The sequence below is a fragment of the Streptomyces sp. NPDC026246 genome (assembly GCF_055567995.1).
In genome coordinates, this window is sequence record NZ_JBVHPJ010000006.1 from 1 (window position 1) to 57,671 (window position 57,671).

Annotated in this window: 24 protein-coding genes (1 of these 24 running past the window's edge); 6 read left to right on the forward strand and 18 right to left on the reverse strand. The window is 74.1% G+C overall.

The window, feature by feature from the left end; genetic code table 11:
• The first annotated feature begins 493 nt into the window (after nt 1-493).
• Nucleotides 494-1,252, forward strand: coding sequence for a thioesterase II family protein (locus ACZ4M5_RS16710; protein ID WP_467737388.1), 759 nt, complete (start codon nt 494-496; stop codon nt 1,250-1,252).
• A 162-nt stretch (nt 1,253-1,414) separates the two neighbouring features.
• Here the strand turns inward: ACZ4M5_RS16710 and ACZ4M5_RS16715 are convergent, their stop codons facing one another.
• From ACZ4M5_RS16715 to ACZ4M5_RS16750, 8 genes are all read right to left on the reverse strand, one after another.
• Entirely contained in the window at nt 1,415-4,606 is a 3,192-nt protein-coding gene (locus tag ACZ4M5_RS16715) for an AMP-binding protein (protein ID WP_467737390.1), read from the reverse strand.
• A 152-nt stretch (nt 4,607-4,758) separates the two neighbouring features.
• Entirely contained in the window at nt 4,759-7,926 is a 3,168-nt protein-coding gene (locus ACZ4M5_RS16720) for a type I polyketide synthase (RefSeq protein WP_467737392.1), read from the reverse strand.
• 5 nt (nt 7,927-7,931) lie between these two features.
• Nucleotides 7,932-14,342 (reverse strand): type I polyketide synthase, encoded by a 6,411-nt coding sequence (locus tag ACZ4M5_RS16725; protein WP_467738014.1) that lies wholly within the window; start codon nt 14,340-14,342, stop codon nt 7,932-7,934.
• A gap of 59 nt (nt 14,343-14,401) precedes the next feature.
• A complete protein-coding gene (locus ACZ4M5_RS16730; RefSeq protein ID WP_467738016.1) occupies nt 14,402-20,032 on the reverse strand; it encodes a type I polyketide synthase in 5,631 nt (1,876 codons plus the stop codon).
• Complete coding sequence (locus ACZ4M5_RS16735; RefSeq protein ID WP_467737394.1) at nt 20,023-23,178, reverse strand: type I polyketide synthase; 3,156 nt, start codon at nt 23,176-23,178, stop codon at nt 20,023-20,025. Before ACZ4M5_RS16735 ends, ACZ4M5_RS16730 begins: the two co-directional genes overlap by 10 nt.
• A 55-nt stretch (nt 23,179-23,233) precedes the next feature.
• Nucleotides 23,234-23,974, reverse strand: a complete 741-nt coding sequence (locus ACZ4M5_RS16740; protein WP_467737396.1) for a thioesterase II family protein — start codon at nt 23,972-23,974, stop codon at nt 23,234-23,236.
• A complete protein-coding gene (locus tag ACZ4M5_RS16745; RefSeq protein WP_467737398.1) occupies nt 23,971-25,221 on the reverse strand; it encodes a cytochrome P450 in 1,251 nt (416 codons plus the stop codon). The genes ACZ4M5_RS16740 and ACZ4M5_RS16745 overlap by 4 nt, the downstream gene beginning before the upstream one ends.
• Nucleotides 25,218-25,439: a phosphopantetheine-binding protein gene (locus ACZ4M5_RS16750; RefSeq protein ID WP_398107144.1), complete on the reverse strand. Its 222-nt coding sequence runs from the start codon at nt 25,437-25,439 to the stop codon at nt 25,218-25,220. Before ACZ4M5_RS16750 ends, ACZ4M5_RS16745 begins: the two co-directional genes overlap by 4 nt.
• 446 nt (nt 25,440-25,885) lie before the next feature.
• Between ACZ4M5_RS16750 and ACZ4M5_RS16755 the strand changes: the two genes are divergently transcribed.
• The 3 genes from ACZ4M5_RS16755 to ACZ4M5_RS16765 all read left to right on the forward strand — a co-directional run bounded on the left by ACZ4M5_RS16755 (nt 25,886) and on the right by ACZ4M5_RS16765 (nt 28,956).
• Nucleotides 25,886-27,388 (forward strand): FAD-dependent monooxygenase, encoded by a 1,503-nt coding sequence (locus ACZ4M5_RS16755; protein ID WP_467738018.1) that lies wholly within the window; start codon nt 25,886-25,888, stop codon nt 27,386-27,388.
• 178 nt (nt 27,389-27,566) lie between these two features.
• On the forward strand, nt 27,567-28,064 hold the full coding sequence (locus ACZ4M5_RS16760; RefSeq protein ID WP_467737400.1) for a toxin-antitoxin system HicB family antitoxin: 498 nt from the start codon (nt 27,567-27,569) through the stop codon (nt 28,062-28,064).
• Between the two features lie 49 nt (nt 28,065-28,113).
• The gene (locus ACZ4M5_RS16765; protein WP_467737402.1) at nt 28,114-28,956 is read left to right on the forward strand and encodes a DUF4097 family beta strand repeat-containing protein; all 843 of its coding nucleotides are present in this window, start codon (nt 28,114-28,116) and stop codon (nt 28,954-28,956) included.
• A gap of 15 nt (nt 28,957-28,971) precedes the next feature.
• Here ACZ4M5_RS16765 and ACZ4M5_RS16770 read toward each other — a convergent pair whose 3' ends face one another.
• The 10 genes from ACZ4M5_RS16770 to ACZ4M5_RS16815 form a co-directional block, all read right to left on the reverse strand.
• Nucleotides 28,972-30,198, reverse strand: coding sequence for a cytochrome P450 (locus tag ACZ4M5_RS16770; RefSeq protein ID WP_467737404.1), 1,227 nt, complete (start codon nt 30,196-30,198; stop codon nt 28,972-28,974).
• Between the two features lie 218 nt (nt 30,199-30,416).
• The gene (locus ACZ4M5_RS16775; RefSeq protein WP_467737406.1) at nt 30,417-31,175 is read right to left on the reverse strand and encodes a thioesterase II family protein; all 759 of its coding nucleotides are present in this window, start codon (nt 31,173-31,175) and stop codon (nt 30,417-30,419) included.
• A gap of 61 nt (nt 31,176-31,236) precedes the next feature.
• Nucleotides 31,237-35,127, reverse strand: coding sequence for a non-ribosomal peptide synthetase (locus ACZ4M5_RS16780; RefSeq protein ID WP_467737408.1), 3,891 nt, complete (start codon nt 35,125-35,127; stop codon nt 31,237-31,239).
• A gap of 4 nt (nt 35,128-35,131) precedes the next feature.
• The gene (locus ACZ4M5_RS16785; RefSeq protein ID WP_467737410.1) at nt 35,132-42,880 is read right to left on the reverse strand and encodes an amino acid adenylation domain-containing protein; all 7,749 of its coding nucleotides are present in this window, start codon (nt 42,878-42,880) and stop codon (nt 35,132-35,134) included.
• Nucleotides 42,877-50,679 carry an amino acid adenylation domain-containing protein gene (locus tag ACZ4M5_RS16790; RefSeq protein ID WP_467737412.1) on the reverse strand — a complete coding sequence of 2,601 codons (7,803 nt, stop codon included), beginning with the start codon at nt 50,677-50,679 and terminating at the stop codon, nt 42,877-42,879. Before ACZ4M5_RS16790 ends, ACZ4M5_RS16785 begins: the two co-directional genes overlap by 4 nt.
• 41 nt (nt 50,680-50,720) lie before the next feature.
• The gene (locus tag ACZ4M5_RS16795) at nt 50,721-51,905 is read right to left on the reverse strand and encodes an NAD(P)/FAD-dependent oxidoreductase (protein ID WP_467737414.1); all 1,185 of its coding nucleotides are present in this window, start codon (nt 51,903-51,905) and stop codon (nt 50,721-50,723) included.
• A gap of 41 nt (nt 51,906-51,946) precedes the next feature.
• Nucleotides 51,947-52,180 carry an acyl carrier protein gene (locus ACZ4M5_RS16800; RefSeq protein WP_467737416.1) on the reverse strand — a complete coding sequence of 78 codons (234 nt, stop codon included), beginning with the start codon at nt 52,178-52,180 and terminating at the stop codon, nt 51,947-51,949.
• Nucleotides 52,181-52,214: 34 nt separating this feature from the next.
• On the reverse strand, nt 52,215-53,804 hold the full coding sequence (locus ACZ4M5_RS16805) for an amino acid adenylation domain-containing protein (protein ID WP_467737418.1): 1,590 nt from the start codon (nt 53,802-53,804) through the stop codon (nt 52,215-52,217).
• 71 nt (nt 53,805-53,875) lie between these two features.
• Nucleotides 53,876-54,589 carry an LmbU family transcriptional regulator gene (locus tag ACZ4M5_RS16810; protein WP_467737420.1) on the reverse strand — a complete coding sequence of 238 codons (714 nt, stop codon included), beginning with the start codon at nt 54,587-54,589 and terminating at the stop codon, nt 53,876-53,878.
• Between the two features lie 72 nt (nt 54,590-54,661).
• Entirely contained in the window at nt 54,662-54,901 is a 240-nt protein-coding gene (locus ACZ4M5_RS16815) for an MbtH family protein (protein WP_467737422.1), read from the reverse strand.
• A gap of 701 nt (nt 54,902-55,602) precedes the next feature.
• On the opposite strand from ACZ4M5_RS16815, the gene ACZ4M5_RS16820 reads away from it, so the two are divergent.
• Nucleotides 55,603-56,781: a serine hydrolase domain-containing protein gene (locus tag ACZ4M5_RS16820; RefSeq protein ID WP_467737424.1), complete on the forward strand. Its 1,179-nt coding sequence runs from the start codon at nt 55,603-55,605 to the stop codon at nt 56,779-56,781.
• Nucleotides 56,782-56,838: 57 nt separating this feature from the next.
• A protein-coding gene (argC, locus tag ACZ4M5_RS16825; RefSeq protein ID WP_467737426.1) for an N-acetyl-gamma-glutamyl-phosphate reductase crosses the window boundary here: on the forward strand, nt 56,839-57,671 show its 5' portion. 196 nt of this gene lie beyond the right edge of the window; the window shows 833 of its 1,029 coding nt (coding positions 1-833); its start codon is at nt 56,839-56,841; the stop codon falls past the right edge of the window.

Here is a 57,671-nt window from a genome sequence, read left to right on the forward strand (position 1 = left end):
TTGCCGAACGACGCCGTCTCCGAAGTGAAACGGTCACCGGTGAGCTGCATACCGTCACCCGAGTCACCCGCGAACCTGATGACCACACGTTCCAGACGACGGACGTGCTTGCCACCCGTCCCAGTCGCTGCGGGGGAGTTGACTACCACGGACATTCCTGTGTCGCTCCTGTCAGGGCTGGTCCGCCGGCGCGGGCGGACAGGTCGGCGGACACGCGTCGCGGTGCGGGTCATGCACCTCGCCGGAGGCTACGTGGCACGGGTGGAGGACCGCTCGCGCGTCGGCCCGACGGGGTGTCCCGGCCGCCTGCGGCACTCCACCGTCCCGCGAACCCCCGTCGAGGCTTGAGCGGCACGCTCGGGGTATCAGCTCCGGTGAGGACGGGCAGGAGCCCTCGCGGGGCGACGGACCGCCCGCCGGTGCCCGCATCCCCCGAGGGCACCGGCGGGCCCCTCGCCGTGGGCCGGCCGGCACAGACGAAGGGATACACACTGTGAACAGCACGTGGTTCCGGCGCTTCACCACTGCGGGGAACGGGCCGCGGCTCGTGTGCTTCCCCCACGCGGGGGGTTCGGCGACGACGTTCAGAACCCTGGCTCAGGCGCTGCCCGCGGAACTCGACGTGATGTGCGTGCAGTATCCGGGCCGGCAGGACCGGCACCGGGAGGTGCCCTTCACCGATCTGGCCCTGCTCGCCGGAGCGGTGGCCGAGGAGCTCGCACAGGTGCTGGCGGCGGATCCGGGGCGGCCGTACGCGCTGTTCGGCCACAGCATGGGTTCGCTGGTGGCGTTCGAGACGGCCCGGCGGCTCGCCCGGGACCCGCTGCCGGGGCCGCAGCGGCTGTTCCTGTCCGGGCGGGGCGCACCGGACGCGCACAGCACGGCCCACTTCTCGCTCTACGACGACGACGACGTCCTCGCCGAGGTGCGCAGGCTGGGCGGCACCGACCAGTCGATGCTGGACGACCCCGACATGATGGAGATGGTGCTGCCGGCGCTGCGCGCGGACTACCGGTCGCTCGGCGCGTACACCTGGCGCGCGGCCGAGCCGCTGACCGCCCCGCTGACCGTGCTGGTCGGGGACAGTGATCCGGTGGTGACGGTGGAGCAGGCGGAGACCTGGCGGCCGCACAGCCGCGGGGACGTGGCGGTGAAGGTCTTCCCCGGCGGTCACTTCTACCTCTACGACCGGCCCGGCGACGTCGCGGCGGTCGTCACCGAGGAGCTTCTCACCGGGGCGGCCGCTTCCTGACCGGCCGTCGGGGCCGGTCAACCGCCCGGGGCGGCACGGACCTGGTCCGTGCCGCCCCGGGCGGTTTCGCGCGGGTGTGTGGAAGCGGCGGCGTCGAAGGTGTCGCGGCGTTCCGGGTGCCACGGAATCCCGGGTCTCGCGGCGTTCCGGGTCCCCGCGTGGTCAGAGGACCGCGCCCTCCTTCGTGCGTCTGCGCAGCGCCGGCCGGCTGGAGCGGCCGAGGTCCTTGCACACGTCCGACAGTGCGAGGACCGTGCGAGCCGTGAACAGCTTGCGGATGGACACCTCCTGGTTCAGCTCCGCCCGGATCAGCCCGACCAGCCGGATCGCCCGCAGGGAGTTGCCGCCGAGGTCGAAGAAGTCCTCGTCGATGCCGACCCGGTCCACGTCCAGCACCTCGGCGAAGGCCCGGGCGAGGATCCGTTCGGTCTCGTTGCGCGGGGCGCGGCGGGTGTCGTCGTCGGAGGCGGGCCGGGGCAGCGCGGACCGGTCCACCCGGCCGCCCGCGGTGAGCGGCAGCCGGTCCAGGACGGTGAACGCCGACGGCACCATGGGCTCCGGCAGCCGTGCCGCCGCGAACCGGCGCAGGTCATCGGCGGTCACGGCCGTGCCGGGCACGGGCACGACGCAGGCCGCCAGGCGCCGTTGCCCGCTGCCGTCGTCCGTGACGGCCACGACGGCCTGCGCCACATCGGCGTGTTCGGACAGCGCCTCCTCGACCTCGGCCGGTTCCACGCGCACACCGCGCACGTCCGTGGCGTGGCCGACGTGGACGAGCCGGCCGTCGGCCGTCGGCCGCACCCGCTCCCCGGTGCGGTACATGCGCGTCCCGGGCGGGCCGAACGGGCAGGGCACGAAACGTTCCGCGGTCGCCGCCGGCCGCCCGGGGTAGCCACGGGCCACACCGGGGCCGGCCACGTACAGCTCACCGGCCACGTCCTCGGGGACCGGGGTCAGGCCGGGGCCGAGAACGTACAGCGCGGTGTGGTCCGCGGCATGGCCGATCGCGTCCGACGCGGGCACGGCTTCGCCTGGGGGCAGGTGCCGGACGGCGGCGAGGCCCGTCGTCTCCGCCCCGCCGTGCCCGGTGACGACCGTGAGCCCGGGGCAGGCCTCGCGGATCCGCCGCAGCGCGGCCGCAGGGATCCGGTCGCCACCGGTCCACACCTCGCGCAGTCCGGCCAGACGCCCGGGGTGCGCGGCCGCGAGCTCGGTGAGGCGGGCGGCGGGCAGCCACAGCGTGGTGAGGCCGTGGGCCGCCCGCAGTCCGGCCAACGTGTCGCTGTCGAGCTCCCCTTGGGGCGCCACGACGACCCGGCCGCCGTTCAGCAGGGGCGTCCACAGCTCCAGGGCGAGCGCGTCGCAGGTGTGCGGCGCGTGCCACAGGACGGTGCCGCGGCCGGCGTCCCGGCAGCGGCGGTCCGTGACGAACCGCTCGACGGCCCGGTGGGTCACCGCGACGGGCCGCGCGGCACCGTCCGGGCCGGTGCCGTGCAGCACGGCCACCGGGCTGTCGGGGTGGAGCCGGGCGCCGTCGGGGACGGTGGTGCCGGCTTCGACGGTGCCGTCGGTGGCCAGGTCCTCCAGGACCAGCGCCGGTTGGTCCGGGCGGGCCGGGAGCGTGCGGGCCGTGGCGGTGTCGGTGAGCAGCAGGCGTGCCGGTGGGGCGTCGGCCGCGGCCGCCGGTTCCACGGCCAGTGCGGCTGCACCCGCCTTCGCCACCGCGAGCAGGGCGACGGCCAGTTCCACCGACCGGGGCAGTGCCACCGCGACGACCGTCTCGGGGCCGACGTCCCGGCGGTGCAGCGCCGTGGCCAGCCGGCCGGACCGCTCGTCCAGCTGACGATAGGAGACCCGGGTATCACCGTCGACCAGCGCGACGGCGTCGGGGGCGCGTTGGGCCTGCCGGGCGAACAGGTGCGGGACGGTCAGGCCCGGCAGTGGCGCACCGGAGGAGTCCGGTGCCGCGAGCACCCGGTCCCGTTCCTCGCCGCCCGCCACGTCCAGCGTGCCGACCGGCCGGGCGCTCGCGTCCAGCGCGGCCCGGACGAAGGAGATCAGTTCCTCGCCGATGAAGCGCAGTTCGGCGCGGTCGTACAGGCCGGCGGGGGCGTCGAGCCGGATGAACAGGTCGCTGCCGGGGCTGCCGTCGGTGTAGACGCCGATCGACAGCTCCTCGAAGGTGCCGGTGGTGGCGCCCGAGTAGCGGGCCGGGCTGTCGCCGAAGTGCAGTTGTTCCGCGAACTCGACGACGTTCACGACGGCGCCGAAGCTGCCGCGGCCGCTGAGGGCGGTGCCGCTCGCGCGCTGGATGTCGGAGTAGTGGCAGGCGGTGTGGTCGAAGACCTCGTACGTCTCGTCGACGAGCGTCTCGGCGATCTCGGTGAACGTCGCGCCGAGCGGGACCTTCACCCGTACCGGCACGACGTTCACGGCGAGGCCGGGTGTCCGGCTCGCCACGCCGACGCGGTTGCCGACGGCGAGGGACAGCAGGAACTCTGGGCGCTCGCAGCGGTGGCGCAGGTACACGGCCGCGGCGGCGGTCAGCATCTGCGACAGCCACACGCCCATGGACTGCGCCGCCTCGGTCCACCGGTCGGCCTCGGCGCGCGGAACGGTCAGGGTGCGGCTCACCATGCCGATGGCGTCGGCCACCTCCGCCCAGCGGTCGGCGCTGCCCAGCGGCTGCGACAGGGCGGTGCGACGCTCCTCGGACAGGGCCACGCGGGGCAGTTGTGCGGGCGGGGGCGCGTCCCGGAGGTAGTCGCCCCAGAACGTCATGTCCTCGGTGAACTTCGGCGAGGCGAGGTAGTGCGCCGCCTCGTCGGCGAAGGAGGCGGTGTCCCACGGGTGCGGCAGCTCGGGCACCCGCTCGCCGCGTGCCAGGGCCGTGTAGACCTCGGCCAGGCGCCGGGAGAGCAGTCCGCCGGCGCCGAACCCGTCGGACACCAGGTGGTGGTAGGCGATCACCAGCAGGGAGCGGTCGCCGGCGAGCCTGACCACGCCCAGCCGGAACAGCAGGTCCCGTCCGAGGTCGAACGGCCGGCGCACCAGGTCGGCCAGGGCCGCACGGGCGGCCTGCTCGGGGTCCGCCTCGGCGGTCAGGTCCCAGAAGAACGGCCGCCAGTCGCCGAGTTCGCGGGGAACCAGGCGCAGTCCGCTTCCGTCGTCGACGAAGGTGACGCGCAGGACCTCCGCCTCGCCCATCACGTGCAGGAAGGCGGCTTCCATGACGGCCGCGTCCAGCGTGCCGTCCACGTCCCACATGGTCAGCGCGTGGTTCGGCGTGTCGGGAGCCATTTCCTGCGCCCGCCACATGCCTCTGTGCGCGGACGACGCACCGAACGAAGGCACACGAATCAACCCCTCAGCAAAATGGCCCGGTATTTCGGCAATGTTCCGATCACCTCCACCTTCCGGGAGGCGAGCCGGCCGTTCAAGAGACGTCGGTGCCCGGCGGGACGGGCCGGGCCGCGGTTCTTGCCGTGTCCCGCCGGCGGGACGTGCTACGCCGCGAGCGAGGACAGGATGTGCCCGGCGATGCGCCGCGGGGAGGGGTGCCGCAGCACCAGGTTCGGTTTCAGTTTCAGTCCGGTCGACGCGGTCAGGCGTTTGCTCAGCTCGGCCGACAGCAGCGAGTCGAAGCCCAGTTCCTTGAACTCCTGGTCGGGGCCGACGATGTCGGCCGAGGCGTGCCCGAGGACGACGGCGACCTTCTCCCGTACGTGCTCCAGCACCAACGCCTGTGCGTCGGCGCCGGGCAGGGCCGCGATCCGCTCCGGCAGAGGAACGGCCTGGTCGTCGGAGGGCGGTGGCGGCGCGGCGGGCAGCTCGGCCTCGGGCGCCGCGGCGGGCGAGGAGCTGAGCCAGTAGCGCCGCCGCTGGAAGGCGTACGTCGGGAGGTCGACGCGGTGGCGCGTGGTGAACAGGGCGTCCCAGTCCACCCGTCCGCCGCGGACGTGGAGTTGGGCCAGCGAGCCGAGCAGGGCCCGGACCTCGTCGCTCTCCCGCCGTGAGGACGACAGCACCAGCGCGTCGTCCAGGTCCTCCACGGTCTCCTGCACCGGGACGGTGAGGACCGGGTGCGGGCCCATCTCGATGAACACCCGGAAACCGTCGTCGGCCAGCCGCCGCACGGACGTCTCGAACAGGACCTTCTCGCGCAGGTTGTCGTACCAGTATGCGGCGTTCAGCTTCGCCGTGTCGACGACCTCGCCGTACAGCGTCGAGCAGAAGGGCAGGTCCGAGGTTCTCGGCCGGACTCCGGCCAGTGCGCCGGTCACCTGGTCGCGGACCCGGGCCACGTGGGGGGAGTGCGAGGCGTAGTCGACGGGGATCCTGCGGGCCTGGGCGCCGTCGGCCCTGGCCTTCTCGACGAATTCGTCGAGCGCGTCCGGTTCGCCGGCCACCACGACGGAACTCGGCCCGTTGACGACGGCGATGTTCACCCGGTCGCCCCACGGGGCCAGTCGCCGCTCCACCTCGTCGGCGGACAGGGCGACCGAGGCCATGCCGCCGTGGCCCTGCAGATCCACCAGGGCCTTGCTGCGCAGCGCCACCACCCGGGCGGCGTCGCGCAGGGACAGCGCGCCGCTGACGCAGGCGGCGGCGATCTCGCCCTGGCTGTGGCCGATCACCGCGGCCGGCTCGACACCCCAGGACCGCCACAGGGCGGCCGTGGACACCATGACCGCGAACAGCGCCGGCTGCACCACGTCCACCCGGTCCAGGCCGGGCGCCCCCGCCTCGCCGCGTATGACGTCCGGCAGCGACCAGTCGACCCATTCGGCCAGGGCGTCCGCGCAGGCGTCGAGGGTCTGCGCGAAGACGGGGAAGGTGCCGTACAGCTGCCGGCCCATGCCGGCCCACTGCGAGCCCTGGCCGGGAAAGACGAAGGCGACGCCCCCGAGTCCGGTGGTGCTGCCGCTCACCACCGCGGGGGACTCGGCGCCCCGGCTCAACGCGCCCAGTCCGTCGAGAAGTTCGGCCCGGCCGCGGCCGAGCACCACCGCGCGGTGCTCGAAGCGCGAGCGGCCCGATGCCAGCGACCAGCCGACGGCGGCTTCGGCTTCGGCTCCGGCTCCGGCTTCGGTGGCCGCGGCATCATCAGCGGCGGCGCCATCGGCGGGGACAGCCCCGGCGGTGAGGAAGTCGCGCAGCCTGCCCGCCTGCCCGCGCAGGGCCTCGGCGCTCTTGGCGGACAGCACCCAGGGCACGACGCCGCCGGTGACGCCCGCGCCGGGCCGCTGCCCGCCGGACGGCTGCGCGGGCGGTGCCTCCTCCAGGATCACGTGGACGTTGGTGCCGCTGACGCCGAAGGAGGACACCCCGGCCCGCCGGGGGCCGTCCCCCCGGGTCCACGGGCGGCCCTCCACCAGCAGTTCGACCGCCCCGGAGGACCAGTCGACGTGGCGTGAGGGAGCGTCGACGTGGAGGGTTCTGGGCATGTACCCGTGCCGCATCGCCAGGACGGCCTTGATGACCCCGCCGACGCCGGCGGCGGCCTGGGCGTGGCCCATGTTCGACTTCAGCGAGCCCAGCCACAGCGGCCGGTCCGCCGGCCGGTCCCGGCCGTAGGCCGCCAGCAGCGCGGCCGCCTCGATGGGGTCGCCCAGGGTGGTGCCGGTGCCGTGCGCCTCCAGGAGGTCCACCTCGCCGGGGGCGACGCCCGCGTTGGCCAGGGCCTGGCGGATCACCTTCTCCTGTGCGCGGCCGTTGGGCGCGGTCAGCCCGTTGCTGGCGCCGTCCTGGTTGACGGCGCTGCCGCGGACGACGGCCAGCACGGGATGGCCGTTGCGGCGGGCGTCGGACAGCCGCTCCAGCAGCAGGACGCCCACGCCCTCGGCCCACCCGGTCCCGTCGGCCCCGTCCGCGAACGCCCTGCAGCGGCCGTCGGTGGACAGGGCGCCCTGACGGGAGAACTCCACGAACATCGAGGGGGTCGCCATCACCAGCGCGCCACCGGCCAGGGCCAGGGAGCACTCCCCCGAGCGCAGCGACTGCACGGCCATGTGCAGCGCCACCAGCGACGAGGAGCAGGCGGTGTCCACCGACACGGCCGGACCCGTCAGCCCCAGCTCGTAGGCCACGCGGCCGGAGGCCACGCTGAGCGCGCTGCCGTACAGCAGGTAGCCCTCAAGTTCCTTGTGCCGGCCCTCCAGGAAGCGCCAGCCGTACTCGGAGGAGCTGACCCCGGAGAAGACACCGACATCGGTGCCGCGCACGTCGGCGGGGACGATCCCGGCCCGTTCGAACACCTCCCAGGAGGTCTCCAGCAGCAGCCGGTGGTGCGGGTCGACGGCCAGGGCCTCGCGCGGGCTGATGTTGAAGAAGTCGGCGTCGAAGTCCGCCACGTCCTTCAGGAAGCCGCCCTGCCGGGTGCGGGAGCTTCCGGTGGCGTCCGGGTCGGGGTCGTAGACGTCCCGCCAGCCGCGGTCGGCGGGGAAGTCGTCCACGACGTCCAGGCCGTCGCGCAGCACCTTCCACAGGTCCTCTGGCGAGGAGACGCCGCCCGGGTAGCGGCAGGCCATGGCGACGACGGCGACGGGTTCGTCACGGGCGGCCTTGAGGGCGTCGTTCTCGCGCCGGAGGCGGTCGCGTTCCTCCAGCAGGGTGCGCAGTGCCCGCTGGACCCGGTCCGCGCCGTCCGCCGTGCGTTCCGCGGAGTCGGTCATCTCACTTACCTCTTCTCATCGAGGGCCAGGTCGACCAGTGCTTCCAGGTCCAGGTCGGACAGCCCTTCCAGTTCGGCGGAATCGTCCGCGCCGAGGTCCGTGCCGGAGCCCGTGCCGGGGTCCGGTTCCGGGCGCAGCAGGCCGACGAGGTGTTCGCTCATCTCGCGCGGGGTCGGGTAGCTGAAGACCAGCGTGGTCGGCAGGCGCAGTCCGGTCCGCGACGACAGGCGGTTGCACAGTTCGACCGATGTCAGGGAGTCGAAGCCGAGCTGGGTGAAGGCCTGTTCGGCGTCGACGGACGCGCCGGAGGGGTGGCCGAGGACGAGGGCGACCTGCTCGCGCAGCCAGTCCAGGGCGGTGGTGTGCGCCTCGTCGGCCGGCAGCCCGGCCAGGAGGGCGGGCAGGCCGCGGGCGCCGTCGTCCCCGGCGTGTGCCGCCCGGCGGGGGCGGTGGGGGGAGGCGAGGTCGCGCAGCAGCGGCGGCAGGTCCGTACCGGTCCTGCCGCGCAGCGCCGTGAGGTCCAGCCGGGCCGGGACGAGGACCGCCCTGCCGCCGGCGAGGGCCGCGTCGAACAGGGCCAGCGCCTCGGGCGTCGGCATGGCGGCGACGCCCATCCGCCGCAATCGGGCCAGGTCCGCCTCCGCCAGCTCCCCGGTCATGCCGCTGCTCTGCTCCCACCAGCCCCACGCCAGTGAGGTGCCGGGCAGGCCGCCGTCCCTGCGCTGGGCCGCCAGGCCGTCGAGGAAGGCGTTGGCGGCGGCGTAGTTGGCCTGTCCGGCGGTGCCGAGGGTGCCGGCGAGCGCGGAGAACTGCACGAACGCCGACAGCGGGCGGTCCTTGGTCAGGTCGTGCAGGACCAGCGCGCCGCCGGCCTTGGCGTGCAGCACCCGTTCGAGGCTCTCGGGGGTGAGCGACTCCAGCGTGCCGTCGGCGAGGACACCTGCCGCGTGCACGACCGCCGTCAGCGGCCGCTGGGGCGGCATGCCGGCGAGCAGGTCCGCGACGGCGCTCCGGTCGGCGACGTCGCAGGCCGCGACGCGGACCTCGGCGCCCAGTTCCCTGAGCTCCGCGGCCAGTTCGCCGGCGCCGTCGGCGGCGGCTCCGCGCCGGCCGGCCAGCACCAGGGAGCGCACGCCGTGCTCGGTGACGAGGTGCCGTGCCACGAGGGAGCCCACTCCCCCGGTGCCGCCGGTGACGAGGACGGTGCCGCCGCCGAAGCCGCCGCCGACGTCGAGGACGAGTTTGCCGATGTGGCGGCCCTGGCTCATCTCGCGGAAGGTGCGGCGCGCGTCGCGGATGTCGCGGACGGACACCGGTGGCAGGTGCACCCGGCCGTCGGCGAACAGGTCCATGACGTCGCGGAACATCGCCTGGAGGGCGTCCGGTCCGGCCTCGTACAGGTCGAACGCGTCGTAGGTGACGCCGGGGTGATCGGCGGCCACCTGCCGGGGGTCGCGGATGTCGGTCTTGCCCATCTCGACGAAGTGGCCGCCCTGGGGCAGCAGCGTCAGCGAGGCGTCGACGAAGGTGTGCGCCAGGGAGTTCAGGACGACGTCCATGCCCCGGCCGTCCGTGGCGGCGAGGAACTTCCCGGCGAAGTCCAGGTCGCGGGAGGACGCCAGGTGCGCGTCGTCCAGGCCCAGTTCGCGCAGAGCGGGCCATTTGGCGGGACTGGCGGTCGCGTAGATCTCGGCGCCCGCGTGCCGGGCGAGCTGGACGGCGGCCATGCCGACGCCGCCGGCCGCCGCGTGGATCAGGATGCGCCGGCCCTTCGTGAGCCGGGCGATGTGGAAGAGGGCGTGGTAGGCGGTGAGGAAGGTGCTCGGCATGGACGCCGCCTCGGCGTGGCTCCAGCCGTCGGGGACGGCGGTGAGCAGGCGGTGGTCGGCGACGGCCAGGCGGCCGAAGGCGCCGCCGAAGATGCCGGTGACCCGGTCGCCCGGCGCGAAGGCCGTGACGTCGTCGGCGACCTCCAGCACGACACCGGAACCCTCGCTGCCGATGCCGGCGTCCAGGGCGGTGCGCTCCACCAGGCCCAGGGCGATGGTGACGTCGCGGAAGTTGAGCCCGGCGGCCTGGACGGCGATGCGGACCTGTCCGCCGCGCAGGGGCGCCTCGGCCTCGGGGCACGGTACCCAGGTCAGGTTCTCCAGCGTGCCCTTGTCCGGGATGCCCAGCCGGTGGGGGCCGTCGCCCGGGGCTTCGAGGCGCTGCTCGGCGGGTGTGGCCGGGGCGAGGCGGGGGGTGAGGAACTCGCCGTCGCGCAGCGCGAGTTGCTCCTCCCCGAGGGCGAGCGCGTCGGGCAGCGCCGCCCAGGAGGTCTCCTCGTCGTCGAGGTCGACCAGCCGGAACCTGCCGGGGTGCTCGGTCTGGGCGGAGCGGAGCAGGCCCCACACGGACGCGCCGGCCAGGCTCTCCACGCGCTGTCCCGCGCCGGTGTCCACGGCCAGGCGGGTGAGCACGACCAGCGTGGACGCGGCGAACGCCTCCTCGGCGAGGAACCGCTGGACCTGCCGCAGGACGTGCGCGGCGCAGGCGCCGGCCGCGGCGAGCGGGTCGGCCGCGCCGGTGGTGTCGTCCGGGCACAGCAGGAGGTGGGCGGGGGCGCCGTGCGCGGGGACCTCGTCCAGGGAGGCGTAGGCCACGGCCCGGTCACCGTCCGCACGCAGGAGCCGGGGGGCCGGGCCGGGGTGCGTGCCGATCACGCCCCACCGTGCCGGACGGGCGGCGGGATCGCCCGGCGGCACCGGCCGCCAGCGCACCTCGTACAGCGGCGGTTCCTGCCCGCCCAGCGCCGAGCGCACCTGTTCGGCGCCGGCCGGGCGGAACGTCAGGGAGGCGACGGACGCGATCGTGCGGCCGTCCTCCTCGGTGACCGTCAGCGAGACCGCGTCCTCGCCGGCCGGGGTGAGCCGGACGCGTACGGTCGGCCCGCACGTGCCCGTCAGGCGGGCGCCGGCCCAGGCGAAGGGCATCCGGCCCTGTTCGCCCGTCACCTCGATGACACCGCCGGCCACCGACGCGTGCAGCACGGTGTCGAGCAGCGCCGGGTGCAGGGCGAAGGCGCCCGTCACGGCGCTGTCGGGAAGGGTGGCCAGGGCGTGGAGGTCGTCGCCGTGCCGCCACACCTCCCGCAGGCCGCGGAAGGCGGGCCCGTAGTCGAACCCGGCGTCGGCGAAGGTGTCGTAGAGGCCGTCGACGCTGACGCGGGTGGCACCGGGCGGGGGCCAGGCGATGAGTGGCCGGGCCGCGTCGGCGGCCGCCGGGGGGCTGGAGGCGTCCGGCGTGCTGGAGGCGTCCGGGGTGAGGCCGCCTTGTGCGTGGCGGGTCCAGCCGCCGGTGGTGGCGGCGTGGTCGCCGGGGCGCGCGTACACCTGGAGCGGGCGGCGGCCCGAGGCGTCCGCCGCGCCGACGACGACGCGTACCTGCACGCCGCCCGTCTCGGGCAGGATCAGCGGCACTTCGAGGGTGAGGTCCTCCAGTGCGGCGCACCCGACGTGCCGGCCCGCCGTCAGGGCCAGGTCCAGGTAGGCCGTGGCGGGGACGACGACCGCGCCGAACACGGTGTGACCGGACAGCCAGTCGTGGGTCTTCAGCGACCACAGGGCCGTGAAGTGGACCTCGTCGCTGCCGGGGTGGTCCAGTACGGCGCCCAGCAGCGGATGGCCGGGGGCCGCCAGTCCGGCCGAGGCGAGGTCCGCGGGACCGGCTCCGGCCGTGAAGTCCAGCCAGTACCGCTGCCGCTGGAAGGCGTAGGTGGGCAGGTCGACCCGGCGGCGCGGCCCGAAGAGGGCGGCCCAGTCCACGGTCACGCCGCGCACGTGCAGTTCGGCCAGTGCGCCGGTCAGTGCCCGGGCCGGCTCGCGGTCGCGGCGGGATGCCGGGACGACCAGCGCGTCGTCGACGCCGGTGCTCGCGAAGGCGTCCTTGGTGAGGCCGGTGAGCGTGGCGCCGGGGCCGACCTCGACGAAGACGTCCGCGCCGGCGGCGCGGGCGTGCTCCACCGCCTCGTGGAAACGTACGGGTGCGCGGACGTGGCGCACCCAGTGCGCCACGGACGTCAGTTCCCCGGCGGTGGCCTCGCGGCCCAGCAGGGTCGACACGACGGGGATCGCCGGCTCGGCGGAGGGCAGCGCGCCGATCGCGGCCGCGAAGTCGTCCAGGACCGGTTCCATCAGCGGGGAGTGGAAGGCGTGGGCGACCGGGAGGAGCTTGGCCGATCCGCCGTCGGCCAGGATCCGGTCGCGCAGGGCGTGGACCTGTGCGCGCAGGCCTGAGAAGACGACCGACTCGGGGCCGTTGACGGCGGCGAGGCCCACCCGGTCGTACGCGGCGAGCAGGGCGGCCGCCCGCTCCTCGCCGAGGCGTGCGGCGAGCATGGCGCCCTGTTCGGTCACCGTCTGCATGGTGCGTCCGCGGGCGGCGACCAGGCGGGTGGCGTCCTCCAGGCGGAGCGCTCCGGAGACGTGGGCGGCGGCGATCTCGCCGACGGAGTGGCCGATGAGGTGGTCCGGCGCCGGGGTGTGGTGGGTGAGCAGCCGGTAGAGGGCGACCTGGAGGGCGAACAGCGCGGGCTGGGCGACGTCCGTCCGCTCGCGCTGCCCGGGTCCGGGGTCGGCGGCGAGGAGCACGGGCCTGAGGGCGAAGGGGAGGTGGGCGTCGAAGTGCGCGCACACCTCGTCCAGGGCCTCGGCGAAGACGGGGAACGCCTCGTGGAGGGGTCCCGCCGCGCCGGCCCACTGCGCGCCCTGCCCGGGGAACAGGAAGGCGCGGGCACCGGGTTCACCGGCGACGCCGCGCATCACCGCGGCGGACTCCTCGCCCTCGGCCAGTGCCGTCAGGCCGGCGAGCAGGTCCTGCCGGTCGTGGCCGAGCACCACGGCCCGGTGTTCGAGGCGGGCCCGGCCGGACACCAGCGACCAGCCGGCGTCGGCGGGATCCAGGTCGGCGGCGGCCGCAGTGAAGTCGCGCAGTCTGCGCGCCTGGGCCCGCAGGGCCTGCTCCGAGCGCGCGGAGAGGACCCATGGTACGAGGGCGCCGGGCAGCCGCCCGGTGGTGGGGGACGCCGCCTCCTCCTCGGGGGCCTCCTCGAGGATCACGTGGGCGTTGGTGCCGCTGACGCCGAAGGCGGACACGCCCGCGCGGCGGGGCCGGTCCGGTGCGCCCGGCCAGTCGCGGGCCTCGGTGAGCAGTCGCACCGCTCCGGCCGACCAGTCCACGTGGGTGGAGGGACGGTCGATGTGCAGCGTGGGGGGCATGACGCCGTGCCGCAGCGCCATGATCATCTTGATGAGGCCGCCAACGCCCGCGGCCGCCTGGGCGTGGCCGATGTTGGACTTCAGCGAGCCCAGCCACAGCGGTTCGTCCCCGTTCCGCTCCCGGCCGTAGGTGGCCAGCAGGGCCTGGGCCTCGATGGGATCGCCCAGGGTGGTGCCGGTGCCGTGCGCCTCGACCACGTCGACGTCGGCCGCCTGGATCCGGGCGTTGGCGAGCGCGGCCCGGATCACGCGCTGCTGCGCGGGGCCGTTGGGGGCGGTCAGGCCGTTGGAGGCGCCGTCCTGGTTGACCGCCGAGCCGCGGATGACCGCCCAGACGCGGCGGCCGTTGCGCCGTGCGTCGGAGAGCCGTTCCAGGACGAGCACGCCGACGCCCTCGGAGAAGCCCGCGCCGTCGGCGGCGTCCGCGAAGGCCTTGCAGCGGCCGTCGGCGGCCAGGCCCCGCTGCCGGGTCATCTCCCGCATCACCTGCGTGGTCCCCATGACGGTGACGCCGCCGGCCAGGGCCAGGCCGCACTCGCCCTGCCGCAGCGACTGCACCGCCTGGTGGACCGCCACCAGGGACGAGGAGCACGCGGTCTCGGTCGACACCGCCGGCCCCTCCAGGCCCAGGGCGTACGACACGCGCCCGGACGCCACGCTCAGCAGCGAGCCGGTCTGCGCGTAGCCGGCGATGGCGTCGGGCGTGTGGAGGTGGTTGCCGTAGCCGAAGTAGGCCAGGCCCGCGAAGACGCCGGTGTCGCTGCCGCGCAGGGAGTGCGGGTCGATGCCGGCGCGTTCCAGGGACTCCCAGGAGGTCTCCAGCAGAAGTCGCTGCTGGGGGTCGGCGGCCAGCGCCTCGCGTGGGCTGATGCCGAAGAAGTCGGCGTCGAAGTCGCCCGCGTCGTAGAGGAAGCCGCCCTTGCGGGTGGAGCTGCTGTTGGGCCGGCCGGGGTCGGGGTCGTACAGGTTCTCCACGTCCCAGTTGCGGTCCTGCGGGAAGTCGGAGACGGCATCGGTGCCGGTGCGCACCAGGTCCCACAGGTCCTCCGGTGTGCTCGCCCCGCCCGGGAAGCGGCAGGCGACGCCGACCACGGCGATGGGTTCGGCCGCGGCGTCGGTCAGCTCCCGCAGGCGCTTGCGGGTCTCGATCAGTTCGATCGACGTCCGCTTGAGGTAGTCGAGAACGTCGGCGTTGTCGTCGGTCGTCATGGCTCTCCCTAGCCGAGTTCCTGGTCCAGCAGCGCGAGCAGTTCGCCCGCCGAGGCCGAACTGATCCGGTCGGCGATGCCGGCCGGTGCCGCGGCGCCCGCCAGTGAGCGGACGCGGCCCTGCAGTTCGCCCAGGAGCGTGGAGATGGTGCTCCGCTCCTCGGCGTCGAGTTCGAGGAAGGCGTCCTGGAGCCGGGCCCCGAGGCCCTCGATCTCCTGGGCCAGGTGGGCGGCCGGGGACTGCGCCGCCGGTTCGCCGGGTGCGATCAGCTCGGTCAGGAACCGGGCGAGTGCGCCGGGGTTGGGGTGGTCGAACACGAGCGTGGCGGGCAGTTTCAGGCCGGTCGCCGCGGCCAGTCTGTTGCGCAGCTCCAGCGCGGTGAGCGAGTCGATGCCCAGTTCTCTGAAGGCCACCGAGGGGCCGATCCGCGCCGGGTCGGCGTGTCCGAGGACGGCGGCGGTCCGGGTGCGGACGGCGTCCAGCAGTGCCGCCTCGGCGGCGTCGGGCGGCAGCGACGCCAGGGTCGGGGCGAGCGGTCCGTCGGCGCCCGCTGCCTCGTCCCGCGGGGTGGCGGGTGTGCCGGTGAGGCCGCGCAGCAGCGGCGAGCCGAGGTGGCCGGCCCGGGCGGTCAGGTCCAGCCGTGCGGGTACCAGTACCGGCTCGCCGTCGGCCCGCACGGCCGCGTCGAACAGGGCGAGGCCCTCCTGCGAGGACATCGGCAGCACGCCCTGGCGGTGCAGGCGCCCCAGGTCGGTGTCGTCGAGGCCGGCGCTCATCTCGCTGCGCTGCGCCCAGAAGCCCCAGCACAGGGCCGTGGCGGGCAGGCCGTCGGCGCGGCGGGCCTGGGCGAGGCCGTTGAGGAAGGCGTTCGCGGCGGCGTAGTTGGCCTGTCCGGCGGTGCCGAGGACGCTCGCGACCGAGGAGAACAACACGAAGGCGGACAGCCGCAGCGGCCGCGTCAGTTCGTGCAGGTACCAGGCGCCGCGCACCTTCGGGGCGAGGACGGCGTCCAGGCGTTCGCCGGTCAGCGCCTCGACGACTCCGTCGTCCAGCACGCCGGCGCAGTGCACGACGGCGGTCAGCGGGTGCTCGGCGGGCACGGCGGCCAGCAGCGCGGCGACGGAGTCGCGGCTGGTGACGTCGCAGGCGGCGATGTCGACGTGTGCGCCCGCGCCGGTCAGTTCCGCGGCCAGTGCGGCGGCCTGCGGTGCGGCCGGTCCCCGCCTGCTGGTCAGCAGCAGACGCCGTACGCCGTGCCGGTCGACGAGGTGGCGGGCGAGCAGGGCGCCCAGGCCGCTGGTGCCGCCCGTGATCAGCACGGTCCCGGTGCCGAGGGCTGGGACGTCGCCCGGCCGGTGGCCGCCGTCGGCCCGGGCCAGCCGGGGGGCGGCCGGGACGCCGGCACGCAGGGTGAGCTGGTCCTCCCCGGTCGCCGTCAGCGCGGGCAGCAGGGCCCGGGACGCGGCGTGGTCGTCGGTGTCCACGAGGGTGAACCGGCCCGGGTTCTCGGTCTGCGCGCTGCGTACGAGGCCCCAGACGGCGGCCGCCGCGGGGTCGGGGCGCGTCGGGGCCGCGTCGGCGAACGCGCCCCGCGTGACGACGACCAGCCGCGAGGCGGCGAAGCGGTCGTCGGTCAGCCACTGCCGTACCCGGTCGAGCACCTGGTGCAGGACGCGTTCGACGGCGGCGGGGGTGTCCTCGCCGTCCGGCTCCGCGCCCTCCACGGTGGTGACCACGACCGGCGGCACGGGGCCGGCGGCGGTGAGCGCGTCGAGGCCGGCGAAGACCGCCGCGCCGGGTACGGGGAACGCGGGAGTGCCGAGCACCGCGCACGCCCCGGCCGTCACCCCGGCCGAGACGGGCACCGGCGCGAAGGCCAGGCGGAACAGCGCGTCCTGGCGGTCGAAGCCGAGCGCGGTGAGCTGCTCGACGTCCGCGGGGCGCAGCGTCAGCGACGCGATGCCGCCGAGGGGGGCGCCGCGGTCGTCGGCCAGGGTCAAGGACCACGTGTTCTCGCCCGCCGGTGCGAGCCGGACGCGCAAGCCGGCCGGCCGGCCGGCGCCGAGCCGGATGCCGGTGGCGCGGTACGGCAGCCGGCCCTCGGGCCGGGCGGCGTCGACGCTGCCGCCCAGGCCCGCCGGGAGCAGCGCGGCGTGCAGCAGCGCCGGGTGGATCCGGAAATGGTCCTGGCCGGTGCCGGCCGCGGCGGCGGGCAGTTCGGCCTCTGCGAACAGCGTGTCGCCCTGGCGCCAGACGGCCTTCAGGCCCCGGAGCAGGGGGCCGTGGCCGAAGCCGAGAGCGGCCAGCCGGGCGTACTCCTCCTCGAACGGCACCGGGGCCGCGCCCGGCGGGGGCCAGGCGGTGAGGGAGTCCTGGCCGGGGGCCGGGGCGCCGGCGGTGCCGACGGTGCCGACGGCGTTGCGGATCCACTCCGGCTCCCCGTCACCGCGTGAGTGCACGCTCACGGTGCCCGTGCCGTCGAGCACGACGCGGATCTCCCGCTCGCCCGTGCGGGGCAGCACCAGCGGGGTCCCCAGGGTGAGTTCGTCGACGGTGTCGTGCCCGGCCTTGTGCGCGGCCCACGCCGCCAGTTCCACCAAGACGGTCGCCGGCACCAGATGGGCGCCGTGGACGACGTGTTCGGCGAGCCAGGGCTGACGCTCCAGCGACAGGCGTCCGGCGCCGGCCACTCCCCCGCGCCCGGTGTCGGCGGGCAGGTCGACCACGGCGTCGAGCAGCGGGTGGTCCGAGGTGGCGCCGGCGGTGGTCTCCTGAGGGGTGGCCAGCCAGTAGCGGTGCCGCTGGAAGGCGTACGTGGGCAGCTCGGCCCACCGGCCGTCCCGGCCCGGGAAGGCCGCCTGCCAGGACACCGAGGCACCCGCCACGAAGGCCTCGGCCGCCGACCGGTACAGCCGGCCGAGGCCGCCTTCCTCGCGGCGCAGGGAGCCCACCACGAAGCCGGTGGAGCCCAGGGTGGTGTCGAACATCTCCTGGATGTTCATCGCGAGCAGCGGGTGCGGACCGAGTTCGACGACCGCGCTGTCGGGCTCCTGCCCGACCAGGCGTCCCATGGCGGTCGCGAACTGCACCGGCTCGCGCAGGTTGCGGTACCAGTAGTCCGCGTCCAGCGCCCTCGGGTCGATCGGGCCGCCGGTGACCGTGGAGTAGATCTCGACCGGCGTGGGCGCCGGCGTGATGCGGCCCAGTTCCCGGGGGAGCCGCCGCGCGAAGCGGTCCATCAGCGGCGAGTGACCGGGGACGCTGGACTTGATCAGATGTGCGCGGGCACCCTCGGCCCGGCAGGCCGCCACCAGTGCCTCCACGGCCGCGGTCTCGCCGGAGACCGTCGTGGAGCCGGGCCCGTTCACCGCGGCGATGCCGATCCGGGCCTCCTGGCCGGCCAGCAGTTCCCGCACGCGTTCCTCGGGCAGCAGGATCCCGGCCATGCTGCCCTGTCCGGCGACGGTGGCCAGCAGCCGTGACCGCAGGGCCACGATCCTGGCCGCGTCCTGGAGGGTCAGGGCCCCGGCGATGTGGGCGGCGGCGATCTCGCCCTGGGAGTGGCCGATCACCACGTCGGGGGTCACACCCAGCGACTGCCACACCCGGGCCAGCGACACCATCACGGCGAACAGCACCGGCTGGACGACGTCGATGTCCTCCAGGTCGGCGGAGTCGGGTCCGCCGCACACGGTGTCGACGAGCGACCAGGACACGTACGGCCGGAGCGCCTCGGCGCAGGCGCGCAGCTGCTCGGCGAAGACCGGGGAGGTCTGCCACAGCTCCCGGCCCATCGCGACCCACTGACCGCCCTGGCCGGGAAAGACGAACACCGTCTTGCCGACGGGCCGGGCGACGCCGGAGACCGCGGCGGCGGAGCCGGCCTCCTCGCCCGCCGCCACGGCGGTCAGTGCGGCGAGGAGGGCGTCGCGGTCGGCGCCGACGACCACCCGGCGGTGCTCGAACAGCGAGCGCGTCGTGACCAGCGCGTGGCCCACGTCGGACGGGCTCAGGGAGGGGTCCGCGGCGACGTGCTCGCACAGCCGCCGCGCCTGCTCGCGCAGCGCATGCTCCGATCGCGCCGACAGCACCCAGGGCACCACGCCCGGCTCACGCGTGAGGTCCCGGCCCTGGCCGAAGACCTCGCGGCCCTCGGCGGGCCCGGCAGGCTCAGCGGGCTCGGCGGGCTCGGCGGGCTCGGGTGGCTGCTCCAGGATCAGGTGCGCGTTGGTGCCGCTGATGCCGAAGGACGACACGCCGGCGCGCCGGGGCCGGTCCGCCGGCGTGGTCCACGCGCGTGCCTCGGTGAGCAGTTTTACCGCCCCGGCCGACCAGTCCACGTGCGTGGAGGGACGGTCGACGTGCAGGGTGCGGGGCAGGACCCCGTGGCGCATCGCCATGGTCATCTTGATGATGCCGCCGACGCCGGCCGCCGCCTGCGTGTGGCCGATGTTGGACTTCAGCGAGCCCAGCCACAGCGGGTGGTGCGCGTCGCGTTCCCGGCCGTAGGTGGCCAGCAGCGCCTCCGCCTCCAGCGGGTCGCCCAGCCGTGTGCCGGTGCCGTGCGCCTCGACCGCGTCCACGTCGGGGGCCGTCAGCCCGGCGTCGGCGAGGGCCGCCCGGACGACGCGCTGTTGCGCCAGGCCGTTGGGTGCGGTCAGTCCGTTGGACGCGCCGTCCTGGTTGACCGCGGAGCCCCGGACGACCGCCCAGACGCGGCGGCCGTTGCGCAGCGCGTCGGAGAGCCGCTCCAGGACCAGCACGCCCGCGCCCTCGGAGAAGCCGGTGCCGTCGGCCGCGTCCGCGAACGCCTTGCAGCGCCCGTCAGCCGACACACCGCGCTGCCGGGACAGTTCCACGAACATCCCCGGGGTCGGCAGCGTCGACACGCCCCCGGCCAGCGCCAGCGTGCACTCCCCCGACCGCAGGGAGCGCACGGCCTGGTGGACGGCGACGAGCGACGAGGAGCAGGCGGTGTCGATCGAGACCGCCGGTCCCTCCAGCCCCAGTACGTAGGCCACCCGGCCCGAGGCCACGCTGAGGTGTGTCCCGGTGAGGGTGAAGCCCTCGACCTCGCCGGCGGCGCCGCCGCCCATGCGGGGGCCGTAGTCGACGCCGTAGACGCCGGTGAAGACCCCGGTCGGGGAGCCGCGCAGGGCTGCCGGGTCGATGCCGGCCCGCTCCAGCGCCTCCCACGAGGTCTCCAGCATCAGGCGCTGCTGCGGATCCATCGCCAGCGCCTCGCGGGGGCTGATGCCGAAGAACTCCGCGTCGAAGGCGGGCAGTTCGTGGAGGAACCCGCCCGTGCGTGTGTAGGTCTTCCCGCGGGCCGCGGGGTCCGGGTCGTACAGCGCCTCGGTGTCCCAGCCGCGGTCGGAGGGGAAGTCGCCCATCGCGTCCACACCGCCGGACACCAGGTCCCACAGGTCCTCCGCGGAGGTCACCCCTCCGGGGAAGCGACACCCCACCCCGACGACCGCGACGGGCTCGTGCGCGGACTCCTCCAACTCGCGCACACGCTCGCGCAGTTGCTGCGCGTCGCCGACGGCGCGACGCAGATAGGACCGGAGCTTGTCGACATCCTCCACCAGGGCCTCCCCCTTGTCGTTTGCTGGGTCGAACGGTGCTGCTACACGTATCCGCGGTCGATCAAGGCGTACAGATCGTCGTCACTGCGGCCCTCCGGAGGTTCTTGTTCGTGCGCCGGGAGCCGGGCCGGGGCGGCCGGCTGCACCGGCCCGGGCTGGTGCGTGGGCCGGGGTTGCGGCGGTTCGGGCCGGGCCGGTGTCCGGAGGGAGAACAGGTGGCGGGCCAGTTCGCGCGGTGTGGGGTGGGTGAACGCGACGGTGGCCGGCAGGCGTACCCCGCTCGCCGCGGTGAGCCGGTTGCGCAGCGCCACGACCATCGAGGAGTCGAAGCCCAGGGCCTTGAAGGTCTCGCCCGCCCGCGCCGCCAGGTCGGCCCCCGTCAGCGGTGTCCCGGCGTCCTTGGCGCTCAGCAGTGCGGCCGTCTCGGCGCACACCAGCGCACGGACGGAGGTCTCCGAGGCCAGGTCCGGTCCTTCGGCGGGCGCGCCGGGGGTGGCGGTGGCGTCCGGCGCGGTCAGCCAGTACCGCTGCCGCTGGAAGGGGTAGGTGGGCAGGGCGACCCGGCGCGGGCGGGCCGCGGAGAACACCGTCGGCCAGCTCACCGGCACACCGCGCACGTGCAGTTCGGCCGCCGACGTGAGGACCTTGGCGGTGCCGCCGTCGTGCTTGTTCAGGGTGTGCACCACCAGGGGCGGGCGTTCCAGGGTGTCGGCGGTCTCCTCCATCGCCACCTGGAGCACGGGGTGCGGACTGACCTCCACGTACACACCGCCGCGCTCGCGCATCAGGGCGGAGACGACCTCGCCGAACCGTACGGTCGAGCGCAGGTTGTCGTACCAGTACGCCCCGTCCAGCAGGCCGGTGTCGATGCGCCCCGCGGTGACCGTGGAGTGGAACTCCACCGGCGTCCGCCGCGGTGCGACGTGCGCGGCGGCGGCGAGCACCTGGTCGCGTATGCGCTCGACCTGGTGGGAGTGGGAGGCGTAGCCGACCTTCATGCGGCGCACCCGTACGCCGTCGGCGGCGGCCTCGGCGGCGAACTCGTCCAGAGCCGGCAGGTCCCCGGAGACGACCACGGAGGCCGGCCCGTTGACGGTGGCCACGGACAGCCGCCCGGGCCACCGGGTCAGCCGCCTGCCGACCTCGGCGAGGGGCGCGGCGACTGCGCTCATGCCGCCCTGGCCCGCCAGCGCGCCCAGGGTGCGGCTGCGCAGGGCGACCAGCCGGGCGGCGGCCTCCAGGCCGAGCGCGCCGGACGCGCAGGCGGCGGCGATCTCGCCCTGCGAGTGGCCGACCACCGCGTCGGGGACCACGCCCAGGGACCGCCACACCCGGGTCAGGGACACCATCATCGCGAACAGCGCCGGCTGTACCACGGTGTCCCGGCCCTCCAGCGGGGGCGCCGTCGGCGCGCCGGTCACCAGATCCCGCAGCGACCAGTCGAGCCATGGCTCGAGCGCCTGTGCGCATTCGTCGATCGCGCGGGCGAAGACCGGTGATTCGGCGTACATCTGCCGTCCCATGCCCAGCCACTGCGAGCCCTGGCCGGGGTAGACGAAGACGACCGGCCCTTTCGGCCCGTCGGCCACGCCGCGTACGGCGCGTGCCGGGTCGCCGCCGTCGGCCAGCAGGCCGAGGCCGGACAGGGCTTCGTCGCGTCCGGCGCCGAGCACCACGGCCCGGTGCGCGAACGCCGTGCGGGTGGTCAGCAGGGAGTGCCCAACGTCGGCCGCCGTCAGTGACGGGTCGCCCGCCACGCGGTCGCGCAACCGGGCCGCCTGCTGCCGCAGGGCCGCGTCGGAGCGCGCCGACAGCACCCACGGCACCACGACGGGGACGGCGGAAGCCGCACCGGCCGTCTCGGCCGGGCCGGCGGCCTCGGCCGAGTGAGCGGGGGCCTCCGCCGGAGTGGCGGGGGCCTGTTCGAGCAGGACGTGGGCGGTGGTGCCGCCCATGCCGACCGAGGTGACGCCCGCGCGTCGCGGCCGCTCGGGGGTGCCCGGCCAGGGGCGCGCGGTGTGCAGGACCTCGAAGTCGTCGTGGAAATCAGGGACTTCGGGGTTGGGGGTGTGGAAGCCCGGGTGCGGGACCAGGTGGGCGCGGTCCAGGCAGAGCGCGGCCTTCACAAACCCGGCGAGGCCGGCGGCGGGCTCCAGGTGACCGACGTTGGCCTTCACCGAGCCGATCACCAGGGGGCGGTCGCGACCGGTGCGCCGCGCCACCTGACGCAGACCGGCGAGCTCGGCCGGGTCGCCGCGCCGGGTGCCGGTGCCGTGCGCCTCGACGTACTCGACGTCGTCGAAGTCGACGCCCGCACTGTGCAGGGCGGACAGCACGGCCGCCGCCTGCCCGGTGGGGCTGGGGTCGGGCATCCGGGAGGAGGCGCCGCCGCTGCCGACACCCCAGCCGCACACCACGGCGTGGACGTGGTCGCCGTCGGCGAGGGCCCGGTCCAGGCGCTTGAGCAGGACGAACGCTCCGCCCTCGCCGCGTACGAAGCCGTTGGCCCGCGCGTCGAAGGGGTGGCAGCGGCCATCGGGAGACAAGGCGCCCAGGTTGGCCAGGCCCAGTCCCGCCTCGGGATCGGCGATGACGTGCACGCCGCCGGCGAGCGCCGTGTCGACCGCGCCGCTGCGGATCCGTTCGCAGGTCAGCGCCAGCGACACCAGCGAGGAGGACTGGCCGGAGTCCGCGCACAGGCTCATGCCGCGCAGGTCGAACAGGTGCGAGATGCGGTTGGCGATCAGCGCGCCGCCGGAGCCGAGGACGGCGTAGTGGTCGTCCCGGTCGCTGCCGGCCAGTTTGCGCAGCAGGTCGTAGCCGGACGGGGCGGCGCCGACCACGACGTCGATCTCCCGGCCCGCGAGTGCCGAGGCGGGGACGCCCGCGTTCTCCACGGCCTCCCAGGCCAGTTCCAGCCCCAGCCGCTGCACGGGGTCCATGGCGGCCGCCTCGGCCGCGGACGTGCCGAAGAACTCGGCGTCGAAGCCGTCGACGGCGTCCAGGAACGACCCTGCCTCGACGGTGGCGGCGTCCGGGTGGGGCGTGCGTCCGGGCAGGACCTCCCGGTGGCCGGGGAACCTTCCGATGGTCGACCCGCCGTCGAGCAGCAGGCGCCAGAACTCCTCGATGTCGCGCACTCCGGGAAAGCGGCACGACATCCCGATGACGGCGATGTCGGTGGCTGCGCCACTCATACGATGTCCTTCCGGTTCCCTCGGTGTGGGGCTCTGCGGGGCGCTCGTGGTGCGCTCATCGCCGGCGGCGGGTCAGCACGTCGCGCAGCCGGTCCGGCGCGTCCATGAAGTCGTAGTGGCCGCCGTCGACGGAGACGAACTCGACGCTGTCGGCGTAGTGGCGCCAGCCCTGGAGCCGGTCGAGGCCGACGTCGGGGTCGTCGCGCCAGTGCAGGACGACGACGGGGCAGGGCACCGGGACCGGCTCGGTGCGCCGGTAGGCGGCCGCGGCGGCGTGGTCGCGCAGCAGCACCGTCAGGCCCAGGTCGACCATGTCCGGCCGCGGCTCGATGCCCCGGCCGCGCAGGAACGTCTCCACCTCGGCGCGCAGTCCGGCCTCGGTCATCGACAGCATCCGGTCGCCGGCGGCGTCGTGCGGCGCGGGCTGACCGGAGACGAACAGGCAGGCGGGCGCGGGCAGTCCGGCAGCGGCGAGCTTCAGGACGGTCTCGTAGGCGGGCAGCGCACCTGCGCAGTGCCCGAAGAGCGCGTACGGCTCGTGCACATACGGGCGCAGCGCCTCGGCGAGGCCGGTGGCGAGGTTGTCGTAGGTGCCGTAGTGGGGATGGGCCAGCCGGTTCTCGCGGCCGGGGAACTGCACCGGGCAGAACTCGGCGTCGCCGAGCGTGGCCGGCCAGGCGCTGAAGGCGGAGGCCCCGGACCCGGCGAAGGGCAGGCCAAAGATCCGGGCGGCGTGGCCGGGGGCCGGCGGCCGGACGAACCACGGCGAGGCGACGGTGGTGGGGCCGGAGGTCATGGCGTGTGCCGTTTCTGGGCGGTGATGGGCAGGTGGGTCATTCCGGCGATGAAGTACGACCGCAGGTGCTGCGGTTCGCCGGCGAGCTCGATCGAGTCGAAGCGCCGGAGCAGTTCCTCGAAGAAGACGCGCAGGGTGAGCCGGGCCAGCGGGGCCCCGATGCAGAAGTGCGGCCCGAATCCGAAGGCGGCCTGGCGCTTGGCGTTGGCGCGTGTGATGTCGAAGGTGTGCGGGTCGGCGAACTGGGCGGGGTCCCGGTTGGCCGAGCCGATCCAGGCGACGACCGCCCCACGGGCCGGGATGGTGCCCCCGGCGATCTCGACGTCGTCGACCGCGTACCGCATGAAGTTGCACGCGGCCGAGGTCCAGCGCAGGCCTTCCTCGACGAGGTTGGGGATCAGCGTGGGGTCGGCCTGGGCCTTGTCGAACTGCTCCGGCCGTTCGACGAGGGCGTGCACCGTGCCGGAGACGGTGTGCGGGGTGGTGACGTTGGCGCCCAGCAGGATGCTGTAGCCGTCGAGGGCGATCTCCTCGTCGGACAGGGGCGTGCCGCCGGGGCGGACGTTCATCAGGTGGTGCAGAAGGCTGTCGTCCTCGAAGCCGGACGCGCGCCGGGTGCGCACCCACTCGCGTACGTAGGCGACGAGTTCGTGGTGGGCGATGGCGAGGGTGGCGGCCTCGCTGCCGGTCAGGAAGTGCGGGTCGGAGGGGGCCGTCACCATCGCGGTGAGCTGGATGAGTTCGGCCCAGTCTCGCTCGGGGATGCCCAGCAACGGGCCGGTGACCATGGCGGGCAGGAGCAGGGCCTGCTCGGCCAGGTCGAAGGGCTCGCCGTCCAGGGCCGGTTCCAGGAAGCGGACGATCGTGCCCCGGATGGAGTCCTCCCAGGACTTCACCGCCCGCGCGGTGAGCTTGGAGCCGAGCGGGCGGCGGACCTCGGTGTGCCGCGGCGGGTCGGTGGAGGTCAGCAGCACGCCGGCCGCGACGTCGTCCGTGCCGAGGTGGGTGGGGACCGTGCCGCGCTCGGAGGTGAAGGCACGATGGTCGCCGAGGACGCGGCACACGTCGTCGAAGCGGGTCACCGACCAGAACTCCCGCCCATCGGGCAGGACTTGGTGGTGCAGGGGGGCTCGATCGCGCAGGACGTCCCAGACGGCGTGCGGGTCGCCCTCGGTGTACAGATCCAGGTCGAACAGATCGACGTCGTCGAGGTCGATCTCGCGGGCGGGGCCCGGCGTCAGTCTCACGTGCCCGCCCTTCCCTGCTCGATCAGCTCGGCGACCCGGGTGGGGGTGCCCGCGAGGTAGAAGTCGCGCACGGAGAGCCGGACGCCGTGGTCCTGCGTCACCCGCTCGATGATCTTGATGCCGGTGAGCGAGTTCCCGCCCAGGGCGAAGAAGTCGTCCTGGGCCCCGACCTCACGGCCGCCCAGGCACTCCCCCCACAGCGCTGCGATTTCCTGCACGAGGGAAACCGGGGCATTCGAAGACGCGGCTTGCTGCTCCATTGCCATTTCCTTCCTCCGCCGAACTCTTTTCCGCTGTCCCGCCGGCGAGACGAAATCCGGGACGGGCCGGGTGAATGGCCGGATCGAGTGTCGCGTAACCGCAGGACCGTTCCCACCGTGCCGGTGGCCTGCCGACTCGCGGCGGCCGGCACGGTTGAGGACGACTCGGCGCGCCTGCAGGCTGACACCCCCGGACCGAACGCACCCAAAAAGACGTCCCGCCGGCGGGACCGGACGGATGGGACGTGATGCGCCGTCTCGAGGCGTGCCGGAACACCGCTCGACACGCGGTGGAAAAGCAGTCGACCCGCAGGGAAAAAGCAACGGACCGGCTGAGCCGGGGCGCGGGCAGAAGCCTGTCCGCGAAATGCGAAAAGGGGGCAGACGACGTGGAGAACACCGGCATGGACGCGGACGTGGTCATCGCGGGCGCGGGGCCGACCGGCCTGATGCTCGCCTGTGAACTGCGCCTGGCGGGAGCCGAGGTGGTGGTCGCCGAGCGGCTCGCGCAGCGCACGGGTGAGTCGCGCGCCGGCGGCATCCACTCGCGCACCCTGGAGGTGCTCGGCCAGCGCGGCGTGCTGGACCGCTTCCTGGCCCAGGGCGCTCTGCAGCCGGTGGGCCACTTCTCGGGGCTTTATGTGGACTTCGACGAGTCCGAGTCCCGCCACCCGTATCCGCTGATGATCCTCCAGTCCGATGTCGAACGGCTGCTGGAGGAGTGGGCGGGCGAGCTGGGTGTGCGCATGCGCTGGTCGTCCCCCGTCTCCGGTGTGCGCCAGGACGACGACGGGGTGACGGTCGAGTTGGGCGCCGGGGACGCGCACCGCACCATGCTGCGTGCCCGCTACCTGGTGGGGTGCGACGGCGGGCGCAGCACCGTGCGCAAGCTGGCCGGCATCGACTTCCCCGGCACCGAGCCGACGATGACCGCGCTGATCGGTGACGTCGAACTCCCCGACCTGCCCGAGGACTACGTGTGGGTGCGGCGCCGGCCGGCCGGCGACTACTCGGCGATCGCCTTCGAGCCCGGCTGGTACCGGGTGATCACCTCCGAGTACGACCGCGTGCCCGGCCGCGACGAGCCGGTGACGTTCGAACAGCTGCGGCAGTCGCTGATCAGGGTGGCGGGCACCGACTTCGGCATGCGCAACCCCCGCTGGGTCTCCCGTTTCACCGACGCCGCCCGGCAGGCGGCCCGCTACCGCTCGGGCCGGGTGCTGCTCGCGGGCGACGCGGCGCACATCCACTTCCCCGCCGGCGGCCAGGGGCTGAACACGGGAGTGCAGGACGCGGTGAACCTCGGCTGGAAGCTGGGAGCGGTGGTGCGCGGCCAGGCGCCGGAGAGCCTGCTGGACAGCTACCACGCCGAGCGCCACCCGGTCGGCGAACGCGTGCTGCACAACACCCGCGCCCAGTCGGCGCTGGTACGTCCCGGCGCCCAGACGGACGCGCTGCGGGAGGTGTTCGGCGCGCTCATGGTCTTCGACGACGTCAACCGCCATCTGCGTCACATGCTCAACGCGCTCGACATCCGCTACCCGACCGGCGGGGATCACCCGCTGGAGGGCCGCCGGGTCCCCGACGCCGACCTCGCCGCCGGCGACGGCCCGTCCCGCGTCCACGAGCTGCTGCCCGCAGCCCGGCCGGTCCTTCTGGACCTGTGCGGCAGCACCGAGGTGGCGGCGGTCGTCAAGGGCTGGGCCGACCGCGTGGACCTGGTGGAGGCGCACGGCGCGGACACGCACTGGGTCGTCCCGGGCGTCGGGGAGATCGACGCGCCGGATGCGCTGCTGATACGCCCCGACGGCCACGTGGCGTGGGCAGTGGACCCCGATCGCGAACCGGACCTGTACGCACTGCGTACGGCCCTGGCCACCTGGTTCGGCCCGGCTCTGCGGGGCTAAAAGCGTACGCAGGGCGTACATGCGGCGTACTGCCAGGTGCCCCCCTCACGTACGTCAGGCGTACGTAGGGGTAAGGGGACGCGCTCGCGGTGACCGGCCGCCATGCTCGGGTCTGCTTCGGGTCCCGCCGCAGCTCACACGCTTGCACATGGCGCCACAGCGGTGCCAACATGACGTCATGGACCTCTCGCCGTACGTCGACACCCTCCGCCGCGAGCTCGCGGTGGCCGCCGAGGCCGGCGGGGACGAGGCCCGGGAGCTGGCCCGGCGGCTCACGGCACCGCTGGAGTCGGCGGCCCGGCTGACCATGCTCGGCGTGCTGTCCGCCGCGATGGACGAGGTGACCCGCGAACTCGCCCCCGGCTCCGTCGATGTGCGGCTGCGCGGGCTCGATCCGGACTTCGTGGTGACCCCGCCGCCCGCGGACGTGCCGGCCGAGCCGGCCGCGTCACCGGCCGCACCGCCCGAGGGCGACGAGAAGGGCACCGCCCGCATCAACCTCCGTCTGCCCGCCCACCTCAAGGCCCGCGCCGAGGAGGCGGCGTCGCGAGAGGGCCTGTCGGTCAACGCGTGGCTGGTGCGTGCCGTGTCGGCCGCGGTGGACGGCGGCGCGCGGCCGCGCACGGCGGACCGGTCCCGCACCGTCGGGCAGAGCTTCACGGGCTGGGTGCGCTGAGCGCTCCCGCACCCCGCCACGCCACCCACCCCCACCAGACGGGACTGCCATGCCCACCTTCGACACCCTCGAGGCGATCTCCGTCAGCGCGCGCGTGGAGGCGGGATCGATCCAGTTCGCCGCGAGCCGGCGCGCCGACACCGTCGTCGAGGTGCGGCCCCGCGATCCGGAGAAGGACCTGGACGTCCGCGCGGCCGCCCAGACCGAAGTCACCTGTGTGGACGGCCTGCTGACCCTGCACACCCCCAAGTCCGGCCTGTTCGGCCGTACCGGCACCGTGGACGTGACCGTCGACCTGCCGGCGGGCTCGCACATCGACCTGACCGGCGCCTGGACCCAGGTGTTCGGCGAGGGCCGGCTCGGCGAGGTGAAGGTGAGGACCTCCTCCGGTGACGTGCGTCTGGAGGCCACCGGCGCGCTGACCGTCACCGCCTCCCACGGCTCGGTCGCCGTCGAACGGGTGGAAGGGGCGGCCGGGATCAGCACCAGCTCGGGCAGTGTGCGCGCGGGGCTCCTGGACGGTCCCGCCGTCGTGAAGAACTCCCACGGCACGACCACGGTCGGCGCCGCCACCGGCGAGCTGCGCGTCAGCGGCGCACACGGCGACATCGACATCGCCCGCGCCGAGGACTCCGTCACCGCGACCACCGCGCACGGCACCGTCCGGCTGGGCGAGGTGGTGCGCGGTACCGTCCGGCTGGAGACGGGGACCGGCGCCATCGAGGTGGGCGTCCGGGCGGGCACGGCGGCCTGGCTCGACGCGCACTCCGGTTCCGGCCAGGTGCGCAACACGCTCACCGCCTCCGGGGCGCCGGACGGCGTCGAGGACACGGTCACGATCCGCGCGCGCTCCCGCCACGGCACCATCGACGTGCACCGCGCCCGGTCCTGACCGCGGCCGGGCCGCTCAGGGCGCGGTCCGGGTCCAGGTGACCGGGAGTGCGTGGACGCCGTAGATGTTCATGTCGGTCCTGAGCGGCACCTCCCGGGCGGGAACGGCGAGTCGGAGCGTCGGGAAGCGGCGCAGCAGTCCGCCGAAGCCGGCGCGCATCTCGATGCGGCCCAGTTGCTGGCCCAGGCACTGGTGGACGCCGTGGCCGAAGGCCAGGTGCCCGCGGGCCTTGCGGCGCACGTCGAGGGTGTCGGGGTTCTCGAAGCGGCGGGGGTCGCGGTTGGCGGCCAGCAGGGAGACCACGACGGTGGACCCCTCGCCGACGGTCTCCCCGCCCAACTCGATGTCCTCGGTGGCGTAGCGGTAGAAGATGTCGGCGACGGACAGGTAGCGCATGAGTTCCTCGACGGCGTCCGGCATCAACTCCGGCTCCGCGCGCAGGGCGGCGGCCTGGTCGGGGTGCTCCAGCAGCGCGAAGGTGCCCAGCGCGAGCTGGTTGACGGTGGTCTCGTGGCCGGCGAGCAGCAACAGGAAGGCGCAGCCGGTCAGTTCCTCGACGGTGAGGTCGTCCTGGCGGGCCAGGTCGGACAGGATGTCCTCGCCGGGTTCGGCGCGCTTGCGCATGACCAGTTCGGCGAGGTACCCGGTCATGGCGCCGTACGCGGCCATCTTCGCGTCGAGCTCCTGGTCGCGGACGAGGAACTCGGCGGTGTTGCTCTGGAAGGTGGCCCGGTCCGCGTAGGGGACACCGAGCAGTTCACAGATGACCAGTGAGGGCACCGGCAGCGCGAACTGCTCCACCAGGTCGACCGGCGGGGTCAGGCGCGCCAGCGTCTCCAACTGCCGCTCGGCGACGTCGGTGACGTGCTCCTGCAGTTCCTTAATCCGCCGGGCGGTGAAGGCGCCGGTGAGCCTGCGCCGCAGCCGGGTGTGGTCCGGCGGGTCCATGGCGATGAACATGCCCGGGATCTGCGGGGAGGGTTCGGTGGGCACGGGCATGCCGGGGACCTCGTAGGGCACGTGCAGCACGCCGAGGTCCTGGCGGGAGCTGAACCGGTTGTCGGCGAGGAGCCGGCGGGCCTCCTCGTAGCCGGTGACCAGCCAGCCCTCGTGGCCGTCGGGGAAGCGCAGCGGGCTGACCGGCCGGGCCGCGCGCAGCCGGGTGAGTGCGCGGGGCGGGTCGAAGGGACCCGCGTCCCGCTCCATGGGCAGGCCGTCGGGGACGGGAACCGTCTGGCTCATCGGGTTTCCTCTCGCAGCACGGCTGGGGGCACCGGCCGAAGCCGGTGACTCCACCATGGCACACCCGTGATGCCATGCCGAGCCATTCTGGCCCCACAGCGCTGCGCGCGACGGCGTCGCGCGGGGTCACCGCGCGTGAAGCAGCAGGCCGTCCCGGGAATGCGGCCCACGGGGCAACATGTCTGGTTTTCGCCCGGGTCGAGGACTCTCGCGGCCCGTCATGGGCCTGCCGGGGCGCTGACACGGCGCTCGCCCGTGCACTGCGCCTCGATCACGTCCAGGACCTCCGAGCCCAGGTCGACCAGGTACATGTGGTCACCGGGCAGCTCCGCGTAGCTGAAGGCGCCCGTGGTGGCCGCCTGCCACCGGCGGGCTTCCTGCGCGGTGACCAGGCCGTCGTGGTCGCCGCGCAGGGCGGTGATCGGCACGGACAGCGGCTCGTCGGTGCCGGGCAGGTACGCCTCGTGCATCTCGCAGTCGGCCTGGAGCGTGGGCAGGATCAGTTCCCGCATCTCGGGGTGGTCCAGTGCCTCGTGACGGAAGCCCGCGAACTCCTCGACGCGGGCGAGGAACTCGTCGCCCCGAAGGCCGGCCGCGCGCCGTTCGCGCTGCGTCCACGGGTCCGGCGAGCCGCTGACGACCAGCCGCTCGACGGGCACGCCGCGTGCGGTCAGCAGGTGGGCCAGCTCGTAGGCGAGCACCGCGCCCAGGCTGTGGCCGAACAGCACGGCCGGCGTCCCCTCACCGAGATCGGCGACGACGCCGTCGATCTCGCCGCGGGCCGCCTCGACGACGTTGCGGTACGGCGTCTCCAGCAACCGCCGCTCCCGGCCCGGCAGTTCCACCGAGGTCACCCGCCAGCGGCCGGCCGCCAGGGCCTGCCACGGGTGGAAGAACGACGGCCCCGCCCCCGCGAACGGCACGCACAGCAGCGCGGCCCTCTCCCCTTGTCCCGCGGACGCACCGGGCTCCCTCACTCCGACCAACTCCCGTCACTTTCACGTTTGTTCACTGATAGGGGGCGCAGGCGGGCCATCGCTACGCCAGCTTGCCGTGCAGGACCTGGAACATCTCCGCCACGGGTCCGGGCATGTGCATCTCGTGGTGGGTGACCGCCACGTCGTGCACCTCCAAGGTGCCCTGGACGTGGGGCCGCCACAGGTGTGCGTACGAGGTGTCCTCGAGGGTGGCGTTGAAATACACCACGTCGCCGCGGTAGACGGGCGACTCGAAGTCCATCATCAGGGCGGTGTTGTTGGCCAGGATCTTCGACATGGTGTCCAGCAGCTGCCGGCGGTTGCCCGTGCGGATGTACTGGCTGAAGTCGTCCTCCAGCTCCGCCCGGAAGTCCGAGGAGTCCTTGCCGGCGTGCACCTGCTCGAAGCCGTGCCCGCCCGGCTGGGCGTCCAGGACGGCCACCAGGGCGACCTCGTGGCCGCGCCGGTCCAGGGCGTCGGCCACGGCCTGGACGACGGAGCCGCCGTAGGACCAGCCGATGAGGTTGAACGGGCCCTCCGGCTGGATCTCGAGGATCCGGGCGACGTAGTCCTCGACCATCTCCTGCACGGAGCCGGCCGGTTCCTCCACGCCGTCGCTCCCGCGGGACTGCAGCGCGTAGGCGGGCCGGTCCGGCAGGTGCAGCACGAAGCTGTAGTACGCCCAGCCCAGGCCGCCGCCCCCGTGGAAGAACCACACCGGCTTCTTGCCCGTGCCGGGGTCGTCGTTCAGCGGCAGGACCACCGCGAAGGAGTCGGCGCCGTCGTCGGGGATGCCGCCGGCCAGCATCAGCGCGGCCAGTTCGGCCACCGTGGGGTAGCGGATGATCGTCCGGATGGGGATGTCGATGTCGAACCGGTCGCGGATGCGGACGCTGAGCCGGGTGGCCAGCAGCGAGTGCCCGCCCAGGGCGAAGAAGCCGTCGTCGACGCCGACCCGGTCGAGGCCGAGCAGTTCGGCGAACAGTTCGCACAGCGCGCGCTCGTAGGCGTTGCGCGGCTGCCGTCCGGCGGTGGTCACCGTCGTGTCCTCGGTGGGCAGGGCCCGCTTGTCGAGCTTGCCGTTGGAGGTCAGCGGGATCTCCGCCAGCGGGATCACCGTGGAGGGCACCATGTAGTCGGGCAGGCGGGTGCGCAGGTACTTCGTCAGTTCCTCGCCGGTGACGGCGGCTTGGGCCTCGGGCACGGCGTAGCCCACCAGGCGCTTGTCTCCGTCGGGCAGTTCGCGGACCAGGACCACCGCCTGCGCCACGTCCGGGTGGCCGGCCAGCGCGTGTTCGATCTCGCCCGGCTCGATGCGGAAGCCGCGGATCTTCACCTGGGAGTCGGCCCGGCCGACGTAGCGCACGTGGCCGTCGCGGCCCCGGCGCACCAGGTCGCCGCTGCGGTACATCCGCTCCCCCGGCTCGCCGAAGGGGCAGGCCACGAACCGTCCGGCGGTCAGACCCGGCCGGCCGTGGTATCCGCGGGCCAGTCCGTAGCCGGCCACGTACAGCTCGCCGGTCACGCCGGCGGGCACCGGCTGCAGATAGGCGTCCAGCACGTACGCGCGCAGGCCCGGCACGGCCGGGCCGATCACGCCGGCGCCGTGGCGCGCGGCGCTGTGCTCGTCCAGGTCGAAGCGGGTGACGTGCACGGTGGTCTCGGTGATGCCGTACATGTTGACCAGCACCGGCGCGTCGGAGGCGTGGCGCGAGTACCAGTCGGTGAGACGGTTGACGTCCAGGGCCTCGCCGCCGAACACCACGTAGCGCAGCGCCAGGTCCCGGCCCGGGGCGTCGGCCTCGGCCCGGGCGAGCTGGTAGAAGGCCGAGGGGGTCTGGTTGAGGACGGTGACCCGCTCGCGGGCGAGGAGCTCCAGGAAGTCGGCCGGGGAGCGGGAGACGTCGTAGGGCACCACGACCAGGCGTCCGCCGTGCAGCAGCGGGCCCCACAGCTCCCACACGGAGAAGTCGAAGGCGTAGGAGTGGAACAGGGTCCACACGTCGTCGGCGCCGAAGCCGAAGTCCCGGGTGGCGGTGAACAGCCCGACCACGTTGCGGTGCGGGACCGGTACGCCCTTGGGGCGGCCGGTGGAGCCGGAGGTGTAGATGACGTACGCCGGGTGCGCGGGGCGCAGGGCGGTGCGGCGCTCGGCGTCGCCGAGGTCGGCGGTGGACTCGCCGTCGAAGGCCCCGGCGTCGTCGAGGTGGACCAGGGGGAGGTCGTGGGCGAAGTCCTGTGCGGCGTCGGTGCCGTCGGTGGTGAGCAGCAGGACGGGGTCCGCGTCGGCGACGATGTGGGCGATGCGGTCGGCCGGGGAGTCGGGGTCGATCGGCAGGTAGGCGCCGCCCGCCTTGAGCACCGCCAGCAGCGCGACGACCAGGTGCGCGGAGCGCTCCAGGCAGACCCCGACCAGGGACTCCGGGCCGACGCCCCGGGTGAGCAGGTGCCGCGCGAGTTGGTTGGCGCGGGCGTTCAGCTCCCCGTAGGTGAGGGCGGTGTCCTCGAAGACGACGGCCGTCTCACCGGGCCGCTGTGCGGCCTGGCGCTCGAACAGCTCGACCAGGGTGGCCTCTTCGACCGGGTCGCCATCGGCGTTGACCTCCACCAGCAGCCGCTCGCGCTCGGCCGCGTCGAGTACGTCGACGTCGCCGACGCGCAGGTCCGGGTCGGCGGCGAACTGCCCCAGCACCCGCACCAGCCGGGCGGAGATCTCCTCGGCGGTGGCGCGGTCGAACAGGTCGGTGGCGTACTGCAGGTCGCCGCGCAGCGCGCCCGCGGCGTCCACGGCGAGGAAGAACGTCAGGTCGACCATGGCGGTTGAGGGGATGGCCTGCTCGAAGCGCATCTCCAGGCCGGGCAGGGTGAGGTCGGGCTTGTCGTAGCTCTGCCAGGAGAAGATCACCTGGAACAGCGGCTGGTAGGCGGCGGAGCGGTCGGGGTTGATCGTCTCGACCACCACGTCGAACGGCACGTCCTGGTGCTCGTAGGCGTTCAGCGCCTTGTCGCGCACCTGCGCCAGCAGGTCGGTGAAGCGCGGGTTGCCGGACAGGTCGGCGCGCAGGACCTGGGTGTTGACGAAGCATCCGATCATGTCGGTCAGCGCCTCGTCGGTGCGTCCGGCGATGGGCGAGCCGATCGTCACGTCCTCACCGCCGCCGAGCCTGCCGAGCAGCACCGCCAGCGCGGACTGCACGACCATCGACAGGCTCATCCCGCGCTCGTCGGCCAGCCGTTGGAGCCCGGCCGCGACCTCGCGCGGCGCCTCGATGGCGACCGTGTCGCCGTCGGTGCCGGCCTCCGCGGGCCGCGGGCGGTCCAGGGGCAGGTCGAGCGGCTGCGGCACGCCCGCGAGTTCCTTGCGCCAGTACTCGATCTGCGCCGCCGCGAGACTGCCCGGGTCGCTCACGTCGCCGAGGACCTCGCGCTGCCACAGCGCGTAGTCCTTGTACTGCAACGGCAGGGGTTCCCAGGCCGGGGCCCGGCCGTCCCGGCGTGCGGTGTACGCCGCGACCAGGTCCCGCATCAGCGGGGCACTGGAACTGCCGTCGGAGGCGATGTGGTGGATGACCAGGACGAGGACGTGTTCCGTCGGCGAGCGGCGCAACAGGGTGGCTCGGAAGGGCAGTTCGGTCGTCAGATCGAAGCGGTGCGCGACGGCTTCCTCGACCCTGGCGGGCAGTTCCCCGGCGGTGACCTCGCTCACCGGCACCCGCAGCGGTGCCCCGTCCGCCGGCCGGATCCGGGCGTACGGTTCGCCGGCGTCGTCGGTGCCGTAGGTGGTGCGCAGGATCTCGTGCCGCTCGACCACGTCGTGGAGCGCCGCGACCAGGGCGTCCTGGTCCAGGGTGCCGGTCAGCCGGAACGCCGCCGATATGTTGTAGGTCGCCGCTCCCCGCTCGAGTCTGTGCAGCAGCCACATGCGGCGTTGGGCAAAGGACAGCGGAATCATCGCTTCACTCCTTGGTGAACATCTGGCGCATACTGGGGCGACGGGGAGCGGCCGATTCCTCCGACCACGCGGCGAGAGCGGCGACCGTCGGCTGGTCGAAGACCTGGCGGATGGGTATCTCGATGCCCAGCTCCGCACGGACCCGGCTGATCAGGCGGGTGGCGAGCAGCGAGTGCCCGCCGAGCGCGAAGAAGCCGTCGTCCAGGCCGACCCGTGCCACCTCGAGCACCTCGGCGAACAGCTCGGCCAGGGCCTTCTCGCGCGGGGTGCGGGGCTCGCGGTAGGGGGCGGAGGAGAACTCCGGTTCGGGCAGCGCGGAGCGGTCCAGCTTGCCGTTCGGCATCTGCGGCAGCCGGTCGAGCAGGACCAGCGCGGAGGGCACCATGAAGTCCGGCAGCCGCTCGGCGACGGCTTCGCGCAGCCGCTGTGCCGTCGTGTCCCGTCCCGAGGGGACGACGTAGGCGACGAGCCGCTTGCCTGAGCCGGCGTCCCGGGCGACGACTGCGGCCCGGGCGACGTCGGGGAGTGCGGTGAAGGCCGCCTCGACCTCACCGGGTTCGACCCGGAAGCCGCGGATCTTGACCTGGGTGTCGGCGCGGCCCGCGTACTCCAGCAGACCGTCGGCGTTCCACCGGGCCAGGTCGCCGGTGCGGTACATGCGCGATCCGGGCGGGCCGTAGGGGTCGGCGACGAAGCGTTCGGCGGTCGGGGCGGCGCGGTCGTGGTAGCCGCGGCCCACGCTGCCGCCGACGTACAACTCGCCGACGGTGCCCTGCGGCAGCGGGCCGAGGTGCGGCCCGAGGACGTAGGCGCGCATGTTGCCCAGCGGCGTGCCCACCGGGGCGTTGCCGGTGCCAATGCCGGTGCCGGTGCCGGTGCCGGTGGTGAGGGTGCAGGTGGTGGCGTAGAACGACTCGCTCTGCCCGTAGGCGTTGACCACGCGCACCCCGGGGAAGGCCGCGCGCACCTGCTCGACGAGCGCGAGGGGCAGGGCCTCGCCGGCGAAGACGAGCGTCTCCACGCGGGTGCGGTCCGCGATCCGGTCGACGAGTTCGGCGAAGGCGGAAGGCACGGTGGAGACGACGGCGCCGTTCCAGCCCTCGCGCTCCCCCAGTGCCAGGACGTCGCGGACCAGTTCGACGACGCCGCCGGTGGCGAGCGTGGTGAAGATCTCGAACGCGGAGACGTCGAAGTTGACGGAGGCGCCGGCCAGCATCCGCTTGGCCGGTCGGAGTCCCACGCGGGAGGCGAGGCGCAGCACGCCGTTGACCACGTTGGCGTGGGTGATGGCCACGCCCTTGGGCGTGCCGGTGGAGCCGGACGTGTACATCACGTACGCCAGCTGCTGCGCGTGGACCCGCGGCAGGGGCCCGGTGGGACCCTGGGTGAGGTCGAGAGCGTCCAGGAGCAGGTCGGGGGCGTGGTGCCGCGGCAGGGTCGCGGCCGTCGGGGTGTCGGTCAGGACCAGGTGGGGCCGTGCCTGGCCGAGGATGTCCCGCAGGCGCCCGCCGGGGTAGCGGGGGTCGGCCGGCAGATAGGCGCCACCGGCCTTCAGCACGGCGAGCAGGGCGACCACCAGGTCCGCCGACCGGGGCAGGGCGACGGCCACCAGGGACTCCGGGCCCACGCCCCGGCGGACGAGTTCCGCCGCCAGGCGGCCTGCGCGCCGGTCGAGCTCGCGGTAGGTGAGGGTCACGCCGTCGGCGGCCACGGCGGCCTCGTCGGGGGTGCGTTCGGCCTGCGCCCGCACCAGTGCGTCGACGGTGGTGTCGGGGGTGGCGGCGGCGGTGTCGTTGAACGTGGTCAGCAACCGGTGGCGTTCGGCGGTGTCCAGGATCTCCAGCTCGGCGGCGCGCAGACCGGGGGTGGTGGTGAGCTGCTCCAGGACCCGGACCAGGCGTGCGGCGAAGGTCTGCGCCGTCGCGCGGTCGAGGACGCCTTCGGCGTACTGGAGGGACAGCTGCAGGTGTGGCTCGACCAGTGCCATGAGGGTCAGCGGGTAGTTGGTGCCGGTGTCGGCGCTCATGCCGGTGAGGGTGATCCCGGCGGTGGCGTCGAGCGCGGCGCCGAGGCCCTCCTGGTCGACCGGGTAGGACTCGAAGACGACCAGCGTGTCGAACAGCGACTGCAGGCCGGTCGCCTGCTGGATCTCGGTGAGGCCGTGGTGGTGGTGTTCCAGCAGGGCCGCCTGGTGGTCCTGGAGCCGGGTGAGGATGCCGGCGAGGGTGTCGCCGGGGGCGTGGCGGACCCGGACCGGCAGGGTGTTGATGAACAGCCCGACCATCGACTCCACGTCCGTCACCGCGGGCGGGCGTCCGGACACCGTCGCGCCGAACACCACGTCCTGGCGGCCGGTGAGCCGGCCCAGCAGCAGCGCCCAGGCGCCCTGGATCAGGGTGTTGACGGTGACGCCCAGCCTCGCGGCGCTGCGGCCGATGCCGTGGGCCAGCTCCGGCGGCAACGCGAGCTCGACGCGGCCGAGTCCGCCGCCGCGCTCGTCCCGGGCGCCGGGAAAGAGCAGGGTGGGCTCGTCGAGGCCCTCCAGCTCGGCCGCCCAGGCCCGGGCCGACTCCTGGTGGTCCTGGCGTGCGCGCCAGGTCAGGAAGTCGCCGTAGCCGCGCGCGGCCGGCAGGGCGCCCCGGTCGCCGTCGTGGGCGTAGAGCAGCAGCAGGTCCCGCATCAGCAGGGGCGTGGACCAGCCGTCGAACAGCACGTGGTGGGCGGTCATCACCAGTTCGCTGCGGTCCGGGCCGAGGACGGCGAGGGACAGGCGGAACAGCGGCGGGGTGTCCCGGTCGAAGCGGGCGGCCCGGTCGTCGGCGAGGAACCGTTCGAACGCCTCGCCGGGGGTGCTCTGTCCGGCGGAGGTCAGGTCGAGGTGCCGCCAGGGCAGGGTCACCTCCCGCGGGATCACCTGCACCACGTCGCCGTCGGCCTTGTCGACGTAGGCGGCGCGCAGGTTGGCGTGCCGGTCGAGCAGCGCCTGCCCGGCGCGGCGCATCCGCTCGGCGTCGACGGCGCCGCCCAGGTGGAAGACCATCTGCATGTGATAGGCGTCGAACGACGACGGTCCGGCGAGCAGGGTGTGGAACAGCATCCCGGACTGGGCCGGGGTCACCGGCCACACCTGGCTCAGCGTGCCGAAGCGGGCCTCCCAGGTGTCGATCTCCTCCTGGCTCACCTCGGTCAGGGGCGCGTCGCTCGGGGTCAGCCCGCCGGCGCCTGGGGTCCCGGCGTGCCGGGCGAGGGCGGCGAGGGCCTCGACCCAGTGTCCGGCCAGTTCGGTGACCTCCTCGCGGGAGAGCACACCGGCCGGGAAGCCGAACCAGGCGCTCAGTTCGTCGCCCGCGGGGCCGGCGGTGGCGACCGCGTTGATCTCCAGCGCCGACAGCACCGGCATGTCCGGGTCCGGTTTCGCGATCAGGTCCCGGTGGGTGGTGTCGGGAGTCCAGCCCAGGCCGCGCAGGTGCTCGGGGATGTCCGCGGCAGAGGACCGGCCGAGGTAGTTGAATCCGATCTGGGGCGGGCGCATGCCGCCGAGGGCGGCGGCGGTGGCGGGGTTGAGATGGCGCAGCAGGCCGTAGCCGAGGCCGTTGCCGGGTATCGCGCGCAGCTGCTCCTTGACGGCCTTGACGGCCCGCCCGGCCGCGGGCCCGCCGGCGAAGGCGTCGGCCACGTCGATGCCGGACAGGTCCAGGCGGACCGGGTACATGGCGGTGAACCAGCCGACCGTGCCCGACAGGTCGGCGCCGGGTACCAGCTGCTCCTCCCGGCCGTGTCCCTCCAGCCGGACCAGCGCGGTGGAGCCGGGCACTCCGCGCGTGCGGCGCCAGCGCACCAGGGCCAGCGCCAGGGCGGCCAGCAGGCCGTCGTCGGCGCCGCCGCGGAAGAGCGCGGGCACCGTGTCGAGCAGCGTGCGGGTGACGTCCGCGGGGATGTGGACGCGGACGGTGTCGACGGTGGCGGCGACGTCGCGGACGGGGTCGAGCGCGCGTGCGCCGAGCGGCGCTTCCTCCTCGCTCAGGATGCCCTGCCACAGGGGCAGTTCGGCCTCCCGTGCGGGGCTGGCCGCCTCGTCGGCCAGCGCGTGCGCCCAGCGGCGCAGTGACGTGCCCGGTCCGGCCTCCCGCGCGGGCAGGCCGTCACGCACGCGCTGCCAGGCGGACACCAGATCCGGCAGCAGGATCCGCCACGACACCCCGTCGACGACGAGGTGGTGCAGCACGATCATCAGCCGGTCCGCTTCGGTGGCGGAGGTGAACCGCACGAACTGCGCCATGACACCCGCGTCGGGGTCCAGCCGGCCGGCCGCCGCGTCCAGTTCGGCCTGCAGGTCGGCGCCCTCGTGGGGAACCTCGCGCAGCAGTGATCCGGCGTCGACGCTGCCGGGCGGGGACATGTGCAGGCCCGGCCCGGTGCGCTCCAGGCGGGACCGGAGGACGTCGTGGCGGTCCAGCACGGCCTGGAGGGTGGCGGTCAGCCCGGCGCGGTCGATGCCCTCGGGCAGGGTGAGGAGCGCCGACATGCAGAACCGGCCCATGCCGCCGCCCAGTTCGAGGACGTGCGCCGCGGTCGGCGGCAGTGGGCAGCGGCCGGTGCCGCCGCCGGGCAGCTCGGCCAGGCGCACCGGTTCGTCCTGCCGGCGGCCTTCGACGAGTTCCGCGAGGCGGACGACCGTGCGGTGTTCGAAGATCTCCCGCGTGCTGACCACGACGCCGCGGGTCTTGGCCCGTGCGACGACCTGGATGGAGCGGATGCTGTCGCCACCGCTGGTGAAGAAGTCGTCGTCGACGCCGACGCGTTCGGTGCCGAGCACGTCGGCGTACACCTCGGCCAGGATCCGCTCGGTCGGAGTGCGTGGTTCGCGGTACTCGCCGCCGGTGAACTGCGGCTCGGGCAGAGCGGCCCGGTCCACCTTGCCGCCGGGGGTCAGCGGCAGCCGGTCCAGCACGACGAGCAGGGCGGGCACCATGTAGTCGGGCAGCCGCGCGGCGGCGAACCGCCGCAGCTCGGCCACGGCCGGCAGGGCGGCGGGCCCCGCGTCGTCCGGTCCGGTACCGGCGGGGGCGACGTAGCCGACGAGCCGGGCGGTGCCGGCGGGGTCGCGGCGCACGGTGATCGCGGCGTGGCCGACCGCCGGGTGCCGGGTCAGGACGGTCTCGATCTCGCTCGGCTCGATCCGGATGCCGTTGACCTTCGTCTGGGCGTCGGCGCGGCCGGCGTAGACGAGCCGCCCCTCGCCGTCCCACCGTGCGAGGTCGCCGGTGCGGTACATGCGTGCGCCGGGCTCGCCGAACGGGCAGGGCACGAACCGCTCGGCGGTGGCGCGCTGGTCGCGGTGGTAGCCGCAGGCGAGCCGGCCGGCGACGTACAGCTCACCGGTCACACCGGGCGGCACCGGGGCGAGGTCCGGTCCGAGGACGTGGGCGCGCATGTTGGCCAGGGGCCGTCCGACGGGGACGGGGCCGGACGCGTCCGGCTGCTCGGGCAGGGTGTGGGTGGTGGCGTAGAAGCTCTCGGTCTGGCCGTAGGCGTTGACGATGCGCACGCCGGGCAGGGCGTCGCGCACGCCGCGCACGAGGTCGGCGGTGAGGGCCTCGCCGGCCAGGACGACGGTCCGTACGTCGAGGCCGGGGCCGGCGGAGAGCTGGTCGAGCAGGGCGGCGAACACGGTGGGCACGGCGCTGACGGTGGTGCCCGACCAGGAGCCGCGTTCGGCGAGTTCGAGGACGTCGCGGACGACCTCGACGGTGGCGCCGGTGGTGAGCGCTGTGAAGATCTCGAAGACGGACACGTCGAAGGTGACCGATGTCGCGGCGAGCATCCGCGAGCCCGCCTCCACGCCGACGGTGCGGCGCAGGTCGCGCACACCGTTGACGACGGCGCCGTGCGGCACGGCGACGCCCTTGGGGGTGCCGGTCGAGCCGGAGGTGAACATCACGTAGGCCAGGTCGTCGGCCGAGAGCGGCACGTGGGGCGCACCCGGGCCGGGGGTGTCGAGGTCCACGTCCTCCAGGCGGAGCACCGGTGCCGCGCAGCCGGCCACGGTGGCCGCCGCCTCCCCGCCGGTGAGCACCAGCGCCGGACGGGCGGCGTCCAGGAGCAGGCCGGTCCGTGCGGACGGGTGGGCGGGGTCGACCGGCAGGTGGGCGCCACCGGCCCGGAGCACGGCCAGCATCGCGACCACCAGGTCGGCGCAGCGCGGCAGTGCCACGGCGACCAGAACGCCTCGCCCGACACCGTGCTCGCGCAGCACCGCGGCGAGCCGGTCCGCACGCCGGTGCAGTGCGCGGTAGGTCAGCGACGTGTCACCGCACACCACCGCGGTCGCGTCGGGCGTACGGGCGGCCTGAGCGGCCACCAGCTCCACCACCGTCCCGGGGGGCAGGGGGGCCGCCGTGTCGTTGACCCGGGCCAGCAGTGCGCGTTCCTCACCGGTGCGCACGTCCACGGCGGCCAGTGGGGCGGCGGGGTCGGCGACGACCTGCCGCAGCAGGCGCACGAAACGGTCCACGATCGCCTCGGCCGTGCCGTGGTCGAACAGTTCGGCCGCGTACTCCAGCCGCCCGTACGCGCCGCCGTCCGCCTGCGGGACGACGTTGACGAACAGGTCGAACTTGGCGGTGGCGGTGTCCGCGGCGACGGGCGTGACCCGCAGCCCGGGCATCTCGATGGGCGGCCACACGAACTGCCAGGCCAGCATCACCTGGAACAGCGGCTGGTAGGAGGTGGCGCGTTCGGGACCCAGCAGCTCCACCAGGCGCTCGAAGGGGACGTCCTGGTGGTCGTAGGCGGCCAGGGCCTTGTCCCGCACCTGTTCGAGCAGGTCGCCGAAGGAGGGGTTGCCCGACAGGTCGGCGCGCAGCACCCAGGTGTTGACGAAGAACCCGATCAGGTCGTCGAGTTGTTCGTCGGCGCGTCCTTCGATGGGGCTGCCGATCGTGAGGTCCGTGCCGCCGCCCAGCTTGTGCAGCAGCACGGCCAGAGCGGCCTGGGCGGCCATGGGCGGCGTGGCGCCGCGCTCGGCGGCGAGGCGGCCCAGCCCGTTGAGCAGCTCGGGTTCCAGTTGGAAGGAGACGTGCCCGCCGCGGTGGTCGGACAGGGTCGGGCGTGGCCGGTCCAGGGGCAGCTGGACCGGTTGCGGCACTCCTTCGAGTGCGCGGCGCCAGTAGTCGATCTGCGTCGCGGCGACCGACTCCGGGTCGGCTTCGTCGCCCAGCACCTCGCGCTGCCACAGCGTGTAGTCCTTGTACTGCACCGGCAGCGGCTCCCACTGCGGGGCGCTGCCGGCCCGGCGTGCGGCGTAGGCCGACACCAGCCCTTGCAGGAACGGCGCCATGGACGCGCCGTCGACGGCGATGTGGTGGAACACGAACGCGACGACGTGCTCGTGCGGGGACAGCCGCAGGACGGTGGTGCGCAGCGGCAGCTCCCTCTCCAGGTCGAACCCCTCCCCCAGCGCCTCGCTCAGGGCGGCGTCCAGCGCGGGGGCGGTGACGTCGGCCACCCGGAAGGCGGCGGTGGCCTCCTGCGGGGGCAGGATCCGCTGCTCGGGCGTGCCGTCGGCGTTCTCCGCGACGAGGGTGCGCAGCGTCTCGTGCCGGGTCACGACATCGGTGACGGCGGCGGCCAGGGCCGCCGTGTCCAGCGGCCCTTCCAGGCGCAGCACGAAGGGGATGTTGTACGTCGCGGAGGGGCCTTGCAGACGGTGGAGGAACCACAGCCGGCGTTGGGCGAACGACAGCGGAATCATCGGTGCGCACTCTCCTGCACGGTCATCTGGCGCAGCTGGGGGCGGTTCTTCTTGCGCGGCCGGGAGTCGTCCGCGGTCAGTTCCTCGATGCGTTCGGCCAGTTGGGCGACCGTCGGGTTGCGGAAGACCATCGTGACCTTGGAGTCGACGCCGAACCGGTTGCGGATGCGCCCGCTGAGCCGGGTGGCCAGCAGGGAGTGGCCGCCGTGGCCGAAGAAGTCGTCGTCGATGCCGACGTCCTCCTTGCCGAGCAGGTCGGCGAACAGGGCGCACAGGGCTTCCTCGGTGGCGTTGCGCGGGCCGCGGCCGGGTTCGGCCCGGCCCTGGTCGGGGGCGGGCAGCGCGGTGCGGTCGAGTTTTCCGCTCGGGTTGGACGGGAAGGCCGCGAGCGGCACGATCGCCGACGGCACCATGTAGTCCGGCAGGCGCCGGCGCAGCAGTTCGGCCAGGGGCGCGAGGTCGAACCCGGCCGGGTCGGCCTTGCCGGCCGGCACCACGTAGGCGACCAGCCGCTGGTCGCCGGGGCGGTCCTCGCGGACCAGGGCGACCGCCTGGGCCACGGCGGGGTGGTCGGCCAGGACGTGCTCGATCTCGCCCAGTTCGATGCGGAAGCCGCGGATCTTGACCTGGAAGTCGGTGCGCCCCACGTACTCCAGCCGGCCGTCCTCGCGCCAGCGCACCAGGTCGCCGGTGCGGTACATCCGTGCGCCCGGTTCACCGAAGGGGCAGGCCACGAACCGTCCCGCGGTGAGGTCGGGGCGGCCCTGGTAGCCGCGGGCCAGGCCGTCGCCGGCGATGTACAGCTCCCCCTGCACCCCGCGCGGCGCGAGCCGCAGGTGGGCGTCGAGCACGTACAACCGGGTGTTGCCGAGGGGGGTGCCGATGGAGGGGGCTGCGTCGTCCGCCTCGACGGGCGCGGCCGTGGACCAGATCGTCGTCTCGGTCGGGCCGTAGACGTTGGTCACCTCCTCGGCCTGGGCGGCCAGGGTCCGGGCGAGCCGCGGTGGCAGTGCCTCCCCTCCTACGAGGACGCGCAGGCCGGTGGCGCCGTCGGGTTCCTCCAGCAGCAGGATCTGCCAGAACGCCGGGGTCGCCTGGACGACGGTGACCCGGTGACGGCGCATCAGCTCCCGTACGGCCGTGGGGTGGGACACGGTGTCCTTGCCGGCGAGGACCACCGCCGCCCCGGAGATCAGGGGCAGGTACAGCTCCAGTCCGGCGATGTCGAAGGAGACGGTCGTCACCGCGAGCAGCCGGTCGGAAGCGGTCAGCGGGATGCGCCGGCGCATGGTGGCCAGGAAGTTGGCCAGCCCCCGGTGGGTGACGGACACGCCCTTGGGTCTGCCCGTCGAGCCCGAGGTGTAGATGACGTAGGCCGCCGCGTCCGGGTGGACGGTCACCGCCGGAGCGGTGGCCGGGTGGTCCGAGCAGTCGGCGCCGGCGAGGGTGTCGGCGTCCAGGACGAGCGCGGGGCGGGCGTCCTGCAGGATGTGCTCGATCCGTGAGCGCGGGTGGCCGGGGTCGATCGGGACGTAGGTGGCGCCGGCCTTGAGGACCGCCAGCAGCGCCACGACGAGCTGTGCCGAGCGGGGCAGCCGCACGGCCACCAGCGACTCGGGCCCGACGCCGCGGTCGATCAGCCAGTGCGCCAGCCGGTTGGCGCGCTCCTGGAGTTCGGCGTAGGTGAGGCTGGTGTCCTCGGCGGCGACGGCGAGGGCCTGCGGGGCGGCCTCGGCCTGCCGGTGCACGGCCTGGACCAGCCCGCCCTCCTCCAGGTCCGGCTCTGCGGTGTCGTTCACCCGGTGCAGCAGCCAGTGCCGTTCCGCCTCGCCCAGGACGTCGAGGTCCCCCAGGCGGGTGGCCGGGTCGGCCAGGAGGCGGTCGAGGACCCGTACGAGCCGGGCGGCGATCTCCTCGGCGGCCGCACGGTCGTAGAGGTTGTTCTGGTAGTCCAGGGACAGCCGCAGGTAGGGGTCGGAGGAGTTGAGTGTGAGCGGGTAGTGGGAGCCGGCGAAGGGGCGGATGCCGTCGATGGTGAAGCCCGCCGAGGTGTTGGCCTCGACCATGCCCTCGCGGTCGATCGGGTAGTTCTCGAAGACGATCAGCGTGTCGAACAGGGCGGGCAGTCCCACGCTGCGCTGGATGTCGGCCAGCCCGTAGTGGTGGTGGTCGAGCAGGGCGGTCTGGCGGTCCTGCAGGTCGGTGATGACCTCGCCCATGGTCCGGCCCGGGCCGCAGACCACGCGGGTCGGCAGGGTGTTGATGAACAGGCCCACCATCTCGTCGGAGCCGGCCAGGTCGGCGGGGCGGCCGTTGACGGCGGCGCCGAAGACCACGTCGTCCCGGCCGGTGAGCTGCGCCAGCAGGATCGCCCACGCGCCCTGCAGCAGGGTGTTCAGGGTGACGCCCAGGCCGGCGGCGCGGCGGGCGAGGTCGCGTCCCTTGTCGATGGACAGCGGCACCTCGACCCGGCCCAGGGCGGACGCCGTGCCCTTCAGGGCCGCGTCGGGGGCGACGAGGGTGGGCTGGTCGAAGCCGTCCAGTTCGGCCTGCCACCGTGCCCGGGAGACGGCCTGGTCCTGGGAGGCGAGCCAGGCGAGGTAGTCGCCGTAGTCGCGGACCGGTGCCAGGTCCCGGCTGCCGGAGTACAGGCGGATCAGGTCGGTGATCACCATGGGCGAGGACCAGCCGTCGAACAGGGTGTGGTGTGCGGTGACGACGAGCTTGGCCCGTTGCGGCCCGCAGGTCAGCAGCGCCAGGCGGATCAGCGGCGGACGGGCCGGGTCGAGCTGGTCGGCGCGGTCCTCGGCCAGGGTCCGGTCGAGTGCCTCCTCCTGCTCGGCCTCGCTCGCCCCGGTCAGGTCCAGGTGCCGCCAGGGCAGGTCGACGTGGTCCGGCACGACCTGCACCGGCTCGCCCTCGTCGGTGGTGAGGAACGCGGCGCGCAGGTTGGGGTGCCGCCGCAGCAGCGCCTGCCCGGCGGCCCGCATGCGTTCGGGGTCGACGTGCCCGGACAGGTGCAGTGCGAACTGCATGTGGTAGACGTCGAAGGACCCCTCGGCGAGGGCGGCCTGGAACTGGATGCCGGACTGCCCGGGTGCCTGCGGCCAGATGTCGGTCAGCGGGCCGTAGCGCTCCTCCCATGCCTCGATCTCGTGCTGCCGTACCGGGACCAGCGGCGCGTCGGCGGGGGTGAGCCCGCCGATGCCGGGGCGTGCGGCGTGGGCGGCCATGCCCCGCAGCACGTCGGTCCACAGCTCGGCCAGCCGGGTGGTGCGCTCGCGGGACAGAAGGCCTGTGGGGAACATGAAGGCCGTCTGGAGCCGGGGGCCGTCGGGGGTGTCGGTGGCGACCGAGTTGACCTCCAGCGTGGACAGCGCGGGCAGGTCGGGGTCGGGCAGGGCGATCAGTTCGGCCGACCAGGACGCCGGTCCCCATCCCTCGGCGCGCAGGTGCTCGGGCACGTCCGAGTCGGAGATGCGGCCGAGGTAGTTGAACCCGATCTGCGGGGCCGGCAGGTCGGCGAGCTGCTCGCCGGTCTCCTGGTTCAGCCAGCGCAGCAGCCCGTAGCCGAGGCCCTTGCCGGGGACCGCGCGCAGTTGCTCCTTGACCAGCTTGACGGCCTGACCGGCGGCGGCGCCGCCCGCCAGCACCTCGTCGAGGTCCACCCCGCGCACGTCGACGCGGGCGGGGTACATGCTGGTGAACCAGCCGACGGTGCGGGAGAGGTCGGCGCCGGGAACGGCGTCCTCCTCCCGGCCGTGGCCCTCCAGGCGGACCAGGGTCGAGGTGTCCGCGCCGCGCCAGCGGTGCACCGCCAGGGCGAGGGCGGCGAGCAGCACGTCGGTGCCGGTGCCGCGGAACGCCGTGGGCAGGGTGCTCAGCACGGCCTCGGTGAGGTCGGCCGGCAGTTCCACCCGGACGGTGTCGACCGTGGACCACACGTCCGCCGCCGGGTCGAAGGGCCGGGTGCCCAGCGCAGGGTCGGACTCCTCCAGCACGTCCTGCCAGTGGGTCAGTTCGGCCTCGCGCTGCGGGGAGTACGCCTCGTCCTCCAGCGCCGACGCCCAGCGCCGGGCCGAGGTGCCGGCCTCCGGCAGCTCGGGCGCCCTGCCGGAGCGGACCTGCTGCCACGCCTCGGCGAGGTCCGACATGAGGATGCGCCAGGAGACGCCGTCCACGACCAGGTGGTGCAGCACCACCAGGAGCCGGCCCCGGCCGGTTCCGGGGGCGAACCAGACGAAGTCCGCCATGGCGCCGGCCTCGGGTGCCAGCCGCCCGACGGCGTCGTCCAGTTCCGCCCGGGCCGTCTCCAGCGCGGCCGGCTCCTGCCAGCGTCCGTCGCAGTCGACCCGGCGGAGCAGGTCCGCGGCGCGGACGGTGCCGGGCTCCCGCACCTCCAGGTGGGGCTCGTCGCCGGGCACCAGCCGGGCCCGCAGCAGGTCGTGCCGGTCGAGTACGACGTCGAGGGTCGCGGCGAGGCCGTCGGCGTCGATGCCGTCGGGCAGGTCCAGCACCATCGACATGCCGAAGCGGTCGGAGCCGCCGCCGTGCCGGAACACCTCCCGGGCCACCGGCGGGAGCGGCATCGGGCCGACGGCGCCGCCGTCGAGTTCGGCGAGCACGGGCGCCCGGTCGCGGCGGCCGGCGGCCACTTCGGCCAGCCGGGCCGCGGTCCGGCACTCGAAGATCTCCCGGGTGGTCAGCTCCAGGCCCTTGGCGCGGGCGCGGGCCACCACCTGGAGGGAGCGCAGGCTGTCCCCGCCGACGGCGAAGAAGTCGTCGTCGGCGCCGACCCGGTCCACGCCGAGGACGTCCGCGTAGGCGGCGGTGATGATCTTCTCGGCCTCGGTGCGGGGCTCGCGGTAGGTATCACCGAGGAACTCCGGTTCGGGCAGCGCCGAGCGGTCGAGTTTGCCGGTCGGCCCCAGCGGCAGGGCGCCCAGGGCGACGAACGCCGAGGGCACCATGTAGTCGGGCAGCCGGGCGGCGGTGAACTTGCGCAGTTCGGCGGCGGAGGCCCCGGCCTGCACGTCGACGTCGCCGATGCCGCCGGAGCCGTCGTCGCCGACGGCTCCCTCGCCCGTGTGCACCACGTACGCCACGAGCTGCTTGCCGCCCGCGGGCAGTTCACGGCCGATCACCACGGCCTCGCTGATGCCGGGATGCGCGGTGATGACCGCCTCGACCTCGGCCGTCTCGATGCGGAAGCCGCGCACCTTCACCTGGCCGTCGCCGCGCCCGACGCACTCCAGCCGGCCCTGGGCGCTCCAGCGGGCCAGGTCGCCGGTGCGGTACATGCGCTCGCCGGCCGGGCCGAAGGGACTGGGCACGTAGCGTTCGGCGGTCAGGCCAGGCCGGCCGTGGTAGCCGCGGCCCACGCAGGCCCCGGCCACGTACAACTCGCCCACCACGCCCTGCGGCACGGGGGCCAGACCCGGGCCGAGGACGTAGGCGCGCATGTTGCCCAGCGGGGTGCCGATGGGGGCGACGTCGGCGTCCGTCCACTCCGCACCGGCAGGCAGGGAGCAGGTGGTGGCGTAGAACGTCTCGCTCTGCCCGTAGGAGTTGACGATCCGCGCCCCGGGCAGGGCGTCGCGGAGCTGTTTCACCAGCCGGGCGGGCAGCACGTCGCCGGCGAGGACGACGGTGCGCACGTCGGGCGCCTTGTCGAGGTGGCCGGCCAGTTCGCCGAGCACCGAGGGCACGCCGCTGAGGATGTGGCCGTCGATGCCGTCGCGTTCGCCGAGCGCGAGGGCGCTGGGCAGGATCTCGGCCGTGCCGCCGGTGGTGAGGGTGGTCAGCAGCTCGAACACCGACACGTCGAAGTTGACCGAGGTGCCGGCCGGCATCCGCCAGCCGGGTGGGGTGTCCAGGACGCGCACCAGTTCCCGCAGGCCGTTGACGACGTTGCGGTGGGTGATCGCCGCGCCCTTGGGGGTGCCGGTGGAGCCGGAGGTGTACATCACGTACGCCAGGTTGTCCGGGGCCAGCGGCGCGGCGCGGTCGGTGTCGCGCGGCGCCCCGGGGGGTGTCGGCCAGGCGGCACGGTCGTCGATGTCGACGGGCGTGAGGCCGGCCTGCGGCAGTTCGCGCCAGGTGGCGGTGTCGGTGACCGCGAAGCGGGGACGGGCCTGGGAGAGCACGGTACGCGCCCGTCCGCCGAGGTACTGCGGGTCCATCGGCACGTATCCGGCACCGGACTTGAGGATGCCGAGCAGTCCGGCGACGAGGTCCTCGGTGCGCGGCAGGGCCAGGAGCACCAGGTCCTCGGGGCCGGCTCCGCGCCGGATCAGCTCCCAGGCGACGGCGTCGGCCCGCTGGTCCAGTTCCCGGTAGGTCAGGGTCCGGCCGTCGCACACCAGTGCCGGGGCCTGGGGGGTGGCGGCGGCCTGCTGCTCGAACAACTCGGGGATCGTCGCCTCGGGCAGGCGGGTGGTGGGGCCGGCGGCCCGGGCGAGCCACTGGTCGCGTTCGGCGGTGTCCAGGACATCGACGGTGGCGACGGCGCGGTCGGGGCCGGCCACGAGCCGGTCCAGGACGCGGACGAACCGCTCGGCGATGCCGTGGGCGGTGTCCCGGTCGAACAGGCCGGTGGCGTACTCCAGCCGGCAGTTCGCGCCGCCCGCGCCGTCGGGCAGCAGGTCGAAGAAGAGGTCGAACTTGGCGGTGCCGGTCTCCAGCCGCTCGACGTGCACGGCCAGGCCGGGCAGGTGCAGCGGCGGCACGGGCGGCTGCCAGGAGAGCATGACCTGGAAGAACGGGTTGTAGGCGGTGGAGCGGTGGGGGTTGAGCAGCTCCACCAGCCGCTCGAAGGGCATGTCCTGGTTGTCGTAGGCGGCCAGGGACCGTTCGCGCACCCGGCGCAGCAGGTCGCGGAAGGTGGGCTCGCCGGACAGGTCGACGCGCAGCACCCAGGTGTTGACGAAGAACCCGACCAGGTCGCGCAGGTCCTCGTCGGTGCGGTCGGTGATCGGCGCGCCGATGGACACGTCGTCGCCGCAGCCCAGGTGCTGCAGGAGCACCGCGAGGGCCGCGTGCATGACCATCGACACCGTGGTGTCCAGCTCCGCGGCCAGCTTCTCCACGCTCTCCAGCAGGCCGGGATCGAGACGGAAGGGGATCCGGTCGCCGTCGGGGCTCATCACCCGCGGGCGGGGGCGGTCGGTGGGCAGGGGAAGCGGCTGCGGCAGGTCGGCCAGCGCCTCACGCCAGTACTGCAGTTGACGCGCCGCGAGGCTCTCGGGGTCGGACTCCTCGCCCAGCAGGTCGAGTTGCCACAGCGTGTAGTCGGCGTACTGCACCGGCAGCGGTTCCCAGGCCGGGGCCCGGCCCTGCCTGCGGGCCGCGTAGGCGGTGGTGAGGTCGCTGAACAGTGGCCCGAAGGACTCGCCGTCCACGGCGATGTGGTGCGCGACGACGACGAGGGTGTGATCGTGCGGTGCGCTGCGCAGCAGGCGGGCGCGCAGCGGCACGTCGGCGGCCAGGTCGAAGGTCTCGGTGGCCGCCTGCGCCACGGCCGCCGCCCGCTCGTCACCGGTGACGTGGCGGACGGGCAGGACGGACGGCCGCTCCCCGGGGGGCAGCACCCGCTGGTGGGGCACGCCGTCGTCGCCCTCGACGATCACGGTGCGCAGGACCTCGTGTCGCTCGACGACGTCGTCGAGCGCCGCGGTGAGGGCGTCCACGTCCAGCTCACCGGTCAGCCGCAGGGCGAACGCGCCGTTGTAGGTGGGCGAGGGGCCTTCGAACCGGTCCACGAACCACAGCCGGCGCTGCGCGAACGACAACGGGATCATTGTGTCTCCAAAATCGGCGAACCAGTAAGCGGGGTCGTCGCTCAGCTGTCGAGGAGGGTCAGGAGTTCGTCGTTGTAGAAGTCGTCGATGGAGATGGCCCCGGACAGCGTGGAGAAGTACCGGTCGATGTGGTCCTGGTGTCCGACCAGCTTGCGGAGCATCTCGGTACGGCCCTCGGGCTTGAGCTCGGCGACGTTCAGGGCGCCCTGGTAGTGGTTGAGGGCCTCGTTGCCCAGCTCGTTCTCGTAGCGCCTGAGCGCCGTGGCGAGCGCGGCGTCCTCGTGCAGCCGGTCGCCGACCAGAGTGGTGAGGGACTGCGCCTGCACGAAGGCCTCGGTGATTCCGCGGGCGGTGATGGAGTCCTTGTGGTTCACCGCGTCACCGACCAGCACCCAGCCCGGTCCGTAGGCCTTGCGGAAGTAGTTCTCCTGGTGACCGGTGCCGTACAGCTGTTCCTCCCGCCTGCCCGACCGCATCCGCTCGTACAGCTCGGGGGCGGTGGTGCGGAAGGCGTCGAGGTAGGCGGGTTCGGCGTTCTTGCGGATCTGGTGGTAGTCGGCCTGCGGGAAGTACGCCATGAGCAGGGTGAGGTCGTCGTTGGTGGGCAGCACGCCGATCCAGCGGCCCGGCCGCTCGTACAGCTCGAAGTCGGCCGGGACGCCCGACCAGTAGCTGTAGTAGGTGGTGGTCATGCGCGGGTGCTCGACGACGTTCTCGGCGCCGGCCTTGCGGGCCACCAGCGAGCGCATGCCGTCCGCGCCGACGACCAGGCGCGCGCGCTCGGTGGTCTCGGTTCCGCCGGGCGTGGTGCAGCGCACCCCGACGACCCGGTCGCCCTCCCACACCAGGTCCTTGACCGCGCAGCCCTGGCGGAAGTCGACGCCGGAGGCGACGGCGCCCTCGGCGAGGATCGGGTCCAGGACGTAGCGCCGCGGCGCGTACGTGGTCCTCAGGCCGTCGATCGGCAGGGAGAAGCCCTCGATGCGCACGTCGGGACCCTGGTAGATCTGGTGGGTGATCGGCTGGGCGCCCGAGGCGCGCACGCGGTCGAGCAGCCCCCACCGGTCGAGCAGTGCCACGCCCTGCATGTGCAGGTAGTGGGAGGAGAGCGTGTCCTGCGGGAAGCGCGCTTTCTCCAGCAGCAGGACGCGGTAGCCCTGCCGCGCGAACAGCATGGCGGTCGGCGATCCCGCACAACGGGCACCGATGACAATGACGTCGTACATGGCGCGCCTCTCTTGCCGGTGGTGTGTCCGGCACGGAACGGCTACGGCGCGGTGGCCGCGGCCTGGGATTCGATGTAGGCGGAGATGGACGCCACCGTCGGATGGAGGAACATCTGGTCCATCGGCACCTCCACACCCAGTTCCTCGATGTAGGCGCCCTGGATCCGCACCATGACCAGGGAGTCGCCGCCGAGGGCGAAGAAGTCGTCGTCGGCCCGGATGTCGTCGCGCTGGAACTCTCGGCGCCAGATGGCACCCACGCGGTCGGCAGTCATCGCTGTCCTCTCGGTTGTCGGTCGCGGCCGCCGGCTAGGCCCGGGCCGCCGTGCCGCTTTCGGCGCGGGGCGCGCGGCAGAGGTCGGCCAGGGCGGCGCGGTCGACCTTCCCGTGCGGGCTGAGCGGGAGCCGCGCGATGGTCAGGAACCGGGCGGGGACCATGTTCCGCGGCAGGGTGCGCAGCAGTCGGGCGCGCACGTCGTCGGCGTCGAGGCCGTCGCCGGCGGGGACGAGGAACGCGGTCAGCTCGGCGTCGCCGGCGCTGTCGCGGGTGACCGCCACGGCGGCCTCGCGCACGCCGTCCAGCCGGGCGAGGGCGCGTTCGACGTCGGTGGGGTCGATGCGCATGCCGCGCACCTTGACCTGGGCGTCGATGCGGCCCAGGACGACGAGGTCGCCCGCCTCGGTCACATAGCCGCGGTCGCCGGTGCGGTAGATCGCGACCTGCTCCCCGCCGGCCTCGACGGTGGTGAACTTCCCGTTCTCGGGACCGGCATTGAGGTAGCCCGCGCCGACGCCGGCGCCGGCGATGCAGATCTCGCCCTGCTCCCCCGGCGCGACGTGGCGGAGATCCTCGTCCAGGAGGTGGATGTCGGTGTTGTAGGCGGGCCGGCCGACCGGTGGGACGTCCTGCTCGCCGGGGCGGTGGGCGGCCAGGTCGTAGGAGGTCGCCACGTCGGTGCACTCGGCGACGCCGTACTGGTGCAGCAGCGTGCAGGTGTTGCCCTCGCGCCGTGCCCAGTCGGCGAGCCGTTCGGCCTTGAGTGCCTCGCCGCCGAACAGGACGTGGTCCAGCCCGGCCAGGGCGTGGCCGCCGCGGGCCTTCTCCCAGTCCACCAGCACGTACAGGGTGCTGGAGGCGCAGTGCACCACACGGATGTCGTGCTCGCTCAGCAGACGGTAGGCCATCATGGCGTCGAAGTTGCGGCTGGCCGGCAGGTACTGGGTGGCACCGCAGAACAGCGGGGTCATCAGGGCGCGTTGGGACAGGTCGAAGCCGAAGGCGCTGACCACCAGGTGGTGCGATCCGCTGTGCAGGCCGTACTCCAGCTGCAGCCAGTTCATGAGGTTGAACCAGCCCTCGTGCCGCACCGCCGTCAGCTTCGGCGTCCCGGTGGAGCCGGAGGTGAAGACGGCGTAGCACACGTCGTCGCCGGTGACGTCGGTGGCGGGCGCGGTGGCCGGCAGGTCCGCCAGGCGGCCGGCGAGCTGTTCGAGGTCGACGCTGTCCACGTCCGCGGACCGGACCATCGCCGCGGTCGCCGGGGAGGTGACGATCAGGGCGAGGCCGGGGACCTGCCCCAGCAGCAGGTGCAGGCGCGCCGCCGGATAGGCCGGGTCGAACGGCACGTAGGCGGCGCCAGCCTTCAGCGTGCCGAGGATGGCGACCAGCATTTCGGGCGAGTAGTCGAGGCAGACGCCGACCTTGGCGCCGCGGCCGTGTCCGCGGGCGGCGAGGAAGTGTGCGAAGCGGTTCGCCTCCGCGTCCAGCTGCGCGTACGTCAGCTGGCGGCCGGCGTGGACGACGGCGAGGGCGTCGGGGGTGGCGGTCGCGTGCGCCTCGAACCGCCGGTGGACGACGGGAGCGGAGGGCAGGGCGACCCGCTTTCCCTGAAGGATCATCAACTGGCTCCGTTGTGAGGGGTGTCCGGTCGGACGCGACGCCGGGCGCGGGGGCCCGGACGGTGGTGCCGCTAGGCGGTGCGCCGTTCGGCGGTGGGGAGGTCGGCGCCCTCGAGCATCCGGGCCACCCACTGGGCGACGGGCAGGCCGTGCGCGGCAGCCGCCTTGGAGTAGTGATCGAGCTGGGCCGCGGACAGCTCGATGGTGAGGGTGGTGACCTTCTGCCGCCGCTTGTCGGCCGCCGCCCCGGCCAGCCGCGGCACCTCCCGCTGCTCGTCGGCGCCGCCCTCGGACGCCTCGGCGGTGCCGTTCTGCACGGCCAGGCCGGCGCGGACCGCCCGGCGCAGTTCGTTGCGCGACCACTTCTGCTGTTCGGCCTTGCGCAGCCAGTAGTCCTGCTCCGGGGGCGACAGGCGGGTCACCTCGGCGTGGTGGGCGAAGCTGAGGCCGTCGCGCCTGCGGTGGTGCTCGAAGCGCCGGGCCACCCAGGCGTAGTTGCGCAGGGTCTGGTAGTCCAGCCCGGTCCGCTCGATGGCCTCCTTGTACCGCCGCCAGCCGTAGGTGGTCTCCCCGTAGATCAGCCAGTCGGCGAGCCACCACGCGCTGGAGTTCACCAGCTCGCGCAGATTGCTGCCGATCCGCTCCCAGGACCGCTCCGGCAGGTTCTCCGGGAAGATCATCCCTGTCGTGCGCACCGTGGCCTGGGACCCCACGAAGGGCAGCACCACATCGCGCTGCGCGGGCTCACCTCGGCCCGTCGCAGGTCTCGCGCTCGCGGGTTTCACAGCGCTCCTCACCACCTTGTTCTCCTTACTCAGAGTGCTTGCCTGGAACGTGCGGGGCCGACGGCGCGGCGCTCAGTCGGCCGCCATGGCCTCCCGCAGGCTCCGGGGGCGCAGATCGGTCCAGTTCTGCTCGACGTACTCCAGGCACTCGGGCCTGGCGGCCTCGCCGAAGACCACCCGCCAGCCGGCGGGCACGTCGGCGAACGCCGGCCACAGCGAGTGCTGCTCCTCGTCGTTGACCACGACGTAGAAGCGGCCGTTGTCGTCGTCGAAGGGGTTCGTGCTCACCTGGGCACCGTCCTTGGTCGTCATGGGGTGACTGAAGTCGGGGTGTCGCCGGGCCGGTGCGGGACGGCACCGGGTGGGGCCGCCCGGCCGGTCTGTCCGGTCGACGGGACACTGCCTGTCCGGTCGACGGGACACCGGGCGTCGGGGGCGGCCTCGGCGTTGCCACGTCACCGTAGGGACTCGGCCGTCGGCGCTTCAAGGGTGGACAGGACCTTCCGCGAACGGCTGCCACGACCGGCTCGACAGCCGCTCGATCGCCTGTACTTCACCCCGGCCCGTGTGCCAGCATTCCGCCCTGTCGCCCGCACGGCGGCCGGGGCCGGCGGCCGGAGGAAACGGCTGCCGGGGCGCTCCGATGCGCGACCGCACGGCTGCGGGCCGGTCCCGTGCGCGCGGTCCCCTCGGGTTCGAGCAGCCGCACGCGGCCCCGCCTTTCCCGAGGTGCGGACGCGAGCGCTCAGCTGCGGCGCACGGCACGGCCGTGGCCGTGCCTCCGCCCCGGCACGACCGGCCCGCCCGCCTGCGCCGCCGCGCCGGTCGGCTTCCACAGGAACGGAGCCGTCCACCGCACAGCCCTGCCGCGCCCACCCGGGCCGTCACGACAGCGGAGCCGCCCGGGTGGGTGCGGGCCCGCGGCGCAGGGCGAGCCACCGGCCCGACATGCACCCGAGCCACGTACGGCCTCGGTCGACGACGCACCACGCACACAACGGGGAGTGGGGAACATGACGATACGGACGAGGCCGAGAGCCGGCCTGGCCGCTCTGGCGGCCATGCTGATCACGGCCACGGCCCTGACGGGCACCGCCCGCGCGGCCCGGGACACGAGCGTCACGGCCGCCGGCCACGAGGAGACCCGGCAGGCCCTGGAGGCGGCCGTCCGGGCCGGGGTCCCCGGTGTCGCCGCCGAGGCGCGGGACGCCGACGGTGTCTGGCGCACGGCGACGGGTGTCGGCGACCTGGGCACGGGCGAGGCCCGCGGCGCCCGGGACCGCTTCCGCGTCGGCAGCATCACCAACACCTTCGTGGCGACGGTCCTGCTGCAGATGGCGGCGGAGAGGAAGCTGTCGCTGGACGACACCGTCGAGCGCCATCTGCCCGGCGTGGTCACGGGCAACGGCAACGACGGCCGCACGATCACCGTGCGCCGGCTCCTCAACCACACCAGCGGCCTGTTCGACTACCTCGCCGAGCCGGCCTACTACCGGAAGTACGTCCTGGGCGAGGGCTTCCTGAAGCACCGCTACGAGCCCTTGACGGCCGGGCAGCGCCTGGACGTGGCGCTGGCCCACCCGCCGCAGTTCGCCCCCGGCGCCCGGCACGCCTTCTCCCACACCAACGACCTGCTGGCGGCGCTGATCGTCGAGAAGGCCGGCGGCACCTCCTACGAGAACGAGGTGCGCCGTCGCATCATCGAGCCGCTGGGGCTGAAGGCGACCTCCCACGCCGGTGCGGGCACCGGCCTGCCCCGGCCGAGCGGACGCGGATACTCCAAGCTGTTCTTCGACACGCAGCCGGACCGGATCGACGACGTCACCGAGTTCCACGGCTCGCAGGTCTGGGGCGACGGCGACATCGTCTCCAGCACCCGCGACCTGAACCGCTTCTTCCGGGCGCTGATGCGCGGCAGGCTGCTGCCGCCGCGCCAGCTCGCGGAGCTCAAGACGACCGTGGTCAACCCCGATCTGCCGATCTCCTCCTACGGGCTCGGCATCGAGCGGCTCGAGATGAGCTGCGGCGAGACGCTCTGGTACCACGACGGGGGCACGGTCGGCTCCCTCACGTTCGTCGCCACCACGGAGGACGGCCGCCACCAGCTGACGTTCAACTACAACGGCGACTGGGAGGTCTCCCAGCTGCTGCCCACCCTGAACGCCGAGTTCTGCGCCACCCGGTCCGGCTGACGCCGTGACACATCCCCCTCGACGTGTGAACGATCTGCCTGCCCCCCAGGAGGGCTCATGACCGTGCGAGCAGCCGTCGCCGGAGCCGGCGGCTATGCGGGAGGCGAACTGCTGCGCCTGCTGCTGGCCCACCCCGGCGTGGAGATCGGCGCGCTGACCGGCCGTTCCGGCGCGGGCCGGCGGCTGGGTGAGCTGCAGCCGCATCTGGCCCCGCTGGCGGGGCGGGAGGTGCTGCCCACCACCGCCGAGACCCTCGCCGGGCACGACGTCGTCTTCCTGGCGCTGCCGCACGGCCGGTCGGCGGAGATCGCGCGCGAACTCGGCGACGACACCCTCGTCATCGACTGCGCCGCGGACTTCCGTCTGGCGGACGCGGCCGACTGGGAGACCTTCTACGGCACCCCGCACGCGGGCACCTGGCCCTACGGTCTGCCCGAACTGCCCGGTGCCCGGGCGGCGCTGGCCGGCTCCCGGCGCATCGCCGTGCCGGGCTGCTACCCCACCGCGGTGCTGCTGGCGCTGTTCCCCGCGTTCGCGGGCGGCCTGGCCGAACCCGAGGCGGTGGTCGTCGCGGCGTCCGGCACGTCAGGTGCCGGGAGGACACCCACGGCGGCTCTGATGGGCAGCGAGGTCATGGGCGCCATGCGGCCCTACGGCGTGGGGGGCGGCCATCGGCACACACCGGAGATGGCGCAGCACCTCGGTGCCGTGGCCGGCCACCGGGTCGCCGTCTCCTTCACGCCGACCCTGGCGCCCATGTCCCGCGGCATCCTCGCCACCTGCTCCGCCGCCGCGCGGCCCGGGGTGGACGCGCGGGACGTGCGGGCGGCGTACGACAAGTCGCTCTCCGGCGAGCCGTTCGTGCGGCTGCTGCCCGAGGGGCAGTGGCC

Coding starts and splice junctions, on each gene's coding strand:
- ACZ4M5_RS16720 (WP_467737392.1), bottom strand. CDS start 7,926: ATGACCGACTCCGCGGAACGCACGGCGGACGGCGCGGACCGGGTCCAG.
- ACZ4M5_RS16735 (WP_467737394.1), bottom strand. CDS start 23,178: ATGAGTGGCGCAGCCACCGACATCGCCGTCATCGGGATGTCGTGCCGC.
- ACZ4M5_RS16740 (WP_467737396.1), bottom strand. CDS start 23,974: ATGACCTCCGGCCCCACCACCGTCGCCTCGCCGTGGTTCGTCCGGCCG.
- ACZ4M5_RS16755 (WP_467738018.1), top strand. CDS start 25,886: ATGGACGCGGACGTGGTCATCGCGGGCGCGGGGCCGACCGGCCTGATG.
- ACZ4M5_RS16760 (WP_467737400.1), top strand. CDS start 27,567: ATGGACCTCTCGCCGTACGTCGACACCCTCCGCCGCGAGCTCGCGGTG.
- ACZ4M5_RS16765 (WP_467737402.1), top strand. CDS start 28,114: ATGCCCACCTTCGACACCCTCGAGGCGATCTCCGTCAGCGCGCGCGTG.
- ACZ4M5_RS16770 (WP_467737404.1), bottom strand. CDS start 30,198: ATGAGCCAGACGGTTCCCGTCCCCGACGGCCTGCCCATGGAGCGGGAC.
- ACZ4M5_RS16780 (WP_467737408.1), bottom strand. CDS start 35,127: ATGATTCCGCTGTCCTTTGCCCAACGCCGCATGTGGCTGCTGCACAGA.
- ACZ4M5_RS16785 (WP_467737410.1), bottom strand. CDS start 42,880: ATGATTCCGCTGTCGTTCGCCCAACGCCGGCTGTGGTTCCTCCACCGT.
- ACZ4M5_RS16790 (WP_467737412.1), bottom strand. CDS start 50,679: ATGATCCCGTTGTCGTTCGCGCAGCGCCGGCTGTGGTTCGTGGACCGG.
- ACZ4M5_RS16795 (WP_467737414.1), bottom strand. CDS start 51,905: ATGTACGACGTCATTGTCATCGGTGCCCGTTGTGCGGGATCGCCGACC.
- ACZ4M5_RS16800 (WP_467737416.1), bottom strand. CDS start 52,180: ATGACTGCCGACCGCGTGGGTGCCATCTGGCGCCGAGAGTTCCAGCGC.
- ACZ4M5_RS16805 (WP_467737418.1), bottom strand. CDS start 53,804: ATGATCCTTCAGGGAAAGCGGGTCGCCCTGCCCTCCGCTCCCGTCGTC.
- ACZ4M5_RS16815 (WP_467737422.1), bottom strand. CDS start 54,901: ATGACGACCAAGGACGGTGCCCAGGTGAGCACGAACCCCTTCGACGAC.
- ACZ4M5_RS16820 (WP_467737424.1), top strand. CDS start 55,603: ATGACGATACGGACGAGGCCGAGAGCCGGCCTGGCCGCTCTGGCGGCC.